We start from the raw sequence: 57671 nt of genomic DNA on the forward strand, positions 1-57671 counted from the left end.
AGGTTATTTGGCAGTTTGAGGGTGAAAAAGGTTAGTTTGTTATTATTTTACTTAAGCCACCTTCGGGTGGTTTTTTATATTTACTACTCTCCACTCAGCCGCAAACCCACGCACCCACGCACAATCTGGACAGCATAACTATCAGCAGCATACACCGACTCTGACTCAAACTGCTCTTGGTGGTCAGCACTTAACTGAACGTTTAACGCAACTGGCAACAGGTCTTGGACATAACGTCAAAGATCATAACGCGATTAAGACGCAACTTGAGACTATCGCAGAAGAACAACAAACCAATACCCATCAAACAATGCCATTCGCGCTGATAGATAGCGCAGCTGACATAAGCTATGTGAGCGACGATACCATTATTCATAGAACTATGGGCGAGATGATTAGCACTACTCAGCAAGATATGAGTATTAGTAGTGGCGATAGTCATCATCAAGTCAGTAGCGAATCACTCAATATCATAGCCGATGGTCAGTTTAGTATGACCAATGCCAAAGAAAATATCACCCTATCCGCCCATACAGGGAAACTGGAAGCAACCGCCAAGCAAGATGTGAACATCGCCTCCTCCACCAAAGAGGTTGAGATAGTAGCGACGAATAAAATTACGCTGACGGCTGGTGGTGCCAGGATCACGCTTGATGGTGCTGACATTACGATTGCAGCGAAACAGTTTACGGAGAAAGCTGGGAAGCACAGTAAGGCTGGAGGTGGAAGGGATGGGTTGGGATTGGCGGGGTTGCCTAGCATAATTCCTGATAAAAAGACGCTGATGGATGGTGTTTATAATTTGGTACAGCAGTTTGTAGATGAAGACAATGTACCTTATGCTAATATGCCTTATAGAGCTATTAATAAAACAACTGGCGAAACGTTTGAGGGTACTACCGATGAAAAGGGTTGGACTGAACGTTTTCAGTCTAATAGTGAAGAGGAGATTAATATTCATATAGACCTCAATTGGCAGGATGACTATGGGAGTGAAGCTAATGAGTAAATATAATAAAAATACTCTTAATCGTACTCTACCTATGATTTCTAACAACCAAGTTCAAGTAATTTCGAATCAGTATTACTTAGTAGTTGGTTTTGAAGTCAATCATATAGCTACTGCTTTTCGTAATAATACTCAAAATCTCAATGTTGATTATGGGCATGCATTCTTTTTCACAGTGAAAAATGGAAAGATCATAACAGTATATAGTTTTGGTCCAAAGGGTGCCGCAACACCAACAAAGCGAGAGTTAGCAGCAGGAATTGATGAGTTTAGTGGAAGACGTCCCGCTACTATAAACTACCCCATTACTGAAGTTTCAAGACTCTACAAATTTAGAATAAGCAAAAAACAGTTAATAGCAATTAAAAAGCAAGCTGACCAATTTAAGAAGAAGGTTATATCAGGTGAAGAAAAATATACAGCATATATGAATGATACTTGTGCAGAAGCGGCAAAAGATGTTTTAGACGACGCAAACATTGATACGCCTAGTGGTAAGGGTTATATTACTACACCTAGTGGAACAGCTAACTGAGCTATGCTGAAGAAACCGTACAATTAAACTTGGTAAACTAACGACTCAAAGAGGAGTTTACCATGGTCAAGAAAGTAAGAACCTACAGCGATGAATTTAAAGCCGAAGCTATTAAGAAGATAGCAGACAATAAGGGTAATATTTCAGCGACTGCAAAGCAGCTTGGCATAGCCATGCAAACGCTATCTAACTGGCAAAACAAAGCCACTCAAGGCAAGCTTGCAGGGACTGAGCAATATGACCCACAGCTAATGGCCGTGCTAGAAGAGAATAAGCGCCTCAAGCGACAGCTGAAAGTTGCCGAAGAGGAGCGCGAAATTCTAAAAAAGGCGACGGCGTACTTCGCCAAACACAGCTAGTAAAGTACGCCTTTGTTAAAGACAACCAGCAACTCTTTCGCATCAGTAGCATGTGCCGTGTACTACATATTAGACCCTCAAGTTACTACGACTGGCTGGGTCGTGACATCAGCGCTCAGCAGATACATCGTAACCAGTCTGAGCTACTAATCAAAGCGGCACACAGTGAAACAAAGGAGCGCTACGGCTTTGAGCGTCTGCATGCGCATCTAAATGAGCAAGGATATGATATCAGCCCATACATGGTCAGAAGCATCAAGGAAGAACACGGTATCAAATGCCGTCGTCATAAGCGTTTTAAAGTTACTACCGACTCAAACCACAACAAGCTGGTCTATGACAACGTGCTCGATCAGCAGTTTGACGTCAACCGCCCTAACGAAGCATGGGTCAGTGATATCACCTATATCTGGACAACCGAGGGGTGGCTGTACTTAGCAGGCGTTAAAGACTTGTATACCAAAGAGCTGGTTGGCTATGCCATCAACAAACGTATGACCGCTGACTTAGTTTGCAAAGCATTGAACATGGCAATTAAGAATAAGAGACCAAGCAAGGGACTAATTGTTCACTCTGACAGAGGCAGTCAGTATTGTAGCCATGCGTATCATAAGATTATTAAACAGCATCAGTTTATAGGCTCAATGAGTGGCAAAGGTAATTGTTATGACAACGCACCCATAGAGAGCTTCTGGGGTGTATTAAAGAATGAGCTGGTATATCATCAGGACTATAAGACCAGATTTGCCGCTATTACCGATATCATTAGATATATCGAGTTGTACTACAACCAAACGAGAATTCAAAAGGGTTTAGGCTATAAATCGCCAAGACAGGTGTGGTTTGACTATTATCGTCAAGCGGCGTAACTAAAATCTCCCAAGTTTAACTGTACGGATTTGACGGCAGGGGTCAAACTTCTTATTTGAACCTTCATATATCGATGGACGGAAAGTACCTTTTACAGGAGCAATGTTTGTAAACCCGTATTCTTGGTATGATCAGTTTAGAACAAAATATGGTCAACCGTTTTTATACAAACACAATGGAGTTGATTTGTTTGATCCTATATATCTTGAAGACAAGTGGAAACCCATGGAAGGTACTACCGTACCTAGCGCTATTGCCAAACATTCTTATCATTCTAATCTGTGAAGATAATAAATAGTGAGAATTTAAAATGATCAAGGTCGCTCTAGTTATTTCAGCTCTTTTCTTATTCGTAAGTTGTGAAACTTCGGAAAACACGCAAATTGGAGACTCTGTGATGCAAGGTGGACTATCACTAAACAACGCACTAATAAAAGCAAATGACACACAATCAATCGCTCATTCTAATGGTAAAAACATGACAGAAATAACAAAGGCTGCTATTAGATTGACTGCCAATGAAACAGATCTAGTTTCAGAATCAAATGTTCTTGGTATCTATAAACCTTTTTATCCCAAAGCCGACAAATGGATCAGATACAGTTTTGAAACAGTAGATATTCATACTACTGTATTTACTTATCTAAATGATAGCAAAGCCAGAAATATTTATATCAAAAATGCTGACAATCAATTCATTACACCTGAATTTCAATTAGATTTAAAAGACCTTAATATCACTTATTTAGATTATCACTCAAGAAAGTCTGAAACTAATACTGATTTATACGATGCCGATTTTGCCTATAGATCAAATGATCATGAAGATATACTAGTCGGATTTCGAGCTATTGATTTAACAGAGAGTGCAATAAGTAAATACGATAAATTTGAGTCTTTACCAAAGAATATTACTTCTATCAGAGTTTATTCTTCACTAGAAAATGAAAAATAATTAAAATGATGAAATGAGAGATAAGAATATTATGTCAATGAAAATTAACGACTTACTACTACTTAGTAGTATTGTTCTTTTAACGTCATGCCGTTATGACTCAAATTTAGCTGAACCTAAAAAAGTTTCATTAATAGACTATATCGACAAATCTGATTTAGAGAAATATGGTTTTTCAGCTAATGATATTGAGAACTTCGATACTAAAATCAAGGATAATGGTGTATTTGCAAACGACTATAAGAGCTATGAGGTTAATGGATTTACAATCTTATCAAGTACTGAAAATACTGAACATATATTCATACTAAAAAATAATAAGTTTATTGCTACTTTTGATGACCAATCAAGAAGCTTATACTCTACACAAACTAATATTCCTACACGATTAGATGCTATTGTTACTTATATACCTGAAATTCCTTCTTTGAGCTATAGCACTAATAAACTAAACCATTACGACCTTAATCTGGATGGTATTGATATTATTAGTGAGATCATACCGAGTGATGATAAAGGATTAGATTATTTCTCTGCAGAGCTTTTAGGTGCACCAAATCTTAATATCGTTGAAGCAAGTATAAATGGTAAAGAGTGCAAAGCCTTAGCAGGCTCTTTTGCCTGTTGTCTTTCATCTCAGGAAAGTTATGATGCATATAAATTCAGCTATCAAGATGGTTGGATTAGTCTTCCCACTAATAAAAAATTAAATACAATATGCAATGCTGAGGATTTCGAAACTTCTAAACATGAACTTAAAAACAAGCTTTTCTTAAAATGACAAGTACGAAATTTACCAATTCTTATTAATGATCTAAAAGTTCTTGCTCACTAGTAATAGTCACATCAACATCAAATATGCCAACACCCTCGTCCTCTCCACCCAGCCGCAAACCCACCTCCAAGCACAGCAACATAACTATCAGCACCATACCCCTACTCTGACCCAAACGGCATTGGGTGGTCAGCACTTGACTGAGCGGTTAACGCAACTTGCCTCTGGGCTTGGACGGTCAGTTAATGATCATGCCAACATTAAAACTCAGTTAGAGAGTATCGCCAAGGAACAAGACACTAAAACCCATCAGCAAACACCTTACACGCTAATCGACAGCGCAGCAGACACAAGTTATGTCAGTGACGATATACTGATTCACAGAAGTATGGGTGAGATAATTAGTACTACGCAAACGGACATGATGATTAGTAGTGGCGATAGTCATCATCAAGTCAGTAGCGAATCACTCAATATCATAGCCGATGGTCAGTTTAGTATGACCAATGCCAAAGAAAATATCACCCTATCCGCCCATACAGGGAAACTGGAAGCAACCGCCAAGCAAGATGTGAACATCGCCTCCTCCACCAAAGAGGTAGAAGTCGTGGCAACCAATAAAGTGACGATAACGGCAGGCGGTGCGAGTATTACTTTGGATGGTAGCAATATCACTATCGCCGCCAAAGAGGTGACGGAAAAAGCAGGTAAGCACAGTAAGGCTGGGGGCGGAGTTGATGGTCAATTTGTATCAGGCTTACCTTCTAATATCTTGGACGAACCACCAACCTTTATCGAGCTTAATTATCTACACGATGATGAGACTCCAGTAAGCAGTGCGCCCTACCGTGTCGAGTTCGCAGATGGCTCTGTCAGAGAAGGCATTTTAGATAAAAATGGCTTTGCTCGTTTAGAAGGTGTGCCTAAGGGTCAAGCTCATGTTTATTATGGTGAAGACCCTGCTGACTTCAAGCCTGATATAGATATGGAGGATGGTATATGAGTAGTAATGGCTTTGGCGGCGGCGCACTAGGGATTAGTAACATAGGGAAGGATTACACTCCTCAAAAATATAAAAAAGCCAAACAAGAAAAACCCACAGGCTGGTTTGAAGCATTAAAAGAAGAGACAGGTTCGTTTCTAGCAGGTGAAAACACCTCGTCTTGGGCACTATTTGCTGAAATTGTGATCGGTGCAGTTCCTATTGCAGGACAGCTTATTGATGCGCGAGACATCATCAAGGCAGTCATGAGCCTTAAAGATAAACCCTCCGATATTACATTATGGTTCTTACTCATAGCAGCATTAATAGGGCTGATACCAGTCTTTGGTGATGCAGTTAAAAGTGCTATTAAAGCTATCAAGATTGGCGGTAAAAACCCTGCTGATCTATTTGCCTTTATCAGAAAATTTGGTAAAGGTAATGCAGAGCAAGCTTTAAAAAAAGCGTTAGATGTCAGTAAACTAAAAGGCTTACTTAACAGTATCTTGACCCCTAAGTTTCTCAATAGTTTAAGTAAGTCTAATAAGCAAAAGTTAATTCAAATTCAAAAAGACTTTGATCGTTTCGCTCAGCAAATTATTAATGAGATAAATGGCTGGTCGAAAATGACACCGGCTACAGCGAGTGTTAATCATGCAGGCGTTGGTAAAGCTGCTGGCACAAAACCCAGCACAGCCTTAGCTTCAACCAACAGGAACGCTTCTGGTGAAACGGTTAATCATAATAGTAGTATCACGTCGAGACCTGCTAGAAAAGGAGTTATGAAGCAGCATAAGCCGAAGTGCTTTAAGCCAAGCAAAGACTTAAAAAGCAGATTTTCTAAAGACAGTAAAGCAAATGCAAAATTTGAGAAAGACTATTATAAACAACTTAAAGGTCAACAAGATGGCATCAATAATTTAACTGTAGATGAGTATCTAGCTGGCCGCGCCTCCTACAATAAAAACCAGCGTAAAGGAACAGGAAGTGAGCAGACTAAAGCTAGAAATAAATACGAAAACGATATTTCTGAATCATTACAGAGAAGCTATCGCAAGCAAGGCAAGACGGCTTCTGAAGCTAAAATAGCGAACAAACGCACTCCTGAAATAATGAAAGACCTGAATGCTCTACATGATCCTGATATGATTGCAGGTGGTAAAGATAAAATTAATCGACTGGGTCGTGCTGATGTGAATAAGTCCATAGGTGGACAATGGTCTAATAAAGTTGAAGCAAATAGTAGAGTTGCACAGATGGATAAAGCCGCTAAAGAAGCTTTAAAACAAGGCGGGCAAACCAAAATGAACGTTGAACTAAATAGATGTAAATAAAATATGACTAAAGGACATTTAAATGAGTACATTTATTATAGATGAAGACTTTGATCTTTTCATGGAAGACTTTGGACAACCTGATTGGCAGCAGCCAGTTGCACAAGCTATTTTTAATCGTTATCGTGGTAGATTGCCTGATAAACTACTATTCTATTGGGAGCGTTTAGGGTTTTGTCGCTTTAAAAAAGGCTTATTTTGGATAGTTAATCCAGCTGACTACGAAGAAGATCTGACTACATGGCTCGGCGATGAGGTTATGAGGCAAGATAACTATTATGTGATCGCTCGAAGTGGCTTTGGCGAATTATACGTTTGGGGTGAAAAATCAGGATTCACATTTGAAATCACTCCTACTCTAGGTTGGATATACCAAAAGAAAGGTAATGCAAAAGAAATAGCGTATGGAAAATCCAATCAAGAATTAGCTATGTTTTTTGGGTTTAAACAGATTAAATATACAGATATGGAAGACAATAACGGTAAACCCCTATTCAAGCGTTGTGTGAAAAAGTTTGGTGCGCTCGACTATGACGAGATGTTTGGCTTCGTTCCTGCCCTTGCCATAAGTGACAATGCGTCTATCAAAAATGTCGATAAAATGAATATCTTTGTGCATCTTAGTCTCTTACCTGACTTGATTGAAATCCAATACATCGACTTTAAGAAATTAGGACAAATGGCATTCGGTGTTGAAGATTCATCAAATCTACCTGATTTAGATGACTTAGTATAATTAATTATTTAAGCCACCTTCGGGTGGTTTTTTATTAGCGATCAGCTGATTGGCTCCACTACTTTCATCCTCAAACAGGTATGAGAGGAATTGACGATATGACCCCTGCCGTCAAATCCGTACAGTTAAACTTGGGAGATTTGAATCAAGCAGCTTTACGATAATAGTCAAACCACACCTGTCTTGGCGACTTATAGCCTAAACTCTTTTGAATCCTCGCTTGGTTGTAGTACAGCTCGATATAGCCGATGATATCATTGATTGCTACAAACCTTGTTTTATAGTCTTGGTGATACACTAGCTCATTCTTTAATGTGCCCCAAAAGCTTTCTATGGGTGCGTTGTCGAAACAATTGCCTTTACCACTCATTGAGCCTTTGAAATTATGCTACTTGATGATTTTGTGATAGGCATGACTACAATACTGGCTGCCTCTGTTAGAGTGCACAATCAATCCTTGGCTTGGACGTTTATTTTTGATTGCCATATTGAGTGCACGACATACTAAATCTGCGGTCATTCGCTTATTGATAGCATACCCGACCAGCTCTTTGGTGTATAAATCTTTGACTCCAGCTAAATACAACCAACCCTCATTGGTCCAGATATAAGTAATATCACTGACCCACGATTCATTAGGATGCTTAGCATCAAATTGCTGATTTAGTATGTTTGGATAGACAAGCTTGTTATGGTTGGAATCAGTGGTGATTTTAAAGCGTTTGTGACGACGGCATTTGATTTCATGTTCTTCTTTAATGCTTCTGACCATATATAGGCTAATATCGTGCCCTTGCTCTATCAGCTTTGCGTGCAGTCGATCAGCACCATAACATGCTTTTGTTTCACTATGTGCCGCTCTGACAAGTAGCTCAGACTGGTTACGGTGTATCTGTTGCTCACTGATATCACGACTCAGCCAGTCATAATAGTAGCTAGAATGCTTAACCTTTAGTACACGACACATAGTAGTGATACTAAAGAAGAGATCGTTGTTTTTGATAAAGGCCTACTTCACTAACTGTCACTGCGGGCATAGCCCTACGTCTTGCGTCACTAAAACAGTCTACTAGACTGTTTCTTAACGTTCCTCATTGGCAAAGTACGCCGTCGCCTTTTTTAATATCTCTCGTTCCTCTTCGGCTACTTTAAGCTGTCGTTTGAGCTGCTTTATTTCCTGAAGAGCCGTCATAAGATCAGGATCATATTGTTCTGTGCCGATAAGCTTGCCTTGATTGGCTTTATTATGCCAATTAGATAAGGTCTGCATGGCGATGCCAAGGTGCTTTGCGGTCGCTGAGATATTGCCATTATTGTCTGCTATCTTCTTGACGGCCTCGGCTTTAAATTCGTCACTGTAGCTTCTTATTTTCTTGGTCATGATAAACTCCGATTAATACGCTTAGTTTACCAAGTTTAGGTGTACGGTTTTTTCAGCATAGCTCACATGATGCTATTGAGCTTTGACCATATAATAAAAATAGCGGCTACTAGAGCGTGTCCTCAATCTGAAAATGGTGATAAAAATAAGATAAATGGTAGCCAAACAAGGAAAATAGTGCAGATAATATCGAGATATTGACTAGCTATTTGACGTAGTTTGGCAAGAGTTAGCTATTTTTAGCCCATTTAGTCGCTTTTGTTCAGGTTGAGGACACGCCCTAAATATTTCTCGAATAAAACGGACATCATTTACGGTTGCCGACGGCGCTTAATAAGCCAACCGATAATAATTACAACGATCAGTATGCCAAACCCTTTAGAGTAAGGGGCTAATATCCCTTCGACGACCTCATAGTTCTGTCCGAGATAATATCCCGCCAACGTCAACGCCGCTGTCCATATACTCGAGCCTAAAGCCGTCAATGCTAAAAAAGGCAGCAGCGGCATATTGTTCATGCCAGCAGGGATAGAAATGAGCGAACGAACGCCAGGCACCATACGGCCAAAGAACACGGCTGTTTTACCATGTTTATCGAACCACTCATTTGCAGAGGCAACGTCATCAGGTTTAACGAGCACGTATTTACCATATTTTTCGGTAACCGCGATCAAACGTTCTTTATCGAATATACGACCTAAATAATATAACGGTAACGCACCAAGTGAAGCACCTAACGTGCCAGCAAGGATGACTAAGATTAAATTTAAATCACCTCTCGACGCGGCGAAACCAGCTGCTGGCATAATGACTTCAGAAGGGATAGGTGGAAAAACGTTTTCGGCAAACATGGCAAATACAATACCAAAGTAGCCAAACTTTGCCATAATACTGAGTACCCATTCGCTGATTTGATTCATAATTATTACTTTCCTTCATTACCATCGTGACGGTCGTATTTTTTCAATTTTTGAGCACATCTAACCATGAAAATATCCAAACATTGCGATTAGTCTAAACCTACTTTGTGTCAAAATCTGCTGTTTTATGCTATTTATAGCACTTGCATTATGGCAATGATTAGACAAACCCTATGACCAGTAATTCACCTCTTTCCATGATATCTAGATGGATCTCCTTAGCCTGCGCTTTTGGCGTCTTTGCTATGCTGTACTCTTTGACTAATCTCTATGCGCAAGCGCTGTTTTATGATATCCAATTTTCTGAATTAAGTAGCATTAACTCTGTATGGCCTAAGAAAGTTTATAACCTCGCCACACCGATTGATGTAGCGATTCCTTTCATCCCACCGATGATTGTGCCTTATAGCTGGTCAATCATGCTGTTTTGTGCCGGCTTTTTTATGGTAAAAACACCAGCACAACTTTCCTTATTAACAGGAAAATTAATCTTAGCCACGCTTTTCGCCTGTTTTATCTTTTATATATTCCCCGCCAAATTTACTTTTGAGCGCCCTACTGTATTAGGCTGGGCGCATTATGGCTATCAGTTTTTGCATATAACCGACAAACCTTTTAACCAGTTTCCTTCCCTGCATGTGGCATATGCTGTATTACTGGGGACGTCTTTATGGCAACTTTCAAAATCCGCTCTATATCGCCTAGCACTTTGTTGTATCTGTAGTCTCATCATCGTCTCCACCGTCCTGACTTATCAACATCATCTTTTAGATATTGCCGGTGGCTTATTACTGGCGGCGCTTGTACTGATCATGATCAATAAGCTGCGTAATAATTTAGTTTTAAAGTATTTAGTGGTGGCGATATCAGGATTTTTAATTCTATCGATAGCAGGATTCATGCTCAATAGAAGCGTTGCCTCTGGCACTTTTGCAGGGTTGTATTCTGTAGTCGCCACGTACTGGGCGTTAAGTTTTTTGGGTTTGGCATGGGCGTATCAACACCCCAACCAAACTCGTGATAAACGTTGGTTTGCAAAGGATAAGCAAGGGCGCTTACGACTGTCTACTTGGTTGATATTTGCGCCATTATTATTGGGCTACCGACTGATGTGGTATGTCGGACAACGCTATCAATTCACTCAACATAAACAGTCAAATTCTGGCTTATTGAGTCATACTGATATGGGCTCGAACTATAAAATAGCGGACTCTATATATGCGATCGCTACGCCAAAATTATTTGGCTTGTCGCAAATGAATAATAGACACTATTTGTATTTTTCAAAATTTTCGACAATTATTGTGATTGACTCCGCTGTTGAAACCAATAGCCATAATTTGAGCTTAAAAAAAGCGCTAAATACTCAGGCGGAAGTACACAAATTAGACGTTAATAATAACAGCTCATCACTCTGCAATACTTACCTATCATTTACCGCTATTAAAATTAAATATCTTTATTTTCCACTGTTGGATTTACAGTCTTTAAGAGAGGTTGCTGCTCAGGATTTTATTCATCTGTTTAAACAGATAGATACCTTAGCAAACGATGCCTTAGCAAACATTGGTATAGCGACTAATATCACGCATAAACAGCTGCCTGACAATATGGTACTGATTAACTTCCAATGCGTGATGGGATTATCCCGTAGCGTCGCCCTGCACGCTTTGTATCTGATATATCAAGGACAGTTGACTGCTGATAATTACGTCACTTGGATCAACGAGCAATATCCAAAAGCGCACCTCAATGACTATTACCTGCCCAAGTTACTCGTTAATAAGATAGAAATTTTCGCTAAAAAGAATTGAACCATTATTTTAAAATAGTGATCAATACGTCCTCGTTAATAATAGCTATGCCGTTTTGCGTCTAAACCAGATACTTACATCAGAATTCAGACACAAAAAAACCTCAAACAATCTAATGTTTGAGGTTGAAACTTTTGTATTAAAACTAAGTTTTAAATATGGCGCAGCGGACGGGACTCGAACCCGCGACCCCCGGCGTGACAGGCCGGTATTCTAACCAACTGAACTACCGCTGCTTAGGTCGTTTTTAGCATCTTCTCTTATTACAGAGACACTCGCTAAAAAGAGTGGTGGGTGATGACGGATTCGAACCGCCGACATTCTGCGTGTAAGGCAGACGCTCTACCAACTGAGCTAATCACCCTGAGCGAGGATATAACGAAGCACTGCTTCGTCCGAGCGCAAGAGAATTTACATTGTCGTAAATTCTAAAAACTCAGCACCTACATAAAGTAGGTATTTATCCGCAAGAGAAAATTCTTTAAATAGAATTTTCTAAAGCTTTGATTAACTAAAGTAGTCACTCTCTAGTTAATACTGAAATATCTTGACGATAATTTCAACAACATAGAACTTAATTAAAGCCCCTTGCTGTGGGTGTGTATTATATAGATTTACACCTGCCTGTCAAATATTATTTGCCTTTTTATTCGCTATTTTTTAACGATTTTATAAGCATAATGACAATCCCATGTTTTTATTGGCTTTATATTTAACGATAAAGCCAATATTCTTTTATTTTATTAAGAAATAACGGATTATTTGGCCAAAGCTTTTTCAATATCAGCGGTCATGGCTTCAGGTTTGGTCGTTGGCGCATAACGATCGATCACCTGACCATCACTACCAACTAAGAACTTGGTGAAATTCCACTTAATACCGTCTGTCAGTAAGCCGCCTTTTTGTTCTTTAAGCCAATCAAAAATAGGATGAGCATCTTTGCCGTTGACGTCGACCTTTGCCATCATTGGAAAGCTTACGCCGTAATTCTTTTGACAAAACGCCCCGATCTCTTCATTACTACCAGGGTCTTGGCTACCGAATTGATTGCAAGGGAAGCCCACAACGACCAAACCTTTATCTTTATATTGTTCATGTAGCGCCTCTAACCCCTCAAACTGCGGGGTAAAGCCGCATTTGCTCGCAGTATTGACAATCAATAACACCTTGTCTTGATAGTCAGAAAAGGCTTGCGGGCTGCCGTCCATACGCTCTGCAGTAAAGTCGTAAACAGTACTCATCATCTATCCTTAAATTGATTGATTTTTTTTGATATTTTTGGGTGCGCCTGCCTTTTTAATAATATTAATATACAGCGCCAATAATTAAAAAGGAAGCAACACGTGCTTCCTTTTTATACCTTTAGAGAAAAATAATCTAATGGTTATATCTGAAACTACTTTTCAGATTTGTCTAAATCAATAGAGACTGAATTGATGCAATAGCGCATACCTGTCGTCTCACTTGGCCCATCTGGGAATACGTGGCCCAAATGTGCACCGCAGTTGCTACAGGTGACTTCTGTTCGAGTCATGCCCAGCGAATTATCCACATGCTCTTCGATAGCACTGTTATCGATGCCTTGGTCAAAACTCGGCCAACCGCAACTGGCATCAAACTTACTAGCAGAATCGAATAAGCTGGCGCCGCAACCTTTACAGCGGTAAACACCGTCATCAGTTGCATCATTATAAACGCCAGTAAATGGACGCTCTGTACCCTTTTCACGCATTACATGATATTCATCAGCACTAAGGCGCTCTTTCCAATCTGCTTCGGTCAGTTGGCTGATTTCTTCTTTGCTAAGTTGATTGTCTTGCATGATTGATCCTTACTTGAGTATGTATAGTCAGTCTTATATAAATCGGCTACGGTTAAAGCTCGCTTAGTCTACTATTTGTCGTAGTTCTACTTGTCTGCTTTGTAGCCAAATCACCTTAAGCTGATTGTATTATATAATCGATTACTAGGGATTTATCATCACCTTATTAGGATAACGATAGCCTTTATCTGCTGCTAGTCAGCATGATATTCAAGGGGTATATGATGACAAGCTTGATAGAGATGAGTAATAATTATCTATCGCATCATAGACCTTGTATAGCGTCACAGACAATGATGCTGTAATCAGCCACTTTAATCACATCGGTAGCAGCTGTCTATTTTTACCAACGTTATACACAATTATTTTATTAAAATTTTACTGGTAAATTTATGCTAACGCCCATGAGTAGTGAGGATGGAGCATTATCAAACGATTAGTGCAAGTTATTCTTGCATTCGTGTATTAAAAAATACTTGCATCAGCCTACCTTATGCAATAATATCTTGCATTAGCACTGGATTAAGTGGTTTTGGATTAAGTAGAAGTTCATTCGATAACACTAAATTTAACCAACTTCTTACTTTTACTCTTTATGACAAATCGATTAATAAAGGCTTAGATGATTATGGCTGATGATAAGAGCAAAGGCACACAAGCCGAACGGTTGGTACAGCTACGCCGCGACAAGGGACTCACTGCTGAGCAATTGTCACAAGCTATGACAGCAGCGGGTGCAAAGGTCAGTCGCGGTGCTATCTCGAACTGGGAGCGTGGTACCAACGGTATTGTGTCGTCTAAGCTACCAACATTGGCACGAATACTGGGCTGCAGCGAAGGGTATCTGTTGCGCGGTGAGTTGCCTCATGAGACAGCCACTGAGGCAGACTCACCTAATCGTGTTCACACCAAGGACGAGAGGCTTGATGTTCGTGACAATGTCCAAACTGATACAACAACCCCTAATGCCCGTAAAAACTCACAAAACAACCCTATGAGTGGTCACTCTATGAATCCAATAAAAAAATCCGATAAATTGCAAAACGTCTGTTATGACATTCGTGGTCCCCTACTACAAACAGCCAATAAAATGGAAGCCGAAGGCAAGCGTATACTAAAGCTAAACGTCGGTAATCCAGCGCCTTTTGGTCTGGAAGCACCGCATGAGATTTTGCGCGATGTGGCCATGAATTTGCCAGACGCGACAGGGTATTCCGACTCGCAAGGGATTTTTTCTGCTCGTAAAGCTGTCTTGCAGTACTATCAAGCAAAGGGATTACTATCAGCAGTCGATGTTCGTGATGTCTATTTGGGCAATGGGGTCTCTGAGCTGATTGTGATGACTATGCAGGCGTTAATGAACGACGGTGATGAAGTGCTTATCCCGATGCCAGACTACCCGCTTTGGACAGCGGCGGCGAACTTGGCTGGTGGCACAGCGGTACATTATCGCTGTAATGAAGAAGATAACTGGCACCCTGACATTGAAGACATTAAGTCTAAGATTACGAGCAAGACCAAGGGCATTGTGGTTATTAATCCCAATAACCCAACGGGTTCACTTTATAGTGATGACCTGCTGAAACAAATTATCCAAGTCGCTAAAGAGCATGACTTAATCATCATGGCCGACGAGATTTACGACCGTATTCTTTATGATGATATGGTACACACCCCAGTAAGCACCCTGACGGACGAGGTGCTGGTCTTATCATATAATGGCTTATCAAAATCGCACCGTATCGCAGGATTTCGTGCTGGCTGGATGATGGTTTCTGGTAAAAAACACCACGCGGCAGACTTCATCGAAGGGTTAGACATGCTGGCGTCTATGCGCCTATGCTCTAATGTCCAAGGGCAGTATGCGATTCAGACAGCGATGGGCGGCTATCAGAGTATGAAAGATCTGACCTCAAAAAAAGGCCGTCTCTATAAGCAGCGCGAAATGGCGGTGTCACGACTTAATGCGATTAAAGGCATCTCTTGCACTATGCCGCAAGGCGCGTTCTATTGCTTTCCTAAAATGGATCCTGAGATTTATCCTATCAAAGATGATATGGAGTTTATGATGGACTTATTGGTTGAAGAAAATGTCTTAATGGTTCAAGGTACTGGCTTTAACTGGGACACCCCCGATCATTTCCGTCTGGTATTTTTGCCTAATTTGCACGACTTAGAAGATGCCATGGATCGCTTAGATCGCTTCTTTGCCAAAAAACGTAAGCAATTTGGTACGGATTAAAGAGTCAATAACTATTAGAAAGATTAGAAAGGTACAAAAAAACGCTTATCGGCATGATGTCGATAAGCGTTTTTTTGTTGTTACTTTATGAGTAAAATCTAAGCTATGACGTTTCTATTTTAGAAAACGTACATCAAAATGACAAAGCTCAAGGCTGACATTGAAGCAGCGGCTGGTAAGGTGATAATCCATGCCAAACCAATGGGCTTCATTAATGCCCAATTGGTGTCTCTATTCACGACACCGATGCCAAGTACTGCCCCAACTAAGGTATGCGTACTAGAAACTGGTAGCCCCATGGTTGACGCACCCATAACGACAGCAGCAGCAGCCAGTTCAGCTGAAAAACCAGAAGCAGGATGCATTTTTGCCAAATTGGTACCGACGGTTTGAATAACTTCTTTACCGATAAACCAGAGGCCAACAATAAGCGCCACACCAAAGGTCAACATTACCGCAGGTGGTACTGCCGCTTCGGTAGCAATACTATTGGTGCGGATAACATCCATAATGGCCGCAAAAGGACCGACGGCGTTGGCAATATCGTTTGAGCCATGACTAAAGGCAAAGGCCGATGCCGTAAAGACTTGCATCCAGCTAAACATAATAAACGTTGCCTTGGTCAAATCCTCTTTATGCTTACCACGGATACTCTTGGTATATATATAGGTCGCAAGCCACACCAGCGCCGCTATCATACCCATGATTAAGAAGCCTTGCAGCGTCGTCATGCCATTATTGACATTCTTTAGACCCTTAAAGATGACCAAAGAGGCCATGACTGCCCCGCCTGCAGCAGCAATGATAGGTACCCATTGTTTCAAAGCTTTTAGGGTATCAAGGTTGCTGCGCTCGTTCTCAATTTCATAAAGCTGTTTGTAATAGTCAGTCTCTAAATCTTCAACGTCACAATCATCATCTTTATAGATTTCTTGATCACGCAACATCGCTGAGGTATAAGCCAGTTGTTCCGACTCTGAGAGCGCCTCTAAAAACTCTTTATGATTTTGTTTTAAGGTTTTCTTATTGCCTTTCAAAGTCGCGATGTGCGCCTCTGTTTTATCATTATACTCAATGATATTTTTCTTAATCTGTCCGTATAAAAGGTAGGAGAAAACGCCGCCTAGTAGCGGTGATATTACCCAAGAGATCGCAATCGTTCCAATCGTTCCCCAATTCACGGTTGATAATGCCATTTCGGTACCACCTAACGTGATACCCAATACAATGGAGCTACCAACAACACCGCCGATAATGGCGTGAGTGGTCGAAACGGGTAACCCTTTTTTGGTGGCAAACAACAGCCAAAATGCGGCAGCGATAAGCGCTGACAGCATGACATAGATGAACTGGTTAGGCGTTACTGAAAGACCATCCAGATCGACAATGCCGCTGCGAATGGTATCGGTGACTTCACCACCTGCCAGCACAGCTCCAGACACTTCAAATATCGCTGCGATACCCAGCGCTTGTGGAATGGTCAACGTCCCCGCACCCACCGAGGTACCAAAGGAGTTGGCGACATCGTTACCACCAATATTGAATGCCATAAAGACACCAAAAGCGGTAGCTACGATAAATAGCGTCGTCTGCTGACGCATGGTGTAATCTAGACCCCACCACAAAAAGTAGGCGGTCATCGCAATCAGTAAAATGCCAAAAAATAGATTTATTCTCATAGAGCCAACTGATTTGGCTGGCTCAGTAGAACTGTTGGTAATACCCATACGTTGATACGCCCTGCGTAAGGTGATTGAAATTATCTGCGGTTATTAACATTGCGACGCCAATAATGATACCGTTTCCAGTATGCAAAACTTAAGAGCGTATGCGCAATGTGCTGGTCAAATTACAGCTTCGATCTACTGCCCTAGCGCACGTATTTACCTTAACCCTTAGCTATCATTAATTTAGCTATCATTAATACAGGGCGTCAGTACCATGCAATATCAAGGACCATAGATACATCATTCAACATGTCACAAAGCCGCAAGTGATAATGCCAAATCATTTGATTAAAGCATCTTGCGGCTTATAGCTTCCATTGTAATCGACTTCATCAAAATATTTAAAATATTTATATTAAATAAAACGAATGCTTTGTCCACACATCTCATTTAGTAGAAGGCAGAAATCATTACGTGCCTATTATATTAAATCTAGGCACATAATGCATGATGATATTGCAAGATTTGTAACTGCCAGTGTGCGAACCTGCTAACCTCTTTATTTAGTTATATATTATTAGGCATTTGAGAAATAACCAACCTTACTATGGCTGGTTATAACCGTTAACTGTCTGAGAGCGCGAACAGCTGTTTAATAGCGTGATCTAACACATCCAAACGCGCCTGACGCTTCTCATTGGTGGCGATGACGCACCAAGGTGCATACGCTGTGTCGGTATGTGCCAGCATATCAGCCGCAGATTGCACATAATCTGACCACTTATCGCGATTACGCCAATCATCATCGGTTAATTTAAACTGCTTATGCGGCGTCTCTTCACGCGCTTCAAAACGCTTAAGCTGTTCTTTTTTATCAATAGCCAACCAGTATTTGATGACCAACGTCCCTGCGGTGGCCAAGTCCGCCTCGAAGCGATTAATTTCATCATATGCACGCTGCCATTCATCATCTGTGGCAAATCCTTCAATACGCTCAACCAAGACGCGACCATACCAAGTACGATCAAAGATGGCGATACGACTAATACGATCCGTTTGCTCGTTTGGCAGTTTGGTCCAAAATCGCCATAGATAAGGGTGTTGTAACTCATACAGCATTGGCGCGCCGATATTATAAATTTGATACTCGCGTGGGTCGAGGGGTGCCACCAATCTTTTGATCGCCCCGCCTTTACCAGCAGCGTCCATCCCTTCAAAGGCGAAAACGATATGCCGACCTTTGCGCGCACGTAGCAACTCAGCAAGACGTGCTTGTTTTTCTGCCAACGCATCACGGTAGTCAGACTTATCGATATCGGCATCATCGATGTCTTCTAAAAATTTAGGGATTTTTACAGGTTTAAATTTCGCTGATTTAATTGCTTGCTGAGCTTGCTTGTCAGTCTCTGAGGTTGTTGCCGTATTTATTTTGCTGCTTACTAGCGCGGTTTGCATCGCTTGTAGTACTTCATGACAGAAGCGATCGGCGGCATCTGACTTATCATCACCATCAATAATGATCCAATCATCTTGCTGGCGGAGCAGTGTCGCGGCTACCTCATTAAACTGCGCAACTATCTCTGTACTATTCCAATCAATTTGATACAAAAACTGCGGGTCGGCTTCAGCGTCATTTAATCGCTCTTGTAACGTTTCGATATTGACATGGAACCAACATTTAAGCAGTCGGGTTTGATTGGCGGCTAAATCTTGTTCGAACGCTTGCAGCTTAATAAGTTGCTGCTGTAGATACGCTTGCCATTGCGCAATCGGTAACGCCTTTTCATTGTCAGATTTGTCATTGTCAGACTTGGCACCTTCTGGTTTTTGATTTTTCGATGGTTTATCATCATGGTCTGATGTTGCCATACGCATAACGTTATAGAGCAAATCGGCATACCAATTACCAAAATAAACCATCACATCGCCATGACGCGGCAGCGCTTTGGTATGTGCTTGCCAAATCGGCTGATACGCTAAGGGACAATCACCGATGGTTGCCTCAACCTTGAGTAGCCGAGGATCTACCCACTGGCGCAATTGCTTAACAGCAGTGCCTTTGCCTGCCTGCTCCATACCATTGACCAACACCAAAAGCCCTGTTGGTTTGTTGAGGGTTGGCGGCGTCTGTTGCCGCGTTGCTCGTAGGGCATATTGAGCGGTGACCAGTGCCAACCGTAGTGCATCTTTATCCATAGAAAACTGATTCAGTGGATTAGGGGTTAAGCGCTCCTCTATCACTTGCTCACTAAATTGGGCACTGACCGCTTGTGCTGCGTTGGGTTCAGTCGTATTGTCATTTTTGCTCATAATGGTCATCGTCCTATGATTGAAAGCACATCTGCTTAATCATAGCATTTGACCAATTCGGTAAATAACGCTGCTATGTAACAGTTTGACATTTGTATTCTGCTTTATTTTCTTTTAAGGTGAACACAATCTTGAGAGCATGCTTTAATAGGATCATAAAATAATAAAAAAAGGCTCAAAATAGGCATCAAAACTCAGCATAACTTTGACCACTTCATTCTCAACCTACACATAATTTTTACCTTTATATAGGATTTTTACTATGTCTGCCTTAACCGATTTACAACAGCACCTCACACATTTTTGGGCGCTACCACATCATCAAGATGCTGAATTAAACACCAAACTCAATGAAGTGCAAGTATGGCAACAAGCGCGACTCCAACGTACGCATAGTGAACTATTCGAACAGCCAAAAAACCAACTGATGGCAGACTATTTTCTGACGCAACTATACGGCGGTGATGAGTTTAAGTTATTGGCCAAGCAGTTAGAGCGGATTTTGCCAAAAGCCAAAAAGCTTGAACGCCTTGCAAAAGAATCAGCTTTAGAAGCTGGCAGTATGGGTATCCAAGCAGCAATTCTAGCGATTGAGCTAGATTTACATTTGGCTCAGTGGCTACTTGCCCAAGACTTACCAATTACCGAAGACAATATGCTAGCCGCCTATCGTACTGTCGATGAAGCGAATAAGCGCCGCATTCAGATTACCAATCTTAAGGATGTTTGCTACCGCACTGACAAGCATTTGAACTCATTTATGCTCAAACAAGCGTTCGCGTTAGCAAAAGGCACCGCCTATCGCTACAACTTTCAACCACTGTATGACTTTATCGATACCGGTTTTAAAGCCATGAAACCCCTTAAAAGCGTAAGCAGCTTTATCGAACCGTTTTGTGAACGTGAGCTTGAAATTATTGACGAAGTTCATGATACGGATAATGGCAATAAGCCCTTGGCGTTTGGTGTATCATAGGGCTAATTAGAGACTCAGTTAACTGGTGAAATTCGTTAACAGAAACAATATATAATCGAAAAAGTATCTCAAAAAATAATCATAAAAGTGAATAACAGGATAATGCTATGACCGATAATACCAATGATAACACTACTCCCTCTGACCAAAAGCCAGCGCTCAACACCACGATTAATGGTCAGCTGCAAGATAAATTGGTCAGAGACAGCATCACTCACAGTCAAAACATCACCGCTCAAGTAAAAGCACGTCAAAGTCCTGTGCCTAATGCAACGACTGATACGAGTATTGATGCTAGCGTCAAAAAAAGTAAAAGTAATGACTTTACGCAAGTGCAAAACTTACCAACCGGAACCCCACAAGGTCAACAAACGACTATGCCAAACCATACCACCAACGCTAATAATACGTTGAATGACAGCGCAAGCAACACTTCAGCGCAAGCACAAACTGCCAAACAAACACTTTTTAACCAGCGTGATGACATCAATAATCCGCATACGCCTGATACTGATGGTAATGAGCAAACGCATTTTGGTTATAAAACGGTCAATAAAGCAGAAAAGCAAGCGCGCGTTGCTGATGTCTTTACCTCAGTCGCCAAAAAATACGACATTATGAATGACTTAATGTCATTTGGTATTCATCGCTTATGGAAACGTTATGCGATTAGCTTGTCAGGCGTACGTGCGGGTCAGCATGTACTCGATATCGCTGGTGGTACGGGTGATTTGGCCAAAGTATTTAGTCGTGAAGTCGGTCGCAACGGTAAAGTCGTGTTATCTGATATCAATGCTGCGATGTTAGAAGTTGGTCGTGAGCGCTTGATTAATGCTGGCTGCAATAACGTCGATTTTGTCTTAGCAAACGCTGAAACATTAGCGCCATTTGACGATAATAGCTTTGATCTGCTAACTATCAGCTTTGGTCTGCGTAATGTCACGGACAAAGATGCTGCTCTAAAATCTATGTACCGCGTGCTAAAGCCAGGCGGTCGTTTATTGATTTTGGAATTCTCAAAACCTGTGTTTGAGCCATTATCAAAAGCCTATGATTTATACTCATTTACGGCTTTGCCGATTATGGGCAAGCTGATTGCCAATGATGCTGAGAGCTATCAATACTTGGCTGAATCTATTCGTATGCACCCTGATCAGCAGACGCTAAAGCAAATGATGCAGCAAGCAGGCTTTGAGAATTGTGATTATCATAACTTGACGGCTGGTATCGTTGCGGTCCATCGCGGCTTTAAAGCATAGTTTTAAAAGCTGCTTATACAAACAAGCTTCTTCATAATGTAAAAACGTCTGTCATTAGGCAGGCGTTTAATCCTAGTCATAACAGCCAATATTGAAATATGCGCCAGGCTTATGGCGCTCAACCAAACATGCGAGAGCCTTATGCTGACTGTTCTACTTTTGGCAGGTGCCGAAAAGCTGATTAACCTTGCCATTGCGAGTGATGAGATTACCAAATCAGGATTGGCACCGCTTGCTGGCAAAGTATTGCGACTGAATATAGCAATGCCTGAAATTCGTTTGGATATTCTATTCACCCATGAGCGTTTGCGTTTTGAGCCGGTGACGACGGACAGCGTGTTTGAGCCGAGCGGCCGTATGAACGAGCGCCAACAAGCCAGTATGGAGCGCGCCCGGATCGGTCATAGTCGTCCAGACTGTACCATTACCGTAGACAATCCAGCGCAATTGCTCAATCTGATGCGCGGCACTGAGGGCAACTTGCCAATCGCTGGTGACTATAAAGTGCTGATGCAGCTAAAGCAGTTGGTCGCAGGCTTTGACCCAGATGTGGCAGGACAGCTTGAGCCATTTATCGGTAAGCCAATGGCCAGTCAGTTGCATCTACTCATATCCCAACTCAAAGGCAGCTGGCGTCATAGTGCCAAACGTGCTTTTAATGATGTCAGCGATTGGGCCAATGATGTGGCGGGCAATAGTGTGCCTGATCCAGTTGAAGCGGCAGAAGTCAACGACCTTAAACAGCAGCTTTTAAAGCTGCGGGCTGATGTCGAACGTGAAGAGGCCAAACTTGCTGCCATTAGAATAGAGCAGGAAAAGCTTAAGGGCAACGAGTAGTCTTTTATTATTTTATAACGAATTTACTATTTATTGTCTTTTTCTATAATCTTGCCCATTTTATCAATTATAAATTTTTGTTCATTTACAGTAACCGTAGCTAATCCATTTTTGAAGTCGGTGGCATAATCATACTTAAAAGGTATTATTATGTCGTCCAACTTATTAATATAACCCCATTTATCATCTATACTTGCTCTCGCTAAGCTCTCTGAAAATCTGAAAGCATATTGATATTTCGGAGAGATTACAACGTCTCCTTTTGTATCAACAAACCCAAACTTGTTGTTGGTTAATAAAGCGACATAACCTTCTTGAAAATCACCTAGTCCTTCAAATTTTATGGGGATTACTACTTTGCCTACTCTATCAATAAAGCCCCACTTATCATTCAGCTTGACTGACCCAAAGCCTTCTGAGAACTTATCTGTTTGGTCATAAGTAAAAGGGATTACTATATTATTCATTGAATCAATATACCCCATTTTCTTACCCTTTTTCGCCCCAGCTAATCTTTCTGAAAAAGGAGCGATATAATCATACTCAAAGGGAACAACAATCTCTCCCAAATTATTGATTATACCGGCTTTCCCTTTAAAATAAATGGATGCAAACCCTTCTGAAAAAAGAGTAATACGATCATACTTAAATGGGACAACGACTTCTCCTAAAGTATTGATTACACCAACTCTTCCTTTCAAATAGACAGAGGCTAGGCCTTCTGAAAATCTATGTCCATCATCGTAAATAAGCGGGATCGCTACCTCTCCCTTTTCATCTACAAATCCAACTTTTTGCGTTTTATCATCCATAACTATGGCACGCCCGGAATATAGACAATCTGTAGTCTCAAAAATCTCTTTTTCAGGTGAATCACACTCAAACGCAAAAGCAGCGTGATTAATGAAAATCACTGTCAAGAGTGGCAACCATAGTTTATTTATTTTCACTTTAAATCCTTATAGAAATTTTTGACAGACCCAATCTGCCCTAAATGAATAATATAAGGCTCAGCCATTCTTAAAATATCTTTACCATGATAGTATTACCTCTAAAATTTATCTAGTTTGATCATATCTTTTAAATTTACTTAGAGTAATTTTGCCCATGCTATTATCCCATCGCGCCCGTTTACTTGAGCTTTGGCGTATCGCCGCAATATATCGCATTGATACGCACTTTTCTATTGAAGAGGCGCCACAGCTGCAACCTTTAGCACGTTTAATTCGCTTGCATCCAGCCGCTTGGGGTAAAAAGCATCAGCCAAACGCGATTAAATATGCGCTTGAGGACATGGGTACGCTGTTTTTAAAATTAGGCCAACTACTGTCAACACGTCGTGATTTGGTGCTGCCTGAGATCATCGCTCAACTGGTTCAGCTACAAGACAAGGTTAAACCATTTAACTCTGATGTGGCCATTACCCAAATCCAAGACCCTAAGCATGGTCTTGGGCAGTCTATTGGCACATTGTTCGCACGCTTTGATGTCAAACCGCTAGCGGCTGCTTCTATCGCCCAAGTACACACTGCCGCCCTGCATGATGGTCGTGAAGTCGTCATAAAGGTGGTTCGTCCCGATATCCGCACCACGATTATTTCTGACTTTGAGCTACTACGTGAATTGGCAAGCTGGGCATCCGCTCGTATTGAAGCGGCGCGTGCCGTACATATCATCGATATTGTTGAGGATTATCGTCAAGTCATGCTTAACGAGCTAGACTTGACGTTAGAGGCAGATAATACCACCCAAATGCGCAATAACTTCTTGGGTTCAGCATTAATGTATGTGCCTGAAGTTTATGATGCTGCCAAAAATGTGATGGTGATGGAGCGTATTCAAGGCGTCCCTATCTCGCAAGTTGAGGTGTTTGATAAGCTTGGTTATGACCGAGCAGCATTGGCAAAGAAAGGCTTAACGATATTTTTTACCCAAGTATTTCGCGATAACTTTTTTCATGCCGATATGCATCCGGGTAATGTCTTTGTAGAAACGCCGCCAGTCAAAACACTCACTGCAGATATGGCAGCGGTGGATTTGGGTCATGAGCCACGCTATATTGGTCTTGATTGCGCCATAATGGGTACGCTATCAAAAGACGATCAGCTTATCGTCGCGCGTATGCTGTTGGCGGTAATGAATAACAACTTTACGGCGATGGTTGATATCGTCAGCCGTGCTGGTTGGATACCGCCCAATACCGATAAGCATGCTTTAATGCGCGATATGAAACGTACTGTCGGCCCGATGCTGCAAAAATCTATTAATGATATCGACTTTGCTGGTGTGTTAATGCAGATTTTAGATATCGCCCGTCGCCACCATATGAGTATTCCGCCGCAATTAATGCTGCTACTTAAAACCTTGGTGCATGTCGAAGGACTTGGTCGTGATTTATATCCTGACCTTGATATCTGGTCGCTCGCCAAGCCCATTTTAAGTAGCTGGATTAAAGAGCAGCTCGATCCGATGCGTAACTTGCAACACTTACGCCAGCAGTTGCCAGAGATTTTATTATCAACGACTGATATTCCTAAGCTACTAGATCAAGGTCTACAAAGCCTTGCCTCACAAGGGTCGCGCCAAGACAGTCAGCTGCGAGAAATACAGCAGATACGCGCTGACATGCTTAATGATCGTCGCCGTGATTGGCTAGCGCTGTCAGGTTTTGCCGTGTTTATTGCCATCGCTACACAAGTCGGTTGGTTTGCGCCTATCTTTTATTTATTGGCTATGATTGTCGTTATTTGGCGGGTTCTAGCTTAAGCATATTTTTGAGCTTTATATCCTTCATAAAAAATGCGCCTACTTTTAATGATTTAAATTAAAAGTAGGCGCATTTTGTTTTCATTATTAAAGCATTTGATCAATCGCCATCTGCGTTAATACCCGACCACGCGCCGTACGTAATACATAACCTTGCTGAATGAGGTATGGCTCAATCACATCCTCGAGCGTACCGCGATCCTCAGCCATAGCCGCTGCGACTGCTTCAACGCCAGCTGGACCACCATCAAAACGCTCGTGTAATATCTCAATATAACGTCTGTCCAGATGGTCAAGACCACGTCTATCAACGGCCAGCATATCGAGTGCACTACCCGCAATCGCACCATTGATACTACCGTCGCCTCTCACTTCAGCATAATCACGCACACGGCGCAGTAAACGATTGGCAATCCTTGGCGTCCCACGTGCACGGCGCGCGATCTCTACCGCCCCGTCTTCACTCATCGGTACACGCATCAAGCGGGCGGCACGACTCACAATCGTCGTCAAGTCAGCTATATTGTAAAACTCTAAGCGCTGCACAATCCCAAAACGATCACGCAATGGCGACGTCAGCAGACCTGCTCGGGTGGTTGCCGCAACTAGAGTAAAGGGCGGCAAATCAAGCTTGATAGAACGCGCCGCCGGCCCTTCGCCAATCATAATATCTAGCTGAAAATCTTCCATCGCTGGATACAGTATCTCTTCAATGACCGAACTCAAACGATGGATTTCATCGATAAATAGGACATCACCTTCTTCTAAATTGGTCAGCATCGCTGCCAAATCACCTGGACGCTCAAGCACTGGCCCTGAGGTAGAACGCAGATTACCACCCATCTCACGAGCAATAATATTGGCAAGCGTGGTTTTACCCAAACCTGGTGGACCAAAAATCAGTGTATGATCCAATGGCTCACCACGACCACGTGCCGCACCAATAAAAACTTCCATCTGCTCACGCACCACCGGCTGACCAATGTATTCAGCCAATAATGCCGGTCGAATATTGGAGTCAGGCGCATCACCTGCCCCCTCGAATGGATTAATCAAACGATCTTGCATCATATGTTTTATCATTATATTAAAAAATTAGGTATAAATAGCATAACCAAACGCTACGCATAAGTCATGCAAAACATCTTAAAGCAGCCACTAAATAAAGCACAGCCTAAAACAAAAATAAGCGACAATGAATGTCGCTTATCTATTTAAGAGTTATTTATAGTTAATAATAGTAGTGAGCTAAATGAATTAAAAGCCTGACAACTGTTGCAACGTGGCTTTTAGCAAACCTTGGGTATCGGCAAAGGTATCGCCATTACTTTTAGCAGCTTTAATCGCTTGCTGAGCTTCTCTTTCTTTATAGCCAAGACTGATCAAAGCGCCTTCAACCTCAGCGATGATGTTGCCCTCGTGAGACACCTCAGCAGGTTGCATAGCAAACTCTAAATGACCGCTATCGACTTCAATATTTTTCAGCTTATCTTTTAGCTCAATCAATAGGCGCTGTGCTGTCTTTTTACCAATACCCGGGATACGGGTTAATGCCGTCTCTGACTCTTGCTCGACGTGCATTTTTAGCTCAGCAGCTGACATTGCCGATAGCATGGCTAATGCCATTTTTGCGCCAACGCCATTTATTTTAATCAATTGACGAAAGACATCGCGCTCTTTACGATCGATAAAACCATAAAGCAGCTGCGCATCTTCACGCACATGAAAATGCGTCCAAATGCTCGCCTGCTCGTTGAGACGCAACTGGCAAAATGACGGTAGCGGTAGCTCAATATCATAGCCGACACCAGAGGTGGTCATGACACAGGCAGTCGGTGCCATCAAATACTGCACTTGTCCGCTAATCAATCCAATCATAACCCACTACCTCTTATAAGAATTATCATAAAATTCAGCCAGCTGCAGAACGAAATATCTCAATAATCATTTATTCGATAAGTACTTTTTAACGTCAAATCTACTAATAAAAATCGACCATACCTTCAAGACTAATAGGGCGAATCTTATGTGCTTGACCAGCAGAACCAAAAGCTTCAAAACGATTGGTACAGATATCTGACATCGCAACCATAGACGCTTTAAAGTATTTACGGGGATCAAATTCGCTTGGGTTTTCTACTAAGAATTTACGGATTGCACCTGTTGATGCCAAACGTAAATCGGTATCGATATTGACTTTACGGACACCATGCTTAATCGCTTCAACGATTTGCTCAACCGGTACACCATAAGTCTCACCAATATCACCGCCATTTTCATTGATGACTTTAAGCCACTCTTGCGGCACTGACGACGAACCATGCATGACCAAATGGGTGTTAGGGATACGGGCATGAATCTCTTTTACGCGCTCAATGGATAAGATATCGCCCGTCGGTGGACGCGTGAATTTATACGCACCGTGACTGGTACCAATGGCAATGGCTAGCGCATCAACGTTGGTGTCTTTAACGAACTGCTCAGCTTCATCAGCACTAGTCAATAGCTGCTCGTGATCTAATATACCTTCTGCTCCAGAGCCGTCTTCTTCGCCTGCCATACCGGTCTCAAGGCTACCTAAGCAACCAATTTCGCCTTCTACCGACACGCCACATGCGTGTGCCATCTTGACGACTTCGCGAGTCACGCTGGCATTATAATCATAGTCCATTGGCGTTTTGCCATCTTCACCGAGCGAGCCGTCCATCATCACTGATGAGAAGCCAAGCTGAATTGAGCGCTGGCAAATAGCAGGTGACATACCATGATCCTGATGCATCACTACTGGGATATGTGGCCACTCTTCGATAGCTGCGATAATCAAATGACGTAAAAACGCCGACCCTGCATAACTACGTGCTCCAGCACTGGCTTGGACGATGACAGGTGAGTCACAGGCGTCGGCCGCCATCATAATTGCACGCATCTGCTCTAAGTTGTTGACGTTAAAAGCAGGAACACCATAGTTGTGTTCAGCGGCATGATCTAGAAGTTGACGTAACGATATTAAGGCCATAAAACGCTCTCTGATTAGATTTTAAAATAAATACTTGTAACTATGTGGTGATTACAAGTGTTCTATCCTCGCTGCAAGGTCGTTAAATCGACAAGCAGCACTATAGAACGGGTGGGAAAAAATGCAGGATTTTGATTAGCAATTAGCACGCGCCGATTATAGCAAATTTTGATCGTGCTTCGTAGCGGTTGCACGACTATTTATTGAGATGACAGGTTTGGGTTCACGAATTATTCACGGTATTGGATGTTTAAATTTATTAATCGATACAACGCAAAAAGCCTTGGCGATTACCAAAGCTTTCTAAATATTTTGAGGGCTTATATAGCAACTGGTATTTATAACCAATGCTTAAAATCAAAACTACTAATTAGTACTGTTGTTCTGCTTCTACGGCATTTTCACTGGCTTTATCTTCAACAGCAGCTGCACCATCAGCAACCGCGCCAGCAGTAGCGGATACGGCTTCATTTGCGCCTACCACAACCGCTTCACCAGTATTTGCTAGTGCATCAGTAGCAGCGGCACCAGCATTATCAGCGCCTTCGGCGACTTCAGCACCAGCATTTTGTGCAGCAGCTTCAGCTTCAGCAGCAGCGGCTTCTGTTTCGGCAGCGGCAGCGTCAGTGTTAGCAGCAGCGTCATCACCCGCTGACTCAGCAGCAGCTTCAGTTTTGTCTTGCGTTTCTTGGCTACATGCAGTGATTGCAAAAGTACCAGCAAGTACGCTAGCAAGTAATAAATGGCGTTTTAACATAATAAACCTCTCGTAAATAAAGCATGTCAAATACATGATTTGCGCTATTTTATAGAGTGCAAATTAGACATGCAATAATAATTTTCAGTATAGAAACAAATAATTACTACTTAATAATAATCCGTGCCTGTTCGTACTTAGTGCTTTCATACTAGCAAGTTAAACAAGAATGATAAGACAAATACCACAGTCACCCTATTATTTTTATAGCCTAACTTTTTATAGAGTAACTTAGATGCTCATCATAGGTTGTACATCTAATGTTACTCAATTGCTGAAGTATCGTTAAGCAGTTATGCTCTAATTTGTAATGCAGCAACGGCAGGTAATACCTTGCCTTCTACGAACTCTAAGAAGGCACCACCACCCGTTGACATATAGCTCACGCCATCGGCTACTTGATATTTATCGATAGCAGCTAAAGTATCACCACCGCCAGCGATTGAAAAACCTTGACTATTTTTGACTGCATCTGCCACTATTTGCGTCCCATGACCGAAAGCATCCACCTCAAAAACCCCCACTGGACCATTCCACAAAATGGTCTTTGCATTAGTAATAGCCTCAGCCAATTGCTTGGCGCTTTCTGGAGCGATATCTAATATCATATCATTGTCGCCAATCGCATCAACTGACTTGATGGTAGCAGTGGCTTGTTGTAATGAGCCAGTAAAGTCAGCAAAATCGATCTCATTTTTATCAGCGACAACAACATACTCAGGCAATAAAATCTCAGTTTTAGTCATAATGTCACGAGCGGTATCGAGCAAATCTGCTTCATATAAAGACGCACCAACACTATGACCTTGTGCTGCTAAGAAAGTATTGGCAATACCGCCACCAACGATAATTTGGGCGCACACTTCTGCCAAGCTGTGTAGTACTTCTAGCTTGGTAGATACTTTTGAGCCACCAACAATGGCTAGCATCGGTTGCGCTGGCGTTTCAAGCGCTAAGCTCAAGGCATCAAGCTCAGCGGCCAATAATGGTCCTGCACAGACTGTCTTGTCGGCTTGATGCATCGCTTGGGTCACACCCTCCGTTGACGCTTGTGCACGGTGAGCAGTACCAAAAGCATCCATCACAAACACATCGCACAAATCTGCATAAGTGTGCGCCAAATCGGCATCGTTTTTCTTCTCGCCTTTATTAAAGCGCACGTTTTCTAGTAGTACCACTTCACCTGCTTTGATTGAAACACCCTGAGTCAGATAGTCGGTGTTTAAACTAACGGGCGCGGCCAATTTGTCGCTTAAATAGTCAGCAACAGGTGCTAGAGAGTAGATCGATTCAAAACTTCCTTCGGTTGGCCGACCGAGATGTGAGCAGACAATCACCGCCGCGCCTTTTTCTAACGCCATTTTAATCGTAGGTAAACTTGCTTGCAAGCGAGCTGCACTCGTAACCTTGCCGTCTTTAATAGGCACATTGAGATCCTCTCGAATCAATACAACCTTCTCTTTTAAATCAAGCTCACTCATACGCAAAAAATTCATTACCTGCTCCTATGCATCAGTCTGTCTGTTAATCAATCGTTTTATGGCTTTATTCAATGGTTTTTCATTCAATGATTTTTCGAAAAGGGGTATGACCAGCCATTTCTTATAATCGTATCTCTTCTATCGGCTGGCTTTGCTCATGTTAGTTTATAAAATAGGTCTGACAATCTTCAAAAGCGGTGTATTCTACCAGTTTTCTAACGATTGCTCACAAGGAACTGCCATAAATTTTGGCGACTGTAGCGACATAAAAACTGTGAAAACCTAAAGATTGCGATAGTGCTTACCTTAACTGGATACTGCGGCAGCCATATCGCGCGCTTGCTACCTGAAGTTCGTTTTAAGTACTTTAAAAGTCAGTAACATTTCGTGGTGGTACTTAATAGTCAGGCTGTTTATGATAGAAAGACGCTTTATAATAAAGTGCCTATTTATAACAATTTTATAATAATTGCGCTCGACAATAACAATAACAATAACCTCAGGAGAATAAAATGACTATTGATGTCAATAATGCCAAGCAAAACTTGTTAAAGCTTAAAAAAGAATATGAAACAAGGATTGATAAAATAGAAGATCATATCCAAAACCCACAAGATGACCTTAACGAGCATTGGGAAGATCAAGCCATCTCCTATCGTCAGAACGATATGCGCCAAAGTCTGAGAGATGAAGCGCGCCAAAATTTAGTCTATGTCGAAAATGCCTTGAGCCGTATCGAAAATGGCACTTATGGTGAGTGTGAGGTATGTGGCAAACTGATTGAAGAGCAACGCTTGGAAGCACTGCCCTACGCTACTTTATGTATGGATCATGCCAAATAACGTCTTTTTTTAGCGATATTCCTAGGGCGTGTCCTCAATTCAACCGATAGCAATCTAAATGGGCTAAAAATGGTTAAATCTTGCCAAACATCGTCAAATAGCTAGGTAATATCTCGATATTATCTGCACTATTTTCCTTGTTTGACTGCAATTTACCTCATTTTTATCACCATTTTTAAAATGAGGACACGCCCTAGCTTAAAAGCTAATGAACAATGAAACTATTTAAGAAACCTTTAAGCACTCACTCGGTAATTATACCCACCACCTGTTACTAAGCAGGCGCACTCCAGACGTTGAGCGCCTGCTGCCACTGTTGACAACGCTCAGCTATTTTATGCTCTGGCAAATCCATAATATCCCCTACTACTGCCACATAAGCAATCGGCAAACCTGCCAGCTCAACGATATTTTCTGCAGTCAAGCCGCCTATGACGCATAGTGCAATACCCTGCTGACATCCATCGACCAGCTGCTGACGCGAAATAACGTCTGCCTTAGGTTTGGTCGTAGAGGCAAATACTGCACCCATTGCAGCATAACTGGCGCCAGCAGCGTGCGCTCCTTTTACCAGCTCTACATTGCCATGACAGGTGCGACCAATAATTTGATCTGCTAATAGATCTTGCTTGGCATCTTTAATTTCACCATCTTCTTGCCCTAAGTGAACCCCAACGCCAAGCTTGGCAGCCAGCTTGATATCATCATTGATGACGACTGGCACATTGTATGCTTTAGCCAACTCAGCTATCTGTCTAGCCTCTTCGTATAAATGTGCGTCACCATCAGGCAATGACAGGACTTGCTTACGACGAATTTGTAACAGCCCGATAAACCCTGTCGCTAATGCTGCTTTTAATTTGCGATACAGCAGCGCAAACTCATCATCATTGGTCAATAAGTATAGCTTTGGTGCTGGTGTGATAATCGATGCTTGAGTCATATAATTTTCCTAGGACACGTCCTAAATTCAACACAATAAAAAGGCCGTTACATTACATAACAGCCTCTTTATACCCACTAAACCAATCCGCTTACACTGTACGGCGAGTCGCCAAACTGTTTAGGATATTTTTGGCATCACCCCAACGCGTCGCTGAGCTGTTTGCGCCCAAAATGACAATAATAGCAGGACGGTTATTCACACGGGTTTCCATTACCACACAACGACCTGCCTCATTAATAAAGCCGGTTTTTGAGATACCAATTGGATAATCGCCTGAACGGACTAGAGAGCTGGTATTGTTGGCTTTATAAGTACGGTTACCATTTGAGTAATTGGCCACGTAAAAGTCATAACTCTTAGTCGTAGAGAAGCGACGGATTACATCATAGTTACCAGCAGCACGTACCATTTTTACCAAGTCATTTGACGAAGCCACATTACGTTTATCGAGACCCGTTGGATCACCAAAATAAGCCGTCGTCATGCCAAGCTCTTGCGCTTTACGGTTCATCGCTCGTATAAAGGCATCATAGCCGCCTGGATAGTTACGCGAGAGACTTTTGGCAGCAGGGTTTTCTGATTTCATCAATGCCATTAATAGCATTTCAGCACGATTCAAACGATCGCCAGATTTAAGGTTTGAGCTGGCGCGTTTTGGACCGACGAAATCTTCAGGATCTAGGGTAATCTCTTCACGCATATCAAGACCAGCATCTAACACCACCATCGCCGTCATTAGCTTGGTGATACTCGCCATAGGGCGGGCGACGTCGGCATTTTTTTCGTAAATAGATTCACCAGTTTCGGCATCGATCACCGCCACACTGCGCGAGTCAGTGCTAATCGGAATCATACTGCTGCTGCCAAAGCTACCGCGATAAGTGGTGTTATAGCTATTGGCGTTATTATAGCTGTTGTTGCTGCTACCGAAACTACTGGTCTTACTGTTCGTAATATTGGTCGTGCCATAGCCATTATCGACTTTTTTAATGGTCGAATCATTAGACTTATACATGATATTACGTGCTTCAGACAAGCTATCAGCACCGCCCCAACTCATACGAGCACTAGAGCCAGTATCAGCGCTACCATTAATCGTAAGTGCAGCTTGCGCAATACTGCCCAGACTCAATGAAATCATAGCAACAACTAGCTGCTGTTTGGTTAATGGTAAGAGCTTCATTCTTCCCCCTGCTGTCGCGCTGCTATTCAATAGATAATCAGTTACAGACTAACTAATAGCAACAACGTACGTAGCGTTTGTGGTTATGTTTGTAGGTACTCACATAGAGTTTTTGTATTTTTAGTGTATCATGGTTTGCATTTAAGTTTAATCTACTAAATCAATTAGATGAGTATTTTTTAACCTGCTTGAAATTTTGCTACATTTAAATTAGATTCTAGCAATATTAATTAACACTAGAGCAATATATGATGATAGTAGAGGATAAAAATAATTGCTCTGCAAATCCTATTATAAAATAATAAAAATCTCGATTGTTCTTACAGATATACAGATTGCTTCAGATGGTTTAACGTTCACCATGCAACCTTCATTTTGATAGACAGCAAAGAGTACAACTATGATACGAGTATTAGTAGTAGATGATCATGATTTAGTGCGGATGGGTATTAGCCGTATGCTAGCAGACAGTGCTGATATCGAGGTCGTTGGTGAAGCTGACAGCGGTGATATGGCGATTAAACTGGCCAAACAGCTGCACCCCGATGTAATTTTGCTCGACGTTAATATGCCCAATATCGGCGGGCTTGAAGCAACTAAGCGCTTAATTCAGCTGGATTTGGGCATCAAGATTTTGGCCGTTAGTAGTATGTCGGCGCAACCATATCCATCTATGTTGATTAAAGCGGGCGTCAATGGTTACATCACTAAAGGCACACCACTTGATGAGATGATACGCGCGGTCAAAAAAATCTATCAAGGCGGGCGTTATTTTAGCCAAGATGTCGCCGAACAGTTGGCTGACGTTTTACTGTCAGATAATGCCAACTCACCTTTTGACTTGTTGAGTGACCGCGAAAAACAAGTGGCGATGATGGTGGTTAATTGCCAAAGTCCTCAGCAAATTGCCGACCAGTTGTTTGTGAGTGTCAAAACCATCAATACCTATCGCTATCGCATTTATGAAAAAGTCGGCGTTGATAGTGATGTGAAGTTGACCCATCTCGCTATTCGTCATGGTCTCATTCAACCGTAGACCCCTTAATACTCTTTTTATTACGGCCAATTTATGAAATTTGCGCTCAGAGCCGTTTCTGTCATTACCCATTATCTTCAGCAAGATGAAACGCTGCCGCTACCGCAGTTACGTCGATTGGGACTGATCTATAGCAGTTATCGATTTATCGTTAGCCTGTTTTTTATGCTGATGGTGTATGTGACGGTCAAAGCTGATAATGGCTTATTACTGCCAAGTCTATTGCAGCAAACGGCGCTGAGTTTTTATGTCATTATTAGTCTGATTTTGCTTGGCTTATTTTATGTAGTCACCAAGCATTTACGGCGTCAGCTGGGTTTTGGACTGGTATTAGACGTCATTATTTTGAGCCTTTTGCTGTATACCAATGGCGCTCCTGATTTACAGCTCACCATGCTTTATATGGTCGTTGTTGCCGCCAGCTTCATGCTACTGCATGGCTCGCAAGCGCTCATCATTACCTTACTCGCCATTATTTTTGTTATTTACCAGCAGTTTTTTTATGCCATTGCCAATAGCATGAGCTTGGAAAATTTGGGCGATGCCTTGCTGATGTCAGCAAGCTTTTTGGCAGTAGGAATTTTGAGCTGGTCTATTTCCCAGCGCTTGGTACAAGTCGAACAAGTCGCCGCGCATCATGCCAAAGAGGTCGAACGACTGAATGTAATCAATCAAGAAGTCATCACCCAAATGGTCAATGGGGTCATAGTGATTGATAGACAGCAGATTGTATTGGCAAACCTAGCCGCCCATCAGCTACTCAGTATCCCCAATCCTCCGCTGGCGTCTCTGATTGATACGCCTAGTCATTTAAGTTATGAGCAAAACAACCTCGAAGCCGCCCTTCTTGCTGACTTTCAGCAGCAGCTCAGAGAACAGCATCTGCAACTTCTTGATGCTTGTTTATCGGTCGCTGAAGGGCAATCACGTAGCTTTGTTTATGAATTGCCTGCCGTCGCAAATGCCTCTGTCGTCGGCAAGCTACGCGTACAGATTATCCCGCTAAAAGATAACAGCAAGCTTATCCTGCTAGAAGACTTGCGCCGTGAGCAAGCCAGCGCTCAACAGTTAAAGCTTGCCTCGCTTGGGCAACTGACTGCCAGTATCGCTCATGAAATCAGAAACCCGCTCGCCGCTATTTCACAGGCCAGTCAGCTACTGATGGAAGATGTCGAAGAAGGTGAGAAGAAGGCCGCCGATCATAATAACAATACTATCAGCTCTACTCTTGAGCCCTTAGTAGCGCCGACAGCTGCTACCGACAGCGATATAACAGGCAATCACGAGCTTTATAAAATGATCTTTGCGCAAACCAAACGCGTCAACCGTATTATTGAAGACATCTTAAAACTGTCGCGCCAACAGACCGCTAATCAGCAATCGATTCTACTGGCTGAGTGGTTGCCGGTGTTTTTGGACAATTATTTTCGAGATCATGACGTGTTTTTGCGTGTCCATAGTCAATCCACTATCTCATTCGATACGCACCAGTTAGAACAAGTATTAATTAATTTAATCAACAACGGTCTACGTCACAGTAGCTACGCTCACCCTCATGCTTTTGTGGAAATCGAAATTTATTGTGCCGATAACGATGTTATAATCGATATTTTAGATGGTGGTATGGGCGTTAATGCCAGTGATTTACAGCATTTATTCAATCCGTTTTTCACTACTGACAAAGCCGGAACAGGTTTGGGATTGTATTTATCGCAGGCGTTCTGTGAAGCCAATCAGGCTCGTTTACTCTATATTCCTGAACTCCAAAAAACCTGCTTTCGCTTGATTGCCCCTGCTATCGATGTCGATAATGATGCCGATAATAAAATGAGATGAAGTATGACAGTAACCGCGCTAGTCGTTGATGATGAAGTGGATTTGTGCCGCTTGATGCAAATCACCTTAACCAAGATGGGGATCAAAAGCGATGTGGCTTATACCTTATCGCAGGCACGCGCCTACTGGCAGCAAAACAACTATGACTTTTGTTTGACCGATCTCAAATTACCGGATGGCTCAGGACTAGAGTTGGTCAAGGACATCAGCAATAACTCTAGTACACCAATAGCCGTGATTACTGCCCATGGTAGTATGGATTTGGCTATAGAAGCGTTGAAGTTAGGGGCTTTTGATTTCGTCAATAAACCGCTTGAGCTGCCACGCTTACGCCAGTTGGTCGAAAATGCGCTCAAGGTCATTCACCAAAATAACGAAGCAGAAACCACACCTGAATGCTCACCCGAGCAGCAAATGTTGGATAGCCGTTTGATCGGTGACTCTGCTGTCATGCACCCACTCAAAAACACTATTTTAAAATTGGCACGCTCACAAGCGCCAGTATTTTTATCGGGAGCTTCGGGCACAGGCAAAGAAGTGGTTGCCAAACTGATCCATGATTTAAGCCCACGTCGAGATGGCAGTTTTGTACCCGTAAACTGCGGTGCGATTCCTTCAGAGCTCATGGAGTCAGAGTTTTTTGGTCATAAAAAAGGCAGCTTTACCGGAGCCGTTGCTGATAAGCAAGGCCTGTTCCAACAAGCAAATGGTGGCACGTTATTTTTAGATGAAGTGGCAGATTTGCCCTTAGCAATGCAAGTCAAACTACTACGCGCCATCCAAGAAAAAACCGTGCGCGCCATCGGTGATACCAAAGAAGTACCCGTCGATATCCGTATCTTATCTGCGACCCATAAAGACTTGAACCAACTGGTACAAGATGGACTGTTTCGGCAAGACTTGTACTACCGTATCAATGTGATTGAACTAAAGCTGCCCACGCTTAATGCGCGCCGTGATGATATTCCCGTCTTAGCCAAGCATTTTTTGGCAATGATCGCAGAAGAATGGCAATTAGACACCCCGCCCTCATTGACAGCGGCCGCTTGCGAGCGCTTGCAGCACCATGATTTCGCTGGTAATGTCCGTGAGCTACGCAATTTACTTGAGCGCGCTGTGACATTGGCAGAAACCTGCACCATTGACGTCAGCCATTTGGGTCTAGCGGAACTTGATACTCATCAAGAGATTCATACTCAGCAAAGTCAAAATACCAATGCAGTTGATAATACAACGCCAACATCTAACCATAAATCAGCTGACCAGCCAACAATGACATCTGTCAGCAGTAAAGAAGAAGTCAGCCAAGCCTCAACAGCGCATAGTGCTGAGCAAACAAAGACCAATCTACATCCTTATCGCACCATTACTCAGCATTATCCCTCAACCATTCAGCGTTCGAGGGCTAATAACGCAGAACCTAATCGTAGTGTCGCCAATTCTACAGAGCAGCAATTAACGAGCAATCACGCGGCGCTTGATGAACAAGACAGTTTGCAAAATGGCTTAAAGGAAGTTAAAGACGGTTTTGAAGGTCAGTTACCTGCCAAAGGGCTAGAGCATTACCTGCAAGAACAAGAGAAAAATCTGATTATTACTGCTCTTAAGCAGACAGGCTGGAACAAGACGCAAGCCGCAGAACTGTTAGGAACGACGTTTCGCTCTTTACGCTATCGTATGAAAAAGCTCGATATTGATGAAGATCAGTCCGATTAACTTTTGCAGATAATAAGCAGCTTTGAGCGTAACGATATGATGGTCAACAAGTAATATCAAACGTCAAAAATACGATTGGCCGTGTCAAAATCGCTTAGCATGCAATGCATAGTACTTGCACCCTTTCCCTTTGCTGCTGTAATTTTTTTGAGTGGTATCAATTATATTTAGAGCTATCGTTAGCTACTTATTTTTTATTTGTCCGATCTTCGAGCGTATTATCCTCTACAGCTGAATTTCTCACAAAGCGAATACCCGACGCCAGTGCTTGTGCCCTGAGTAAATCCAGAGCCTGCTGCTCCCAAGTATTCTCATTGCCTAATAAAGCGACATCAGGCTCGACCCCGATACCGTCTATCTTATTGCCTGCCGCCGTCACATAATTGGCCACGGTTAGCTTAACAGCCTGCTCGTCATTCAAAGGTATCACCGACTGTACCGAACCTTTGCCATAGCTCACCTCACCAACAATAGTGGCGCGTTTTTGTGCTTGTAAGCTGCTTGCTAATACTTCTGCAGCGGAGGCAGAATAGCGGTTTTGTAACACCACTACGGGCAATGGCTTGAGTATCGCAGCGCCTTGTGTCGATAAAACCCGAGAATCATCTTGGCGACCTCTCACTTGTACCACATCGGTGTCCACCATAAATAAGCTGGCCACACTCACCGCAGAGGTTAGAACACCACCCGGATTATCACGCATGTCTAATAAAATGCCAGAGACCGGAGACTCTAGGCTAATGAGACCTTGCAGCAACTTTTCACGACTGTTGTTCTGAAAAGCAGGCAGTTTAATCACCGCCAGACCGTCTACAAAACGTGTCTCAATCACTTGCGGATGATTATTGTTACGCTGTAACGTCGTAGTATGCTTACGGCGACCCGCTTTAGACGTGACAATATCCACTTGTGTGCCTGCAATGCCGGTCAAAAGCTGCTCGACATCATTGCTTTGTCTGTCGTCATCCAGCTTAAACTCATCAACCTGATGCAAGTAATCACCGACTGCTATGCCTTTTTTATCTGCGGGTGAGTCATTAAGCACCTCGGTGACCACCCAATAGCCAGCCTTTGGTCGATACATCACTTTGATGCCGACGTCGCCGACATCCCCTTCGGTAAAAGCGCGCAGGTTTTCGTAGGCCTCAGCATCCAAAAATTCAGCGTGGCTGTCTAGTTTGGTCAACATACCACTCATCGCATTGTTAAATAACTCTTCGTCATTGACGGTATCCACATATTCACGGCGTACCAAATCTACGACCGCCACAAACGTCTTTAAAGTCTCAGGAGAGATGGCATTCAGTGACACTTGTTCCACTTCAGCGGGGATATCCGTGTTGATATCGTCTGCTTCATCAGTCAAAGCGCTTTCATCTGCAACGCTATCTATTGCATCATCAGACGCGTCAGCAGCATCTAACATATCGGCAATATCAGACAAATCATCTGCATCATTTTCTACCGATAACTCATCAGCATTGAGACTGATAAGCTGCAGACTGGCCGTCGGGCTGCTCTCGTCATCTATAGCAGCCTGTGCTTGCATGCCAGCGATATTCAACCCTATGAAACTGGCTATGAGTACGGGTTTCAAGACGGTCGACGTTATCAATGCGGTCATCATTGATGATTTTTTTAGTCGTTCAGACGCTGATGAGCGCTTAAGGCAGATAGAATGCATAAAAAACTCACCTAAATAAAAAGAAAATATGCAACGTTATTATATGGCAATTGATGAATAATATCTTGTAATGTAGCATTAAGAAGGCAGCGAAGATTAGAGCAAATAGATTAAAAATCTATCCTAAAAAAGGGAAGGATCGTAGATACCCTTCCCCTTTCCTTCCTTGCTCTTTATCCTTTTTCTTCATGCACTAACCGCTTCATCTGCCCTGATAACATCATAGTAGTTAACAGACGAAAAGCTCAGAAGGACTGAATCACGATACTGGAATCAATAGGTTTTCACCCGTCATTTCTTCTGGCGCAGTGATATTCATCAATGACAAGATGGTCGGTGCGATATCGCTAAGCTTACCGCCACTACGTACTTGTACTTTTTGCTCACCAATATAAATCAGAGGCACATGCTCGGTGGTATGTTGGGTATGCACCTGCCCACTTTCGTAGTCTTGCATTTGCTCAACATTGCCATGGTCAGCGGTAATGAGCATATCGCCGCCAGCTGCTCGTACTGCTGACTCAATACGGCCAACACAGACATCTAACGCCTCTACCGCTTGCACGGCTGCTTCAAAGATACCGGTATGCCCTACCATATCACCATTGGCATAATTGACAATCAATACATCATATTTGCCCGACTCAATTGCTGCTACCAACTTATCGGTCACTTCAGGAGCGCTCATTTCTGGCTGCAAGTCATAAGTGGCGACATCTGGCGACGGCACAAGAATACGTGTCTCGCCTTTATACTCTGCTTCGCGACCACCACTAAAGAAAAACGTCACGTGCGCGTATTTTTCAGTTTCGGCTATGCGCAGTTGCGTTTTACCTTGCTCTTGCAAATATTCACCCAGCGTATTGGTCAGAGAGGTTGGGTAATAAGCAATACTGGTCTTCGGGCTATCAGCTAAAATGTCTGAGTACTTGGTCAACATGACAAACGCCGCCAACTTTGGTTGCTTATGACGGGCAAAACCTGAAAACTCATGATCTGGCAGCACAAACGCTTGCGCTAGCTCACGGGCGCGGTCAGCACGGAAATTCATAAAGATAAGTGCATCATTATCATCGACAGTATAAGGCGTGTCGCCGCTCTCGATCACGGTAGTCGGATTGATAAACTCATCAGTTTCGCGGGCTTTGTAGGCAGCTTGGACAGCACCATCAGCACGGGTAGATAGACGATCAGCTTTACCTTCCGTAATAAGCTCATAGGCCTTCTGTACTCGATCCCAGCGATTGTCACGATCCATCGCATAGTAGCGACCGATGATACTGGCAATCTGTACGCGACCTTCATAATGGGCATTGAGCTTGTTCAAATACTCACGCAGACGATTGATATACTTATCAGCAGACTTAGGCGGCGTATCACGACCATCTAAAAAACAATGGACAAACACGTTTTTGGCACCGTGTACCAACGCCGAATGACACATTCCTTCGATATGGTCTTGATGCGAATGCACGCCACCATCAGACAGTAAGCCCATGATATGCACATTGCCGCCAAGCTCGTTCGCCGCTTTTACGGCATCGACCAAGGCTTCGTTTTTATAGAACTCGCGATTGGCAAGCTCACTTGAGATACGCGTTGAGTCTTGATATAGCACACGACCAGCACCTAGGTTCATATGTCCCACTTCAGAGTTACCAAACTGACCATCTGGCAAACCAACATCTTCACCTGACGCCGAAATCAATCCATGCGGATATTTCTGATAGATCTTATCTAGATTCGGCATATTAGCCGCAGCAATGGCGTTATCCTTGTCTTCTTCACGATGACCAAAGCCGTCCAATATCATTAAGACATGCGGTGTTTTTTTATGCTGTGCGCTTTCTTGCTTGCTATCAAGCTGCGCCTGATTGTCGTCAATAGATTCAGATTGTTGCTGGGTACTGGTCATAGATTACCGCTCCTCAAGTGAATGAACGCCTATACTGCTATATTAGGATGTCGAAAGTTGTCTATATTAGCATACATCTTGAAATTGCTGAAAAACTGCGCGTTTATCCTGCTGTTTCAACGCTTTCAAGCCTTTTCTTCTATTAGTTATTGTATAAAATACCGCTGCTATGATTGCTGCGCATTTCTAAAGAGACGTATAAATCTGTAAACCGCGCTTGCAATCAGCTATGCCATTGGTTAAGATAAATCTATTCTGAAGTGTTGGCTAGTAGATGTTTATTCCCTGAGCCGATAATGCTTTACCAGGATGTGGTACCTATTGCTTCATTGTGTATGCCTGCACCGCTTGCGGTGTATCAGGAAACCTGCAGAGGCAATGACGCATCCGCCCTGAACTTCACGGTTCATGGGTCACCATCTTACGGCGGCACTTCGGTTGTTATATTCGGTTAGTTGTCTCTCTATTTATATTCACTAGGTTTATTAATACCTATAAGTTTGTAAAAAGCTGATAACAACCACCAAAAAGCCCCTCTCGTCACTGACGTAAGGGGCTTTTTTATGTTCGATTTTTCACTAACTTTTATTCATCATTAGCAGATTTGGTAATCTTTTTGACATCTTTAGGTATATTTTTTGCCGTGCCGTCAACAGTTGTATGCTGCTTGAACACATCCCCAAACGGATTTTGTTGTTGTTGACCGAATGGGTTTTGACCATTAATACCGCCACCAGCGCCACCAAATGGATTTTGTCCACCCATACCACCTGCACCGCCGAACGGGTTTTGACCGCCGCCCATCTGTTTGGCCATCATCTCCATCATTTTTTGTTGGTTGTTCATGACGTAATTATTAGCAAAGTCTTTGAGCTTCTTTTGCACCGGCGGTAGTACCACCAATAACGCGAGCAAATCACTAAGCACACCTGGAATAAGTAGCAAAATGCCAGCCGCTGCCATGGCCACACTTTTAAGCATGGTTGATTCTTGTGGACGCATCGCTGGGTTCATCATGCCGCCCGCTTTCATTTGCTGAGCCATCGGATTTAGCGCTGCCATACCTTTACGAATAAAGGTGATACCGATGACAGCGGCGATAATGAACCACATGAATACCCACCAACCGCTCATAAACTGAGCAATTAAATACCACAGTAGCATCTCGATAATAAACCAAACGATGGCAATACCAACTATCTGACCCATAAAGTGTCGTCCTATAAAATAAAAACCAATAAATTGAGCGCCATGCAAATTAAGATGGCTAACATATGATGTATATGGGGATTGATTGCTATACTATCAAACTTAAGGCCTATTTTTAAGCCATTAAACAAAATGAAAGCAAGACGGAAGACTATGGCAATTATTATCGGGATTGACCCAGGCTCACGTATGACGGGTTATGGTATCGTGCAACAAACGGGCGATAAGCTGACGTATATTGATGCGGGTACTATTCGTACGGATACCAAAGAGATGCCTGAACGCCTAAAGCGTATTTTTAATGGCTTGACGCGTATTACTCAGCATCATTTAAAATATGCAGAAGAGCCTATCTATACGGCAATTGAACAAGTATTCATGGCAGAAAACCCAGACTCTGCGCTGAAACTTGGGCAAGCAAGAGGCGCAGCCATCGCCGCGATGGTGGCACTGGATTTGGAAGTATCAGAGTATACCGCACGCCAGATTAAACAGGCGGTTTGCGGTTATGGTGCCGCAGCCAAAGAACAAGTACAGGAGATGGTCTGCCGCATACTGTCTTTAGATGTCGTGCCACAACAAGATGCCGCTGATGGTCTTGCCTGCGCCATTTGTCATGCGCACTCAAGCCATTCAATGAACAAATTGCTCCTAAATAGCGCCATGCGTGGACGCGGGGCCTCTAAGAAAAAAGGACGCTGGCGTTTAACCGAAGAAGACTTAGGTAACTTACGATAAGATAAGAAGCCAAAATATAATAAAATAAAGAAAATCTCCATAAAAAAACACGCGATCAAATGATGCGTGTTTTTGGTTTAAACCAATGCTGTTAATAGTTTTTGAAAACCAGCATCTAAATAAAGCTGTTGACCAACTTACTCTACCACAGAACTTTCAATCACCGCATCCAATACATAGGCGTACGCTTCGGTTGACTCATTATCAGGATTTTCGATGTCATTGACTTGATAGCGTTGTAGGCGTAGTACTTCTTCGTGCATGCCGTCGTGCTGGTAGCCATCAATATCACCGTTGAATGCCGTCCACTCACCTTCGCTGGTTTTCAGGCCTTGATCATCATAAGTGACAGGCTTGACTTGCAGGCACATACTCGAATCACCATCGCCACAAGCCACTTTTTCACTATTCACGGCCCAAAATACGGTCTTGCCTTTACCACTGTACTTTGCTTGTGCCGTAAGCCTACCCGTCCAAACCAAAGTCATCGAATCATTGGTCACTTGCGTCAATAGTGGAGGCTCACCTGCAGACACAGACAGCTCACTATTACCTTGCATCAAGGTATTCAATAGATTTTCTGCACTATCAAGATCGCCACAAGACATCTTGGTGCTCATACTGTCTTCGGTCGTCAGTATCTGGGCTTGTAACTCGTAGCCAGCACTCATCGTATTGCAACCAACGCTATAACTTAAGGTGTTTTGACCTTGATGTTGATTGAATAATAGCGTCACCTGGTCGTTAATATTCATTAGTGGTGCTAATGCTTGAGCGCTCGCATCCTTGGCAGTCAAGAGTGTCCAACGATAGCGAGCGAGGTTGGCAATCATTTGTTGTTCTGGGCTAAGTTCGGCGACCTTAGACGCGTCTACTGTCTCGTCAATATCAGACTCATTAATATCAGCGCCATTCTCAATCTCCGCTGCACTACCGATGACCTCTGCACTTTGCGTAGTGTCTGACGCCTCATTTTCGGCAGGTGGCGCGTTCTTCTGACACGCTCCCAATGTCAGGATTACTGCCAATACACTGGGCAATAACAGTAATTTTGTGGTGGGTTGTGTCTTCATACCTACCATATTACATCCCTCTTACTAAGCTTATAGTCAATCTTATATAAATTGGATACGCTGTCCGCCTTGCTTAGCCTACTAGCTGTAGTACTTTGGCTCGCTTTCCTTGTCTCCAAACTATATATTGATCGACTATATCTAATATCTACTTTTACTGTATTAACTTATAAAGATTTTTATCTTTATTTATATCGATAAAACTAATAGCAGCAATCCGGTACAATTTAACTACTATAACCTCGATCCTATTGTCTTATGTAATGAAACGTTTCGTTTTATTAATTGTTTTTTAAGTCCGCCTTCTAAATGGACATAGTAAGTCCAAAAAAAATAGGGATGATCAACAGATTTTGTTAACCATCCCTATTTGGACGTTCAGTACACAGCACAAAATATTTAGGGCTTTAGCAGATAAGGATTAAATGTTCACTATTCATTAGCTTCCGTAGGCTTCGCTTTTGCCATTTTTTTAATGCTAAAGCGCTCATGCATTCTCGCATAAAACTGCGCAAGGTTTTCGCCATGGGCAGTAGGATCTACTTTTAATGCTTTGCCAAAGTCCAAGCCTAGATATAGCACGATATCTGCAAAGCTCAGTTGATCCCCGACCAAATAGTCATGACCTTCTAGGCTGGTTTCAAAGTATGCCAAAGCTTTGACCGCACGAGCGATGGATGGTGCTACAAATTCAGAGACTTGCTCAACACGTTGTGCCTTTGATGGATGGCTGTGTTGAAAGGCCAACATCAAGTTATAAAGCACTTCAAACTCCGCAATACGGCGCATCGAACAGACTTGTGCACGCTGAACCACATCATTGCCCATCACTGAGCGCTCACCATAAACGCGGTCAAGGTATTCACAAACCGCCTGCGAATCATTGAGCACTGTGCCATCATCTAGGGTTAAAACTGGCACTGTCTGCATGGGATTTATCTTAGTAAAAGCCTCTGACATCTGTTCCTTGGCAGCAAAATCAATGTCTACCACATCGATATCATCCATATCATCGACATCGATACCTTTTGAGGCAAGTAATATAAGGGCTTTTCGAGGGTTGGGTGCAGTACGAGTTATATATAGTTTTTTCATGGCAAATTCCTTTTAAGTATCATTTCCGAAAAGAACGATAACGGTAAATTTTTATGACTATCGTTGTATCATCAAAGCGCAGAAGCTTGTTATTGCTCGCTTAGCACAGTGACTATTGGTTTTTATCATAGCAAAACCTTGTCGCTGCTTGTGATATGAATGGTAAAAAACCCCATAACAGTAAGTTATAGGGTTTTTATTTTTTAAGCAATTGCAAAAACGCTCACTTTATTTATTAGGTGCTGGCGTGGTGCGCAAATAAGGCTTAATTTCTGTATGACCTTTAGGATAATTGGCTGCGATGTCTTCATTCTTTACGCTTGGTGGAATGATAACATCATCGCCGTCCTTCCAATCGACCGGCGTAGCGACGTTATATTTATCAGACAACTGCATGGCGTCAATGACTCGTACAATCTCGTCAAAGTTACGGCCACAGCTGGCTGGATAGGTTAAGGTCAAGCGTACCTTTTTGTTAGGGTCGATGATAAAGACACTTCTAACCGTCGCTGTATTATCCGCATTGGGGTGAATCATGTCATAAAGATTGGCTACTGTGCGATCAGAGTCTGCAATGATAGGAAAGTTGACAGCAGTTCCTTGAGTCTCTTCAATATCGCTAACCCAGCCTTTGTGATCTTCTAAGCCATCAACTGATAAAGCGATCGCCTTTACATTGCGCTTTTGAAACTCGCCGCCTAATGCCGCAGTACGACCAAGCTCAGTGGTACATACTGGCGTATAGTCTGCAGGATGCGAAAAGAAAACGACCCAGCTGTCGCCTGCCCAATCGTAAAAATTGATATCGCCTTCTGTGGTTGTGGCGTCAAAATTCGGTGCGCTGTCACCTAAACGTAAATGTGCCATGCTTAATTCCTTAACTATCGTTAGTGATGAGCGCTAGTATCTAAAAGCTAATATTAAAAGGTTAGCATCTAAAGAAGGTCATGCGCTCTATTATTATCATTGACGTGTAGCGCTATAAAAATAACGGAGTACCCGTCAGGAAATCCTATTTCATCTTAACAAACTGGTTATGAATGTCTTGTGACGGATTGTAATGCGCTTATGCCATTTAGGTCTAAACGCATAAGCTCCGATGAAACCTGCATCTATACCACCATCCCAGAGTCCCATAAACAAAACTCGCCAAATTTACCACGTTTGCTGGTACCACCAGCCGCACGGCCAGTATCCGTCAATACCAACTCGCCTTCTTGCTCTATTAGATAGCCTGCGGCAAGGAGCTTATCGTTTAACTCTTGCGTCTTAAAGCCCAACTCTTTCGCCAGCTTCGCCGTCGTCAGCTTAGAATAATTAGGCGTTGCCGCTTCTGTAGCGTTACTGGCAACTGAGTCTGTGCTTACCTTGCCAGCACTAGATAGCATACTGGACGTATTTCTCGACCCATTCTTAGAATCTTTATTAGCGCCATTATTAGAGCCGTTGTTAAGGGCGCTCTTGTTATCGCTATCATGTACTTTTTCAAGGGACATGCGCACTTCATCACTGATACGAATAATGCGCTGCGCTTCCTCATAAGTATCAGCATATAATTTGGCATCTTCATTACGATAAATAAGCACCCCCATCTCATTATTATTCACTTGGCTAAACTCATAGAGATTGAGGCTGGTAATGATGCATTCATTTTCATTAAGGTAGCATTTGGCATGCAAGTTTTTGCAAAAGCTAGTACGAATAAAGGTCAGGTTTTTTAGCCAATTAATCTCTTCTGGATGTAAATCATTTTTGCCATAGACAATACGGATATCGATTTTGAGACGATTACGGTCTTCTAACAGCTCTTTAATACGCTCATTTAACTTTAAGTAGGGGCTAATAATAATCAATCTGTCAGACGCATTTTTAATCAATTCTTCTAGATGATACGTCGTCCCGCTGCTATTTAAAAATTTTGCCATGATTGCACCCTCACACCTTACGATTAAAATTTACACTTATACCATTCACAAAAACTTGAGTAGTAAGGAAAACGCATGCCAGTACTACATTTATTAGACTAAGCAAGTTTGACAAAACTAATCGTATTTTTTGGGTTTGGTATTATCCACAAAAAAGCCCATCCCTAGCGTACTAGAAATGGGCCAGCTTGCAAACTACTTTTGTTTAGTATTGTCTCAAATAAACGCTAGTAGCGCTAATCGCAATAAATTAAGCCGGTTTATAGCTGTCACGTAAGCTGACGATTTGATTAAAGACAGGCTGGTCACTGCTGTGCTCTTCGCTATCAGAGATAAAATAGCCTTCACGCTCAAACTGAAAGCGTGTGCCAGCATCCGCATTGACCAATGATGGCTCAACCACGGCATTTAGCTTGGTCAACGAGTTAGGATTCAATGCTTGATGCACGTCAGCGACGCTACTCGGATCTTCGACACTGAATAGCTGCTCGTATAAGCGCACGGTGGCTGGAACCCCTTGGCTGGCCGATACCCAATGAATCACACCTTTGACCTTACGACCTTCAGGGTTATTGCCTAGCGTTGCCGGATCAATCGTTGCTTTTAGCTCAACGACATTGCCTGCATCATCTAGCACATGCTCAGTCACAGCCAAGACATAGGTATTACGCAGACGGATTTCTGGTTTTTCCGGTGATAGACGCTTATAACCTGCTGGCGGCTCAATCTCGTAGTCGCCTTGATCGATATAAAGCGTCTCGGTAAACGGAATCTCACGCTCACCCATATCAACATTAGGATGGTTTGGCTGCGTCAGCCATAAGGTTTGCGTCTCAGCGTCAAAACGCGCATTGACGCTATCTGCTTTGAGCGTTTCCCACTGACTGACCGCATCGCTAAAGTTGGTTATCGTCACTTTTAATGGCTTAAGCACCGCCATACCGCGTGCTGTCGTATTGTCTAATGACTGACGAATACTAAACTCTAGCAGACGCATATCGGTCACACCATCCGCTTTGGAGATACCAACGCGATCACAGAAATCACGCAAGCCCTCAGGCGTATAGCCACGGCGACGCATACCAGCGACGGTCGGCATACGCGGATCATCCCAGCCATCGACGATACCTTCATCGACCAATTGCTTGAGCTTACGTTTACTGGTCAACGTATGGTCGACATTGAGGCGTGAGAACTCATACTGATGCGGTGGTTGCTCGAAGCCGATTTTATTGACGATCCAATCATAAAACGGACGATGATCTTCAAACTCTAGCGTACATAACGAATGGGTAATGCCTTCTAGCGCATCTGACAACGGATGGGCAAAATCATACATAGGATAGATGCACCATTTATCACCGGTCTGATGATGTTCTTGATGCATCACACGATAGATAATGGGGTCGCGCATGTTCATATTGGCATCAGACATGTCAATTTTGGCACGCAATACCGCTTTGCCGTCTTCGAACTTACCGTGTTTCATGTCTTCGAACAACTTTAAGTTGTCTGCGACACTGGCATCACGCTGTGGTGACGGTTTGCCGGCTTCATTAAATGAGCCACGATTATCGCGGATTTGCTCTGGAGTTTGTAAGTCGACATACGCATCACCCTGCTCAATCAATTGTACCGCCCACGCATACAACTGGTCAAAGTAGCTAGAAGCATGTAGCGCCTCGCCTGCCCAGTCAAAGCCCAACCACTGCACATCGTTTTTGATATTGTCGATGTAATCTTGTTTTTCTGCGGTTGGATTGGTGTCGTCGTAGCGCAAATGACAGATGCCACCAAACTCTTTAGCGACGCCAAAGTTTAGACAGATAGATTTAACGTGACCCAAGTGCAAGTAGCCGTTTGGCTCAGGCGGAAAACGGGTTACAATCTGCTGGTATTTTTGCGCATTGACATCGTCACGAATGATATTACGAATAAAGTCGTTTTTTTGTTCATCTTTCTGTACATTGTTGTTTGAGTGCTCACTCATCGGGCATTGCTCCTAACGCAAATTGTCCATTCATGCCGCGTGCCATCACGCCCCATGAAAAATTAAACCAAGCTGTTAAGACTAACCAATAAAATCAAATAGTTAGCATTAAGGTATTAAAAATAAATGGTCAAAAACTCAGTTATTAAAATTGGGGTGTCAAAATTAACGTATTGACACTGGCGTTCAAAAACCATTAAAAAGGGAAAGTTGCGTTATTCTATCAGCTTTTGCAAATGCATTAACAGCCTGATACATGACAGACGACAAAAAAGCCGTTAGACTAACGCTAACTTTTAACCACCAACTTTTTATCCACCACTTAACAGCGTCATTTTAGGCGCTGCAATCAAAAAGGATTATCCCATGGTAGACATGCCACCAGTAGTAGAACTTGACACCAGTATGGGTGCGATCGTTATCGAACTCAACGAAGAAAAAGCACCAAAAACGGTAGAGAACTTTTTAAACTATGTAAAGTCTGGTCATTATGACGGCACGATTTTTCATCGCATTATTGATGGCTTTATGATTCAAGGCGGCGGAATGGACGCCGAAATGAATGAAAAAGCAACCAACGCACCCGTTGAAAACGAAGCGGACAATGGTCTAAAAAACGACAAAGGTACGATTGCGATGGCGCGTACGCAAGATCCGCATTCAGCAACCAGCCAGTTTTTCGTTAACGTAAAAGACAACGATTTCCTAAACCACTCTGGCAAAAACATGCAAGGTTGGGGCTATACCGTATTTGGTAAAGTAACCAGTGGTATGGACGTCATCGAAAAAATGCGCGGCGTACCAACGGGTCGTTTCGGCATGCATGCTGACGTACCAAAAGAGCCAGTCATTATCAATTCAGCGACTATTGTCTCTGAATAAGTTGTTTCTGAATAAGCAACTTGAATGAGTACATTTTTAATAATCTATAGTGAAACAAATATGAATCTAGTACAAGGAAGACAAGCGAAAATTGTACGACTAGTACAGTAAGCGAGTCTGACGCCATAATAGGTTTATATTTGGTTTACTACATTAGGATAAGGATAAATGCAAAGTTTTGACCACCTAATTACCACCCGCCCTCATAGCGTGCGGCAAGTATTGATTAGCGATTTGCATTTATCACCGGAAGAGCCTGCCTTAGTGCAGGCTTTTTTGGCGCTGCTCGATGATTGCCTTGCTCTGCCTGCGTTAAAACGTTTGTTTATCTTAGGCGATTGGTTTGAGGTTTGGCTGGGTGATGATGTTTATTTGTCCTTATCAGAAGATGAGCGTCAAACCCATTGGCTCACACCATTAATTGTCAAATTAAAAAAACTACGGATCGCAGGTTGCGAGATTTTAGTCATGCATGGTAATCGTGATTTTTTATTGGGTCAGCCGTTTTGTAATTTATTTGGCGGTGAGCTGATTAACGAGCCTTATCTTTTAACGGTTGGGCAACAAAGTTACCGATTAGAGCATGGCGACGCGCTATGTACTGATGATAAGAAATATCAGTTTTTTCGCAAAGTGATGCGTAACCCGTTAATCCAGTGGTATTTGCTGAATAAACCGCTAAAAAAACGCTTGGCTATCGCCGAGAACATGCGTAAAAAAAGTCAAAAAAATAACGCCAATAAAGCGGCGCGTATTATGGACGTTAATGAAAAATCAGTGGCACTAGCAGTTAATAATCATGATGCGCTATTACACGGACATACTCATCGTCCAGATATTCATCAGACGGCTAATGACAAAATCCGTTACGTTCTTGGTGATTGGCGCTTGCTCGACGAAGACAAACGTCAACCCAAAGTCGTGGTGGTCGTTGGCGCAATTACGACAGAAGGTGAAGATTCAGCAAGCAACCATTCTAAAGGTAACAATACTGAATTTGGCTTGTTTGAATTTAAATATTCAGTGTAGAGTTCGCCTCATTAAGTACCTTTCATTTAAAAGAAAAAGGGTCTGTTGCATAAGTAACAGACCCTTTTTTATAGCTTTTCACATTTCACATTCTGCGAACCGTTATTCTGCTCACCATTATCCTAAGGCATGAGTTTAAAGAAATGCTGACGATAATGTTTTAGCTCACGGATAGAATCGCGAATATCGTCTAAGGCTAAATGACTGCCACCTTTTTCAAAATTTCTGAGAATATCAGGACGCCAGCGAAAGCACAGCTCTTTAATCGATGAGACATCCAGGTTGCGATAGTGGAAAAATCGCTCAAGCTCTGGCATTTGACGCGCCATAAAGCGGCGATCTTGGCAGATTGAGTTACCACACATGGGCGACTTACCACTATCGACCCATTTATTAAGGAACTTAATGGTTTCAGCTTCTGCTTCTGCCAAGGTCACGGTACTACGGCGTACACGGTCAACCAAGCCTGATTGGCCATGTTGCTTGGTATTCCAGTCATCCATTTTATTTAACACTTGATCCGATACCTTGATCGCAAACACAGGCCCTTCGGCAAGGACATTGAGATCCTCATCCGTCACCACGGTAGCAATCTCGATGATTTCATCGTTGATGGTATCAAGTCCGGTCATTTCTAGGTCAATCCATACCAACCCTTTTTTACCTTGATTTTTGATTTTGATTTTATTGGGATGGTCGCCGGTAGTCATAAAATATCCTATGGTCAATAAAGTTTGAGACAGTTTTGCAGCTGAGACAATTTTGTAGCAATGTTACTTAAATAAATCATCAATAGCTGGCAATGTGCAAATGACATGGCGATGCGCCTATTAGCTCGTAACGCCTAAAAAAACTCAAACATTACAAAACCACTGTCTGGCACAAGCGCTTTAGGCTGTATGTTAGCAAATTTTCACGCTACACTTAGCAATATTTTTTTAATAGGTCACACTCCCATGGCATTAATCCGGCAACGCAAGCTGACTAAACAACAGATTCGTCGCATCGACAAACAACAGCTGGACAGTCAAGACAGCATCGATGACAGTTTGATGGATGGCGTGGTCATGGCGCATTATGGTAAGCAATTAGAAGTACAAGTGACCAGCTTGCCCGCTGTCATTCCAGTGCAGCCGGAGGTTGCGCCTGACGACCCTGAGCCGTTTTGGCAGGAGCTGGGGCTAGGCGATATTTGGCGTTGTCACGTACGTACCAACTTGCCGATGTTGGCCGCTGGTGACCACGTACGCTGGAACGCCGACCCTAACACTGGCTTTGGACGTATCGAATCCGTCAAACCGCGCACCTCGCTGGTTTCGCGTCCTGACCGTTATCATAAGCTCAAACCCGTCGCTGCCAATGTCGATATTCTCGCCATTGTGTTTGCGCCGCTACCTGCTGCTGCACCGACCCTCATTGATCGCTATTTGGTCGTTTGTCATCATGCGGGTGTAAGACCTCTACTCGTCCTTAATAAAGCTGATTTACTGGCGCAAGAAAACGGCGTCGATACTAGTGAATTATTGGCGCAATATGCGGCGCTTGGTTATGAAAGTGTATTGACCTCTGTTGACTGCCCAGAAAATATTGCTGATAGCGATGAGCAAGAAGGGTTAGATGAGCTAAAGCGCTACATCGATAAAAAATTGGTGATTTTTGCGGGTCAGTCTGGTGTCGGTAAAAGCAGCTTAATCAATGCGCTATTACCAGCCTCTGGGCAAATCGTCAATATCATCTCGGAGAACTCAAAGCTTGGTCAACATACCACCACTACGAGCCGCTTGTTACCCTTCCAGCCCGAAGATTTAACCCAAGGCGGAATCGTTGATACCCCAGGTATTCGCGAATATGGCATTTGGCATTTGACGCCAGATGATATCATTTCAGGCTTTGTGGAGCTTGCGCCACTGGCAGGTGATTGCCAGTTCCGTGATTGTCGGCACACTCACAACAGCAAAGGCTGCGCGTTATGGCAAGCGGTCTCTGATGGTGAAGTGTTGCAGCGCCGCGTTGAGAACTTGGTCACGTTAAGAGAAGAAGCGGACACTAAGCCTTATTAAGCATTGTCTTACTCATACATTGTCTTATTAAGCGCTGAACCCTAGGTTGAGCATCACACGTTTACTATAGATGGCCTTATCGGTATAATAGCGCCTTGTTCGCAATCGTTAGGCTGTCTTCTCAGCTTAATAGAACACTTATTTTTGGAGGTATGTTTTGGATCGTGCGCTAGAATTTGTGGGCAACCACCCGTTTTTATTTGGCATATTGGCCGTACTTGCCGTACTGTTCTTTGCCATCGAAAACAAACGTAGCGGTAAGAAAATATCGCCCAATAGCCTTGGGATGATGGTGAACTCGCAAAACGCGCAGCTTATCGATATTCGCGCCAAAAAGAAGTTTGAGACCGGTTATATCCAAGGCAGCCGCAACATACCTTTTACTGACCTCAAAGACCGCATCGAAGAGATTCGTGCAATTGAGCAGCCAGTCATCATCATTTGCGATATGGGCGTGCAAGCAGGCGCAGCCATCCAAATGATTGGCAAAGACAGTGTTTACCGCTTAGAAGGCGGTGTGGGCGGTTGGCAAAGTGCTGGCATGCCATTGGTCGGTGTAAAAGATGCCAAGTCTAAAAATAAAGGCAAGGCAAAACCGAGCTTGCATAAGTAGTTTGCATAACTTGCTTAAAATTACTGAATTAAATAGCTTGTTTAGCCTACGCGCTCGTTCTCACTGCTAGCAGCGCAAAATTCGAAAAAAGACACTTCTTTATTGGGTGTCTTTTTTTGTGTGGCATTTATGCTACTTTCACAGCTTTTGGACTGGACTGGATTGGCTTGAATTTATCCTACCCATCCCCACTTTATAATGAGCATACGCAATTACATTTGCCATTTACTCGTTGGTGACGGATTATAATATTTTTTATAACATGAGTGTTTATAATAAAACTGTCGCCAAAAACCAATAAATAAGGATTTACCATGACTGTATCTGTTAAAGTTTACACCACCCCTATCTGCCCTTACTGCTCAAACGCCAAACAACTACTAAAATCTAAAGGCGTTGATTACGAAGAAGTCGGCATGCATGACATCAGCAGCGAAGAACGCCAAGCGCTAATGAAAAAAACCAATAACTACCGCACTGTGCCACAGATTTTCGTCGGTGACACTTTCGTCGGTGGGTTTGATGAGCTGAATCAAATGAATCAACAGGGCAAACTTGACGAGCTATTAGCAGGTTAATCTGCTAACTTTGCTGACGGTCTCTCTTTACCTGTGCTATCTTTACGTTGGTGAAAACCACCTGTGTCAGAATCGCAGGTGCAAATACCGCATGTATAACGTGCATAAAGAGAGACAATGGCAAATAAAAAATATTGGTAAAAAACATCGAGATCATATCGAAATAACTTCAAAATAACTTCGAAACATAGTCTCGATTTATATTACAATTATTGTTTGCCCACTCATTTGATTAACTTTTAGAGGAATTATCATGGCTGAAGAACAAGCACAACCACAATTGGCACTAGAGCGCATCTATGTCAAAGACATGTCACTTGAAGTACCAGGCGCAGGCGTATTCACCAAAGAGTGGAACCCTGAGCTTGATATCAATCTATCAAGCAATGCTGAAAAGCTAGACGACGATCATTATCAAGTGATTTTGACCGTTAGCGTTACTGCAAAAAATGCAGAAGAAGCGGCATTTATCGCTGAGGTGCATCAAGCGGGTATTTTCTTGCTAAAAGACATTCCAGAAGATCAAATCGGTCAAATCCTAGGTGCATACTGTCCGAACGTGCTATTCCCATATGCTCGTGAAGTCATCAGTGACATCGTGACACGTGGTAGCTTCCCGCAATTGCTACTAGCCCCTGTCAACTTTGACCAAGCTTACGCACAGAGCCAACAGCAAGCGCAAATCGATGCTGAAGGTAACGCATAAGTTTTAGCTTGATGACGTATTGATATAGCAGTATCTAAAAGTCGTTTACTTATAATGAGTAAGCGGCTTTTTTATGTTTAAGATATAATTAGTTTTTAGTCATCACTTTATTAATTTTCTAAAGGTAAGACTGATTCTGCCGGACTGAGTGTCACTTTTAGGAATCGAGTGTAACCACTCTTTTTGAATACTATCATTCATATATATTAACGTTCCATTCGTAAGATGAAAAGACTCCGTAATATTTTCAAAATATTTGTGCTTAAAGAGCATATCTCGAGCCACCCCCCAACGACAAAATAGCGACACCTGTTCCATCAGCTAACTGACTCGTATCGTCTGAATGAAAGCCCATCTTGCTACTACCATCTAGGTAATAATTTACTAAGCAATTATTCGGTAAATAACCAACTACCCCTGCTATGATCAAAGCTATCTCTTGAATAATCTTTGGCATTTTTTTCTCATCATAACTCATTCCTGAATAATGATAAGAAAGACCAAAGCTTTCTGTATACCTAGAAGTCATTTGCTTATTCCAAATTACGGTCTCTTTTAATATTAAAAAGACTTCAGATGCAAAGGATGGCTTTATGAGATCAGGATGAAATATGATATTTAGTGTTGGTTTATCCATGTCACATCTGTTCCATTAACAATAGCTTGACGATTTATATTTAACTATACACTGGTTATTTTATCTCGCGCTACGCAAATATTGACTAAAAGCTATGACTTTCAAATAAAAAAACCCCGACTATTCAAAGTCGAGGTCTCTTTTATATAAATAGACTACATATCGAGGATATTTTAGCCTTTTAGCGCAGACAAAATCTGCTGCTTCACATCATCAATGCCTTGAGTACCATCAAACTTATCATACTTAGGCGCATCAGCGCCTTTGCTGGCTTTGTCTTGATAGAAACCAACGAGCGCTGATGTCTGCTCATGATACGTCGCTAAGCGATCACGAATGGTCGACTCTTTGTCATCTTCACGCTGGATAAGCGCTTCGCCAGTCACGTCGTCGATACCCTCGACCTTTGGTGGATTGTGATCGACATGATAGACGCGACCTGAGCCTGGATGTTGGCGGCGACCAGATAGGCGCTTGACGATTTCGTCATCAGGGACACTGATTTCGATCACATGATCAATCGCGACGTCTGCATCAGCAAGCGCTTGGGCTTGCGGAATCGTACGTGGAAAACCATCCAAGATACAACCATTCGCGCAATCAGGCTTAGCGATACGTTCTTTCACTAGGTTAATGATGAGATCGTCAGAAACCAAACCACCAGCATTCATAATGTCTTTGGCTTGTTTGCCAAGCTCACTACCTTCTTTGATTGCTGCACGCAGCATATCACCCGTTGAGATCTGCGGAATATCATATTCTTTAGAGATAAACTGGGCTTGGGTACCTTTACCGGCGCCTGGTGGACCTAGCAAAATAATACGCATCATTACACGATTCTCCTTAATAATTGGGATTTTGGGACAAATAAAACTCAGGGATTGGTTGATTGCAAAGCTACCTTACCTTGTGGCTTTACAAAGCTCAAGTATTTTCAGTATTACAGCGATAAGTTGCCATGACTTAGCTGTTCAAATAATGCTATTGCGCGCTGCTCGGATGGGCAACAGCGCTGGTATCAAAAGTAAAAAACATAGAAATAAAGATTAAGGAACCTGTTGATTAATGTCGACATTGACCTGATTTTGCTCAGCGCTAATCACCACAGGATTACCTGATAAATCGCCGGACTCGGCGACTGCATTACCGCTGTGACTAATACGGGCAATGACGGC

General features: G+C 42.7%; 51 protein-coding genes, 2 tRNA genes, 1 other RNA gene and 1 pseudogene (1 of these 55 running past the window's edge). 26 read left to right on the forward strand and 29 right to left on the reverse strand.

Annotation, left to right across the window (positions count from 1 at the left end):
* Nucleotides 1-274 precede the first annotated feature (274 nt).
* The 8 genes from AAEY79_RS08500 to AAEY79_RS08535 all read left to right on the forward strand — a co-directional run bounded on the left by AAEY79_RS08500 (nt 275) and on the right by AAEY79_RS08535 (nt 7555).
* The gene (locus AAEY79_RS08500) at nt 275-1009 is read left to right on the forward strand and encodes a DUF2345 domain-containing protein (RefSeq protein WP_227502397.1); all 735 of its coding nucleotides are present in this window, start codon (nt 275-277) and stop codon (nt 1007-1009) included.
* Nucleotides 1002-1544, forward strand: a complete 543-nt coding sequence (locus tag AAEY79_RS08505; RefSeq protein WP_025652862.1) for a hypothetical protein — start codon at nt 1002-1004, stop codon at nt 1542-1544. The genes AAEY79_RS08500 and AAEY79_RS08505 overlap by 8 nt, the downstream gene beginning before the upstream one ends.
* Nucleotides 1545-1606: 62 nt before the next feature.
* Nucleotides 1607-2772, forward strand: a protein-coding gene (locus AAEY79_RS08510) for an IS3 family transposase (RefSeq protein WP_101210724.1) whose coding sequence is annotated in 2 segments (ribosomal slippage) — nt 1607-1865 and nt 1865-2772 — 1167 coding nt in all. Because the reading frame shifts where the segments join, the coding sequence is not laid out codon by codon here.
* A gap of 395 nt (nt 2773-3167) precedes the next feature.
* Nucleotides 3168-3728, forward strand: a complete 561-nt coding sequence (locus AAEY79_RS08515; RefSeq protein ID WP_156916024.1) for a hypothetical protein — start codon at nt 3168-3170, stop codon at nt 3726-3728.
* Nucleotides 3729-3759: 31 nt separating this feature from the next.
* Nucleotides 3760-4509 carry a hypothetical protein gene (locus tag AAEY79_RS08520; protein WP_156915663.1) on the forward strand — a complete coding sequence of 250 codons (750 nt, stop codon included), beginning with the start codon at nt 3760-3762 and terminating at the stop codon, nt 4507-4509.
* A 43-nt stretch (nt 4510-4552) separates the two neighbouring features.
* A complete protein-coding gene (locus AAEY79_RS08525) occupies nt 4553-5506 on the forward strand; it encodes a DUF2345 domain-containing protein (RefSeq protein WP_025652856.1) in 954 nt (317 codons plus the stop codon).
* Complete coding sequence (locus AAEY79_RS08530; RefSeq protein ID WP_025652855.1) at nt 5503-6819, forward strand: polymorphic toxin type 15 domain-containing protein; 1317 nt, start codon at nt 5503-5505, stop codon at nt 6817-6819. Before AAEY79_RS08525 ends, AAEY79_RS08530 begins: the two co-directional genes overlap by 4 nt.
* Nucleotides 6820-6841: 22 nt before the next feature.
* Complete coding sequence (locus AAEY79_RS08535) at nt 6842-7555, forward strand: GAD-like domain-containing protein (protein ID WP_025652854.1); 714 nt, start codon at nt 6842-6844, stop codon at nt 7553-7555.
* Nucleotides 7556-7700: 145 nt separating this feature from the next.
* On the opposite strand, the pseudogene AAEY79_RS08540 reads toward AAEY79_RS08535, so the two are convergent.
* Together AAEY79_RS08540 and AAEY79_RS08545 are read right to left on the reverse strand one after the other, a co-directional pair.
* Nucleotides 7701-8936 (reverse strand): annotated as a pseudogene (locus AAEY79_RS08540) (IS3 family transposase).
* Nucleotides 8937-9247: 311 nt separating this feature from the next.
* Complete coding sequence (locus AAEY79_RS08545) at nt 9248-9856, reverse strand: DedA family protein (protein WP_025652851.1); 609 nt, start codon at nt 9854-9856, stop codon at nt 9248-9250.
* A gap of 245 nt (nt 9857-10101) precedes the next feature.
* On the opposite strand from AAEY79_RS08545, the gene AAEY79_RS08550 reads away from it, so the two are divergent.
* Entirely contained in the window at nt 10102-11670 is a 1569-nt protein-coding gene (locus AAEY79_RS08550; protein ID WP_350588258.1) for a phosphatase PAP2 family protein, read from the forward strand.
* Nucleotides 11671-11829: 159 nt separating this feature from the next.
* Here AAEY79_RS08550 and AAEY79_RS08555 read toward each other — a convergent pair.
* The 4 genes from AAEY79_RS08555 to msrB all read right to left on the reverse strand — a co-directional run bounded on the left by AAEY79_RS08555 (nt 11830) and on the right by msrB (nt 13492).
* A tRNA-Asp gene (locus AAEY79_RS08555) sits at nt 11830-11906 on the reverse strand.
* A 52-nt stretch (nt 11907-11958) separates the two neighbouring features.
* Nucleotides 11959-12034: transfer RNA gene (locus tag AAEY79_RS08560), tRNA-Val, on the reverse strand.
* 394 nt (nt 12035-12428) lie between these two features.
* Nucleotides 12429-12911: a glutathione peroxidase gene (locus tag AAEY79_RS08565; protein WP_025652847.1), complete on the reverse strand. Its 483-nt coding sequence runs from the start codon at nt 12909-12911 to the stop codon at nt 12429-12431.
* A gap of 155 nt (nt 12912-13066) precedes the next feature.
* The gene (gene msrB / locus AAEY79_RS08570) at nt 13067-13492 is read right to left on the reverse strand and encodes a peptide-methionine (R)-S-oxide reductase MsrB (protein WP_025652846.1); all 426 of its coding nucleotides are present in this window, start codon (nt 13490-13492) and stop codon (nt 13067-13069) included.
* A gap of 622 nt (nt 13493-14114) precedes the next feature.
* On the opposite strand from msrB, the gene AAEY79_RS08575 reads away from it, so the two are divergent.
* Nucleotides 14115-15734 carry an aminotransferase class I/II-fold pyridoxal phosphate-dependent enzyme gene (locus tag AAEY79_RS08575; protein WP_350588257.1) on the forward strand — a complete coding sequence of 540 codons (1620 nt, stop codon included), beginning with the start codon at nt 14115-14117 and terminating at the stop codon, nt 15732-15734.
* 119 nt (nt 15735-15853) lie between these two features.
* On the opposite strand, the gene AAEY79_RS08580 is transcribed toward AAEY79_RS08575, so the two are convergent.
* Both AAEY79_RS08580 and AAEY79_RS08585 read right to left on the reverse strand, forming a co-directional pair.
* Nucleotides 15854-17461, reverse strand: a complete 1608-nt coding sequence (locus AAEY79_RS08580; protein WP_025652844.1) for an inorganic phosphate transporter — start codon at nt 17459-17461, stop codon at nt 15854-15856.
* 564 nt (nt 17462-18025) lie between these two features.
* On the reverse strand, nt 18026-19711 hold the full coding sequence (locus AAEY79_RS08585) for an ATPase (protein ID WP_201567550.1): 1686 nt from the start codon (nt 19709-19711) through the stop codon (nt 18026-18028).
* Between the two features lie 262 nt (nt 19712-19973).
* On the opposite strand from AAEY79_RS08585, the gene AAEY79_RS08590 reads away from it, so the two are divergent.
* The 3 genes from AAEY79_RS08590 to AAEY79_RS08600 all read left to right on the forward strand — a co-directional run bounded on the left by AAEY79_RS08590 (nt 19974) and on the right by AAEY79_RS08600 (nt 22783).
* On the forward strand, nt 19974-20687 hold the full coding sequence (locus AAEY79_RS08590) for an FFLEELY motif protein (protein ID WP_025652842.1): 714 nt from the start codon (nt 19974-19976) through the stop codon (nt 20685-20687).
* Nucleotides 20688-20794: 107 nt separating this feature from the next.
* Nucleotides 20795-21946, forward strand: a complete 1152-nt coding sequence (gene ubiE, locus AAEY79_RS08595) for a bifunctional demethylmenaquinone methyltransferase/2-methoxy-6-polyprenyl-1,4-benzoquinol methylase UbiE (RefSeq protein ID WP_201567548.1) — start codon at nt 20795-20797, stop codon at nt 21944-21946.
* Between the two features lie 141 nt (nt 21947-22087).
* The gene (locus AAEY79_RS08600; protein WP_025652840.1) at nt 22088-22783 is read left to right on the forward strand and encodes an SCP2 domain-containing protein; all 696 of its coding nucleotides are present in this window, start codon (nt 22088-22090) and stop codon (nt 22781-22783) included.
* A gap of 26 nt (nt 22784-22809) precedes the next feature.
* On the opposite strand, the gene AAEY79_RS08605 is transcribed toward AAEY79_RS08600, so the two are convergent.
* Nucleotides 22810-23733 carry a WG repeat-containing protein gene (locus AAEY79_RS08605; RefSeq protein ID WP_025652839.1) on the reverse strand — a complete coding sequence of 308 codons (924 nt, stop codon included), beginning with the start codon at nt 23731-23733 and terminating at the stop codon, nt 22810-22812.
* A gap of 157 nt (nt 23734-23890) precedes the next feature.
* Here AAEY79_RS08605 and AAEY79_RS08610 point away from each other — a divergent pair, with 157 nt between their 5' ends.
* Nucleotides 23891-25549: an AarF/ABC1/UbiB kinase family protein gene (locus AAEY79_RS08610; protein ID WP_025652838.1), complete on the forward strand. Its 1659-nt coding sequence runs from the start codon at nt 23891-23893 to the stop codon at nt 25547-25549.
* Nucleotides 25550-25636: 87 nt separating this feature from the next.
* Here AAEY79_RS08610 and ruvB read toward each other — a convergent pair whose 3' ends face one another.
* From ruvB to AAEY79_RS08635, 5 genes are all read right to left on the reverse strand, one after another.
* Nucleotides 25637-26617: a Holliday junction branch migration DNA helicase RuvB gene (gene ruvB, locus AAEY79_RS08615; RefSeq protein ID WP_025652836.1), complete on the reverse strand. Its 981-nt coding sequence runs from the start codon at nt 26615-26617 to the stop codon at nt 25637-25639.
* 189 nt (nt 26618-26806) lie between these two features.
* Nucleotides 26807-27427 (reverse strand): Holliday junction branch migration protein RuvA, encoded by a 621-nt coding sequence (ruvA, locus tag AAEY79_RS08620; protein ID WP_025652835.1) that lies wholly within the window; start codon nt 27425-27427, stop codon nt 26807-26809.
* Between the two features lie 103 nt (nt 27428-27530).
* Nucleotides 27531-28565, reverse strand: a complete 1035-nt coding sequence (fba, locus tag AAEY79_RS08625) for a class II fructose-bisphosphate aldolase (RefSeq protein WP_025652834.1) — start codon at nt 28563-28565, stop codon at nt 27531-27533.
* Between the two features lie 370 nt (nt 28566-28935).
* Nucleotides 28936-29322: a hypothetical protein gene (locus AAEY79_RS08630; RefSeq protein ID WP_025652833.1), complete on the reverse strand. Its 387-nt coding sequence runs from the start codon at nt 29320-29322 to the stop codon at nt 28936-28938.
* A 293-nt stretch (nt 29323-29615) separates the two neighbouring features.
* Nucleotides 29616-30818, reverse strand: coding sequence for a phosphoglycerate kinase (locus tag AAEY79_RS08635; protein WP_025652832.1), 1203 nt, complete (start codon nt 30816-30818; stop codon nt 29616-29618).
* Between the two features lie 497 nt (nt 30819-31315).
* On the opposite strand from AAEY79_RS08635, the gene AAEY79_RS08640 reads away from it, so the two are divergent.
* Nucleotides 31316-31645, forward strand: coding sequence for a TraR/DksA C4-type zinc finger protein (locus AAEY79_RS08640; protein WP_025652831.1), 330 nt, complete (start codon nt 31316-31318; stop codon nt 31643-31645).
* A 274-nt stretch (nt 31646-31919) separates the two neighbouring features.
* Here the strand turns inward: AAEY79_RS08640 and AAEY79_RS08645 are convergent, their stop codons facing one another.
* A complete protein-coding gene (locus AAEY79_RS08645) occupies nt 31920-32588 on the reverse strand; it encodes a thiamine phosphate synthase (RefSeq protein WP_025652830.1) in 669 nt (222 codons plus the stop codon).
* 91 nt (nt 32589-32679) lie between these two features.
* Nucleotides 32680-33774, reverse strand: a complete 1095-nt coding sequence (locus AAEY79_RS08650) for a serine hydrolase (RefSeq protein ID WP_025652829.1) — start codon at nt 33772-33774, stop codon at nt 32680-32682.
* Nucleotides 33775-34174: 400 nt separating this feature from the next.
* Between AAEY79_RS08650 and AAEY79_RS08655 the strand changes: the two genes are divergently transcribed.
* From AAEY79_RS08655 to AAEY79_RS08665, 3 genes are read left to right on the forward strand one after another with little or no spacing between them, the layout of a single operon-like run.
* On the forward strand, nt 34175-34810 hold the full coding sequence (locus AAEY79_RS08655; RefSeq protein WP_025652828.1) for a response regulator: 636 nt from the start codon (nt 34175-34177) through the stop codon (nt 34808-34810).
* 33 nt (nt 34811-34843) lie between these two features.
* On the forward strand, nt 34844-36646 hold the full coding sequence (locus AAEY79_RS08660) for a PAS domain-containing sensor histidine kinase (RefSeq protein ID WP_025652827.1): 1803 nt from the start codon (nt 34844-34846) through the stop codon (nt 36644-36646).
* A 3-nt stretch (nt 36647-36649) separates the two neighbouring features.
* Nucleotides 36650-38362: a sigma-54 dependent transcriptional regulator gene (locus AAEY79_RS08665; protein ID WP_025652826.1), complete on the forward strand. Its 1713-nt coding sequence runs from the start codon at nt 36650-36652 to the stop codon at nt 38360-38362.
* 187 nt (nt 38363-38549) lie between these two features.
* On the opposite strand, the gene AAEY79_RS08670 is transcribed toward AAEY79_RS08665, so the two are convergent.
* Both AAEY79_RS08670 and gpmI read right to left on the reverse strand, forming a co-directional pair.
* Entirely contained in the window at nt 38550-40046 is a 1497-nt protein-coding gene (locus AAEY79_RS08670; protein WP_025652825.1) for a S41 family peptidase, read from the reverse strand.
* Between the two features lie 259 nt (nt 40047-40305).
* Complete coding sequence (gpmI, locus tag AAEY79_RS08675; protein WP_025652824.1) at nt 40306-41961, reverse strand: 2,3-bisphosphoglycerate-independent phosphoglycerate mutase; 1656 nt, start codon at nt 41959-41961, stop codon at nt 40306-40308.
* Between the two features lie 249 nt (nt 41962-42210).
* Between gpmI and ssrS the strand changes: the two genes are divergently transcribed.
* Nucleotides 42211-42406: non-coding RNA, 6S RNA (gene ssrS, locus AAEY79_RS08680), on the forward strand.
* Nucleotides 42407-42546: 140 nt separating this feature from the next.
* Here the strand turns inward: ssrS and AAEY79_RS08685 are convergent.
* Nucleotides 42547-43170 carry an FxsA family protein gene (locus tag AAEY79_RS08685; protein ID WP_025652823.1) on the reverse strand — a complete coding sequence of 208 codons (624 nt, stop codon included), beginning with the start codon at nt 43168-43170 and terminating at the stop codon, nt 42547-42549.
* Between the two features lie 153 nt (nt 43171-43323).
* Here AAEY79_RS08685 and ruvC point away from each other — a divergent pair, with 153 nt between their 5' ends.
* Entirely contained in the window at nt 43324-43908 is a 585-nt protein-coding gene (ruvC, locus tag AAEY79_RS08690; protein ID WP_010199263.1) for a crossover junction endodeoxyribonuclease RuvC, read from the forward strand.
* A 137-nt stretch (nt 43909-44045) separates the two neighbouring features.
* On the opposite strand, the gene AAEY79_RS08695 is transcribed toward ruvC, so the two are convergent.
* The 5 genes from AAEY79_RS08695 to AAEY79_RS08715 all read right to left on the reverse strand — a co-directional run bounded on the left by AAEY79_RS08695 (nt 44046) and on the right by AAEY79_RS08715 (nt 49991).
* Nucleotides 44046-44990 (reverse strand): DUF4377 domain-containing protein, encoded by a 945-nt coding sequence (locus AAEY79_RS08695; protein WP_201584355.1) that lies wholly within the window; start codon nt 44988-44990, stop codon nt 44046-44048.
* Nucleotides 44991-45413: 423 nt separating this feature from the next.
* A complete protein-coding gene (locus AAEY79_RS08700) occupies nt 45414-46076 on the reverse strand; it encodes a glutathione S-transferase family protein (protein WP_201584352.1) in 663 nt (220 codons plus the stop codon).
* Between the two features lie 228 nt (nt 46077-46304).
* Nucleotides 46305-46943, reverse strand: a complete 639-nt coding sequence (locus AAEY79_RS08705; protein WP_201566862.1) for a peroxiredoxin — start codon at nt 46941-46943, stop codon at nt 46305-46307.
* Nucleotides 46944-47188: 245 nt separating this feature from the next.
* On the reverse strand, nt 47189-48001 hold the full coding sequence (locus tag AAEY79_RS08710) for a phospholipase D family protein (RefSeq protein ID WP_173239851.1): 813 nt from the start codon (nt 47999-48001) through the stop codon (nt 47189-47191).
* A 250-nt stretch (nt 48002-48251) separates the two neighbouring features.
* Complete coding sequence (locus tag AAEY79_RS08715) at nt 48252-49991, reverse strand: glutamine--tRNA ligase/YqeY domain fusion protein (protein ID WP_201566864.1); 1740 nt, start codon at nt 49989-49991, stop codon at nt 48252-48254.
* Between the two features lie 366 nt (nt 49992-50357).
* On the opposite strand from AAEY79_RS08715, the gene AAEY79_RS08720 reads away from it, so the two are divergent.
* On the forward strand, nt 50358-50873 hold the full coding sequence (locus AAEY79_RS08720) for a peptidylprolyl isomerase (protein WP_025652817.1): 516 nt from the start codon (nt 50358-50360) through the stop codon (nt 50871-50873).
* Nucleotides 50874-51041: 168 nt separating this feature from the next.
* A complete protein-coding gene (locus tag AAEY79_RS08725; protein WP_201566866.1) occupies nt 51042-51902 on the forward strand; it encodes a UDP-2,3-diacylglucosamine diphosphatase in 861 nt (286 codons plus the stop codon).
* 122 nt (nt 51903-52024) lie between these two features.
* On the opposite strand, the gene orn is transcribed toward AAEY79_RS08725, so the two are convergent.
* Nucleotides 52025-52612, reverse strand: a complete 588-nt coding sequence (orn, locus tag AAEY79_RS08730; RefSeq protein WP_025652815.1) for an oligoribonuclease — start codon at nt 52610-52612, stop codon at nt 52025-52027.
* Between the two features lie 246 nt (nt 52613-52858).
* Here orn and rsgA point away from each other — a divergent pair, with 246 nt between their 5' ends.
* The 4 genes from rsgA (at nt 52859) to secB (ending at nt 55859) form a co-directional block, all read left to right on the forward strand.
* Nucleotides 52859-53962, forward strand: a complete 1104-nt coding sequence (rsgA, locus tag AAEY79_RS08735) for a ribosome small subunit-dependent GTPase A (protein ID WP_201576528.1) — start codon at nt 52859-52861, stop codon at nt 53960-53962.
* A gap of 157 nt (nt 53963-54119) precedes the next feature.
* Nucleotides 54120-54575: a rhodanese-like domain-containing protein gene (locus AAEY79_RS08740; protein WP_025652813.1), complete on the forward strand. Its 456-nt coding sequence runs from the start codon at nt 54120-54122 to the stop codon at nt 54573-54575.
* 314 nt (nt 54576-54889) lie between these two features.
* Nucleotides 54890-55153, forward strand: a complete 264-nt coding sequence (gene grxC / locus AAEY79_RS08745) for a glutaredoxin 3 (protein ID WP_025652812.1) — start codon at nt 54890-54892, stop codon at nt 55151-55153.
* A gap of 253 nt (nt 55154-55406) precedes the next feature.
* A complete protein-coding gene (gene secB, locus AAEY79_RS08750) occupies nt 55407-55859 on the forward strand; it encodes a protein-export chaperone SecB (RefSeq protein ID WP_025652811.1) in 453 nt (150 codons plus the stop codon).
* A 102-nt stretch (nt 55860-55961) separates the two neighbouring features.
* Here the strand turns inward: secB and AAEY79_RS08755 are convergent, their stop codons facing one another.
* The 4 genes from AAEY79_RS08755 to ccmI all read right to left on the reverse strand — a co-directional run.
* Nucleotides 55962-56177 (reverse strand): alpha-ketoglutarate-dependent dioxygenase AlkB, encoded by a 216-nt coding sequence (locus tag AAEY79_RS08755; RefSeq protein WP_352288037.1) that lies wholly within the window; start codon nt 56175-56177, stop codon nt 55962-55964.
* Nucleotides 56122-56496 (reverse strand): alpha-ketoglutarate-dependent dioxygenase AlkB, encoded by a 375-nt coding sequence (locus tag AAEY79_RS08760; RefSeq protein WP_101211448.1) that lies wholly within the window; start codon nt 56494-56496, stop codon nt 56122-56124. The genes AAEY79_RS08755 and AAEY79_RS08760 overlap by 56 nt, the downstream gene beginning before the upstream one ends.
* A 173-nt stretch (nt 56497-56669) precedes the next feature.
* Nucleotides 56670-57326: an adenylate kinase gene (adk, locus tag AAEY79_RS08765; RefSeq protein WP_101211447.1), complete on the reverse strand. Its 657-nt coding sequence runs from the start codon at nt 57324-57326 to the stop codon at nt 56670-56672.
* 216 nt (nt 57327-57542) lie between these two features.
* On the reverse strand, nt 57543-57671 hold the 3' end of the coding sequence (gene ccmI, locus AAEY79_RS08770; protein WP_352288040.1) for a c-type cytochrome biogenesis protein CcmI. The gene runs 1152 nt beyond the window's last position; only the last 129 of its 1281 coding nucleotides appear in the window; its start codon lies off the right edge, out of view; its stop codon occupies nt 57543-57545.

Source organism: Psychrobacter sp. GW64-MNA-CIBAN-0177 (assembly GCF_040309585.1).
GTDB lineage: Bacteria > Pseudomonadota > Gammaproteobacteria > Pseudomonadales > Moraxellaceae > Psychrobacter > Psychrobacter okhotskensis.

What these genes read in the sequence shown, in the direction of transcription:
- AAEY79_RS08665 (WP_025652826.1), top strand. Translation starts at nt 36,650, where the DNA reads ATGACAGTAACCGCGCTAGTCGTTGATGATGAAGTGGATTTGTGCCGC.
- AAEY79_RS08520 (WP_156915663.1), top strand. Translation starts at nt 3,760, where the DNA reads ATGTCAATGAAAATTAACGACTTACTACTACTTAGTAGTATTGTTCTT.
- AAEY79_RS08660 (WP_025652827.1), top strand. Translation starts at nt 34,844, where the DNA reads ATGAAATTTGCGCTCAGAGCCGTTTCTGTCATTACCCATTATCTTCAG.
- rsgA (WP_201576528.1), top strand. Translation starts at nt 52,859, where the DNA reads ATGGCATTAATCCGGCAACGCAAGCTGACTAAACAACAGATTCGTCGC.
- grxC (WP_025652812.1), top strand. Translation starts at nt 54,890, where the DNA reads ATGACTGTATCTGTTAAAGTTTACACCACCCCTATCTGCCCTTACTGC.
- AAEY79_RS08535 (WP_025652854.1), top strand. Translation starts at nt 6,842, where the DNA reads ATGAGTACATTTATTATAGATGAAGACTTTGATCTTTTCATGGAAGAC.
- adk (WP_101211447.1), bottom strand. Translation starts at nt 57,326, where the DNA reads ATGATGCGTATTATTTTGCTAGGTCCACCAGGCGCCGGTAAAGGTACC.
- gpmI (WP_025652824.1), bottom strand. Translation starts at nt 41,961, where the DNA reads ATGACCAGTACCCAGCAACAATCTGAATCTATTGACGACAATCAGGCG.
- AAEY79_RS08640 (WP_025652831.1), top strand. Translation starts at nt 31,316, where the DNA reads ATGACTATTGATGTCAATAATGCCAAGCAAAACTTGTTAAAGCTTAAA.
- AAEY79_RS08710 (WP_173239851.1), bottom strand. Translation starts at nt 48,001, where the DNA reads ATGGCAAAATTTTTAAATAGCAGCGGGACGACGTATCATCTAGAAGAA.
- AAEY79_RS08585 (WP_201567550.1), bottom strand. Translation starts at nt 19,711, where the DNA reads ATGAGCAAAAATGACAATACGACTGAACCCAACGCAGCACAAGCGGTC.
- ruvB (WP_025652836.1), bottom strand. Translation starts at nt 26,617, where the DNA reads ATGCAAGATCGTTTGATTAATCCATTCGAGGGGGCAGGTGATGCGCCT.
- AAEY79_RS08575 (WP_350588257.1), top strand. Translation starts at nt 14,115, where the DNA reads ATGATTATGGCTGATGATAAGAGCAAAGGCACACAAGCCGAACGGTTG.
- AAEY79_RS08505 (WP_025652862.1), top strand. Translation starts at nt 1,002, where the DNA reads ATGAGTAAATATAATAAAAATACTCTTAATCGTACTCTACCTATGATT.
- AAEY79_RS08590 (WP_025652842.1), top strand. Translation starts at nt 19,974, where the DNA reads ATGTCTGCCTTAACCGATTTACAACAGCACCTCACACATTTTTGGGCG.
- AAEY79_RS08705 (WP_201566862.1), bottom strand. Translation starts at nt 46,943, where the DNA reads ATGGCACATTTACGTTTAGGTGACAGCGCACCGAATTTTGACGCCACA.
- AAEY79_RS08545 (WP_025652851.1), bottom strand. Translation starts at nt 9,856, where the DNA reads ATGAATCAAATCAGCGAATGGGTACTCAGTATTATGGCAAAGTTTGGC.
- AAEY79_RS08720 (WP_025652817.1), top strand. Translation starts at nt 50,358, where the DNA reads ATGGTAGACATGCCACCAGTAGTAGAACTTGACACCAGTATGGGTGCG.
- AAEY79_RS08650 (WP_025652829.1), bottom strand. Translation starts at nt 33,774, where the DNA reads ATGAAGCTCTTACCATTAACCAAACAGCAGCTAGTTGTTGCTATGATT.
- AAEY79_RS08715 (WP_201566864.1), bottom strand. Translation starts at nt 49,991, where the DNA reads ATGAGTGAGCACTCAAACAACAATGTACAGAAAGATGAACAAAAAAAC.
- AAEY79_RS08685 (WP_025652823.1), bottom strand. Translation starts at nt 43,170, where the DNA reads ATGGGTCAGATAGTTGGTATTGCCATCGTTTGGTTTATTATCGAGATG.
- AAEY79_RS08645 (WP_025652830.1), bottom strand. Translation starts at nt 32,588, where the DNA reads ATGACTCAAGCATCGATTATCACACCAGCACCAAAGCTATACTTATTG.
- AAEY79_RS08755 (WP_352288037.1), bottom strand. Translation starts at nt 56,177, where the DNA reads ATGGAACAGGTGTCGCTATTTTGTCGTTGGGGGGTGGCTCGAGATATG.
- AAEY79_RS08695 (WP_201584355.1), bottom strand. Translation starts at nt 44,990, where the DNA reads ATGGTAGGTATGAAGACACAACCCACCACAAAATTACTGTTATTGCCC.
- ubiE (WP_201567548.1), top strand. Translation starts at nt 20,795, where the DNA reads ATGACCGATAATACCAATGATAACACTACTCCCTCTGACCAAAAGCCA.
- AAEY79_RS08600 (WP_025652840.1), top strand. Translation starts at nt 22,088, where the DNA reads ATGCTGACTGTTCTACTTTTGGCAGGTGCCGAAAAGCTGATTAACCTT.
- fba (WP_025652834.1), bottom strand. Translation starts at nt 28,565, where the DNA reads ATGGCCTTAATATCGTTACGTCAACTTCTAGATCATGCCGCTGAACAC.
- AAEY79_RS08760 (WP_101211448.1), bottom strand. Translation starts at nt 56,496, where the DNA reads ATGGATAAACCAACACTAAATATCATATTTCATCCTGATCTCATAAAG.
- AAEY79_RS08700 (WP_201584352.1), bottom strand. Translation starts at nt 46,076, where the DNA reads ATGAAAAAACTATATATAACTCGTACTGCACCCAACCCTCGAAAAGCC.
- secB (WP_025652811.1), top strand. Translation starts at nt 55,407, where the DNA reads ATGGCTGAAGAACAAGCACAACCACAATTGGCACTAGAGCGCATCTAT.
- AAEY79_RS08565 (WP_025652847.1), bottom strand. Translation starts at nt 12,911, where the DNA reads ATGAGTACTGTTTACGACTTTACTGCAGAGCGTATGGACGGCAGCCCG.
- AAEY79_RS08670 (WP_025652825.1), bottom strand. Translation starts at nt 40,046, where the DNA reads ATGCATTCTATCTGCCTTAAGCGCTCATCAGCGTCTGAACGACTAAAA.
- AAEY79_RS08550 (WP_350588258.1), top strand. Translation starts at nt 10,102, where the DNA reads ATGCTGTACTCTTTGACTAATCTCTATGCGCAAGCGCTGTTTTATGAT.
- orn (WP_025652815.1), bottom strand. Translation starts at nt 52,612, where the DNA reads ATGACTACCGGCGACCATCCCAATAAAATCAAAATCAAAAATCAAGGT.
- AAEY79_RS08655 (WP_025652828.1), top strand. Translation starts at nt 34,175, where the DNA reads ATGATACGAGTATTAGTAGTAGATGATCATGATTTAGTGCGGATGGGT.
- ruvA (WP_025652835.1), bottom strand. Translation starts at nt 27,427, where the DNA reads ATGATTGGATTGATTAGCGGACAAGTGCAGTATTTGATGGCACCGACT.
- msrB (WP_025652846.1), bottom strand. Translation starts at nt 13,492, where the DNA reads ATGCAAGACAATCAACTTAGCAAAGAAGAAATCAGCCAACTGACCGAA.
- AAEY79_RS08530 (WP_025652855.1), top strand. Translation starts at nt 5,503, where the DNA reads ATGAGTAGTAATGGCTTTGGCGGCGGCGCACTAGGGATTAGTAACATA.
- AAEY79_RS08610 (WP_025652838.1), top strand. Translation starts at nt 23,891, where the DNA reads ATGCTATTATCCCATCGCGCCCGTTTACTTGAGCTTTGGCGTATCGCC.
- ruvC (WP_010199263.1), top strand. Translation starts at nt 43,324, where the DNA reads ATGGCAATTATTATCGGGATTGACCCAGGCTCACGTATGACGGGTTAT.
- AAEY79_RS08635 (WP_025652832.1), bottom strand. Translation starts at nt 30,818, where the DNA reads ATGAATTTTTTGCGTATGAGTGAGCTTGATTTAAAAGAGAAGGTTGTA.
- AAEY79_RS08580 (WP_025652844.1), bottom strand. Translation starts at nt 17,461, where the DNA reads ATGGGTATTACCAACAGTTCTACTGAGCCAGCCAAATCAGTTGGCTCT.
- AAEY79_RS08725 (WP_201566866.1), top strand. Translation starts at nt 51,042, where the DNA reads ATGCAAAGTTTTGACCACCTAATTACCACCCGCCCTCATAGCGTGCGG.
- AAEY79_RS08630 (WP_025652833.1), bottom strand. Translation starts at nt 29,322, where the DNA reads ATGTTAAAACGCCATTTATTACTTGCTAGCGTACTTGCTGGTACTTTT.